General features: G+C 70.8%; 40 protein-coding genes and 2 pseudogenes (1 of these 42 running past the window's edge). 22 read left to right on the top strand and 20 right to left on the bottom strand.

Features of this window, described 5'->3' with window-relative positions; all coding sequences use genetic code 11:
• From ACYVMZ_RS32310 to ACYVMZ_RS32290, 5 genes are all read left to right on the top strand, one after another.
• Positions 1–1,441, top strand: partial view of a pyruvate carboxylase gene (locus ACYVMZ_RS32310; RefSeq protein ID WP_461086020.1) — the 3' portion only. 1,934 nt of this gene lie to the left of the window's left edge; only the last 1,441 of its 3,375 coding nucleotides appear in the window; its start codon lies off the left edge, out of view; it ends in the stop codon at positions 1,439–1,441.
• Positions 1,442–1,590: 149 nt separating this feature from the next.
• Positions 1,591–2,421 carry a PP2C family protein-serine/threonine phosphatase gene (locus ACYVMZ_RS32305; protein WP_461086018.1) on the top strand — a complete coding sequence of 277 codons (831 nt, stop codon included), beginning with the start codon at positions 1,591–1,593 and terminating at the stop codon, positions 2,419–2,421.
• A gap of 50 nt (positions 2,422–2,471) precedes the next feature.
• Entirely contained in the window at positions 2,472–3,470 is a 999-nt protein-coding gene (locus ACYVMZ_RS32300; RefSeq protein WP_461086016.1) for an MASE1 domain-containing protein, read from the top strand.
• Between the two features lie 167 nt (positions 3,471–3,637).
• Positions 3,638–4,510, top strand: a complete 873-nt coding sequence (locus ACYVMZ_RS32295; RefSeq protein WP_461086065.1) for an oxygenase MpaB family protein — start codon at positions 3,638–3,640, stop codon at positions 4,508–4,510.
• 596 nt (positions 4,511–5,106) lie between these two features.
• A complete protein-coding gene (locus ACYVMZ_RS32290; RefSeq protein WP_461086014.1) occupies positions 5,107–6,537 on the top strand; it encodes a serine/threonine-protein kinase in 1,431 nt (476 codons plus the stop codon).
• Positions 6,538–6,712: 175 nt separating this feature from the next.
• On the opposite strand, the gene ACYVMZ_RS32285 is transcribed toward ACYVMZ_RS32290, so the two are convergent.
• The 5 genes from ACYVMZ_RS32285 to ACYVMZ_RS32265 all read right to left on the bottom strand — a co-directional run bounded on the left by ACYVMZ_RS32285 (position 6,713) and on the right by ACYVMZ_RS32265 (position 12,446).
• Positions 6,713–7,720, bottom strand: a complete 1,008-nt coding sequence (locus tag ACYVMZ_RS32285; RefSeq protein ID WP_461086012.1) for an NADP-dependent oxidoreductase — start codon at positions 7,718–7,720, stop codon at positions 6,713–6,715.
• A 220-nt stretch (positions 7,721–7,940) separates the two neighbouring features.
• Positions 7,941–8,870, bottom strand: coding sequence for a methyltransferase domain-containing protein (locus ACYVMZ_RS32280; protein WP_461086010.1), 930 nt, complete (start codon positions 8,868–8,870; stop codon positions 7,941–7,943).
• Between the two features lie 180 nt (positions 8,871–9,050).
• On the bottom strand, positions 9,051–9,740 hold the full coding sequence (locus ACYVMZ_RS32275; protein ID WP_461086008.1) for a GtrA family protein: 690 nt from the start codon (positions 9,738–9,740) through the stop codon (positions 9,051–9,053).
• A 238-nt stretch (positions 9,741–9,978) separates the two neighbouring features.
• Positions 9,979–11,457, bottom strand: coding sequence for a glutamate--cysteine ligase (locus tag ACYVMZ_RS32270; RefSeq protein ID WP_461086006.1), 1,479 nt, complete (start codon positions 11,455–11,457; stop codon positions 9,979–9,981).
• 260 nt (positions 11,458–11,717) lie between these two features.
• On the bottom strand, positions 11,718–12,446 hold the full coding sequence (locus ACYVMZ_RS32265; RefSeq protein WP_461086004.1) for an acetoacetate decarboxylase family protein: 729 nt from the start codon (positions 12,444–12,446) through the stop codon (positions 11,718–11,720).
• Positions 12,447–12,791: 345 nt separating this feature from the next.
• On the opposite strand from ACYVMZ_RS32265, the gene lexA reads away from it, so the two are divergent.
• Entirely contained in the window at positions 12,792–13,466 is a 675-nt protein-coding gene (gene lexA / locus ACYVMZ_RS32260; RefSeq protein ID WP_461086002.1) for a transcriptional repressor LexA, read from the top strand.
• 110 nt (positions 13,467–13,576) lie between these two features.
• Positions 13,577–13,666: pseudogene (locus ACYVMZ_RS32255) on the top strand (transferase); the annotation flags it as partial.
• Positions 13,667–13,751: 85 nt separating this feature from the next.
• Here the strand turns inward: ACYVMZ_RS32255 and ACYVMZ_RS32250 are convergent.
• The 3 genes from ACYVMZ_RS32250 to ACYVMZ_RS32240 form a co-directional block, all read right to left on the bottom strand.
• The gene (locus ACYVMZ_RS32250; RefSeq protein ID WP_461086000.1) at positions 13,752–16,145 is read right to left on the bottom strand and encodes an ATP-binding cassette domain-containing protein; all 2,394 of its coding nucleotides are present in this window, start codon (positions 16,143–16,145) and stop codon (positions 13,752–13,754) included.
• A gap of 158 nt (positions 16,146–16,303) precedes the next feature.
• Positions 16,304–16,426, bottom strand: a complete 123-nt coding sequence (locus tag ACYVMZ_RS32245) for a hypothetical protein (RefSeq protein WP_461085998.1) — start codon at positions 16,424–16,426, stop codon at positions 16,304–16,306.
• A 549-nt stretch (positions 16,427–16,975) separates the two neighbouring features.
• Positions 16,976–17,629 carry a maleylpyruvate isomerase N-terminal domain-containing protein gene (locus ACYVMZ_RS32240; RefSeq protein WP_461085996.1) on the bottom strand — a complete coding sequence of 218 codons (654 nt, stop codon included), beginning with the start codon at positions 17,627–17,629 and terminating at the stop codon, positions 16,976–16,978.
• A 271-nt stretch (positions 17,630–17,900) separates the two neighbouring features.
• On the opposite strand from ACYVMZ_RS32240, the gene ACYVMZ_RS32235 reads away from it, so the two are divergent.
• The 8 genes from ACYVMZ_RS32235 (at position 17,901) to ACYVMZ_RS32200 (ending at position 25,099) form a co-directional block, all read left to right on the top strand.
• The gene (locus ACYVMZ_RS32235; protein WP_461085994.1) at positions 17,901–18,320 is read left to right on the top strand and encodes a helix-turn-helix transcriptional regulator; all 420 of its coding nucleotides are present in this window, start codon (positions 17,901–17,903) and stop codon (positions 18,318–18,320) included.
• Between the two features lie 10 nt (positions 18,321–18,330).
• On the top strand, positions 18,331–18,747 hold the full coding sequence (locus tag ACYVMZ_RS32230) for a VOC family protein (protein ID WP_461085992.1): 417 nt from the start codon (positions 18,331–18,333) through the stop codon (positions 18,745–18,747).
• A 197-nt stretch (positions 18,748–18,944) separates the two neighbouring features.
• On the top strand, positions 18,945–19,235 hold the full coding sequence (locus ACYVMZ_RS32225; protein WP_461085990.1) for a GlsB/YeaQ/YmgE family stress response membrane protein: 291 nt from the start codon (positions 18,945–18,947) through the stop codon (positions 19,233–19,235).
• Between the two features lie 211 nt (positions 19,236–19,446).
• Positions 19,447–20,760: a hypothetical protein gene (locus tag ACYVMZ_RS32220; protein WP_461086063.1), complete on the top strand. Its 1,314-nt coding sequence runs from the start codon at positions 19,447–19,449 to the stop codon at positions 20,758–20,760.
• A 159-nt stretch (positions 20,761–20,919) separates the two neighbouring features.
• Complete coding sequence (locus ACYVMZ_RS32215) at positions 20,920–22,104, top strand: FAD-dependent monooxygenase (RefSeq protein ID WP_461085988.1); 1,185 nt, start codon at positions 20,920–20,922, stop codon at positions 22,102–22,104.
• A gap of 379 nt (positions 22,105–22,483) precedes the next feature.
• Positions 22,484–23,809: a glycosyltransferase gene (locus ACYVMZ_RS32210; RefSeq protein WP_461085986.1), complete on the top strand. Its 1,326-nt coding sequence runs from the start codon at positions 22,484–22,486 to the stop codon at positions 23,807–23,809.
• Between the two features lie 67 nt (positions 23,810–23,876).
• A complete protein-coding gene (locus ACYVMZ_RS32205; protein WP_461085984.1) occupies positions 23,877–24,743 on the top strand; it encodes a YwqG family protein in 867 nt (288 codons plus the stop codon).
• Positions 24,743–25,099: a hypothetical protein gene (locus ACYVMZ_RS32200; protein ID WP_461085982.1), complete on the top strand. Its 357-nt coding sequence runs from the start codon at positions 24,743–24,745 to the stop codon at positions 25,097–25,099. The genes ACYVMZ_RS32205 and ACYVMZ_RS32200 overlap by 1 nt, the downstream gene beginning before the upstream one ends.
• Before the next feature lies 1 nt (position 25,100).
• On the opposite strand, the pseudogene ACYVMZ_RS32195 reads toward ACYVMZ_RS32200, so the two are convergent.
• From ACYVMZ_RS32195 to ACYVMZ_RS32185, 3 genes and pseudogenes are all read right to left on the bottom strand, one after another.
• Positions 25,101–26,356 (bottom strand): annotated as a pseudogene (locus ACYVMZ_RS32195) (cytochrome P450).
• A 58-nt stretch (positions 26,357–26,414) separates the two neighbouring features.
• Positions 26,415–28,457 carry a CocE/NonD family hydrolase gene (locus ACYVMZ_RS32190; RefSeq protein WP_461085980.1) on the bottom strand — a complete coding sequence of 681 codons (2,043 nt, stop codon included), beginning with the start codon at positions 28,455–28,457 and terminating at the stop codon, positions 26,415–26,417.
• A 57-nt stretch (positions 28,458–28,514) separates the two neighbouring features.
• Positions 28,515–29,810, bottom strand: coding sequence for an ATP-grasp domain-containing protein (locus ACYVMZ_RS32185; protein ID WP_461085978.1), 1,296 nt, complete (start codon positions 29,808–29,810; stop codon positions 28,515–28,517).
• 678 nt (positions 29,811–30,488) lie between these two features.
• Between ACYVMZ_RS32185 and ACYVMZ_RS32180 the strand changes: the two genes are divergently transcribed.
• On the top strand, positions 30,489–31,346 hold the full coding sequence (locus ACYVMZ_RS32180) for a transcriptional regulator (protein WP_461085976.1): 858 nt from the start codon (positions 30,489–30,491) through the stop codon (positions 31,344–31,346).
• A 347-nt stretch (positions 31,347–31,693) separates the two neighbouring features.
• On the opposite strand, the gene ACYVMZ_RS32175 is transcribed toward ACYVMZ_RS32180, so the two are convergent.
• The 4 genes from ACYVMZ_RS32175 to mppP all read right to left on the bottom strand — a co-directional run bounded on the left by ACYVMZ_RS32175 (position 31,694) and on the right by mppP (position 36,441).
• Positions 31,694–32,782 (bottom strand): prephenate dehydrogenase, encoded by a 1,089-nt coding sequence (locus ACYVMZ_RS32175; RefSeq protein WP_461085974.1) that lies wholly within the window; start codon positions 32,780–32,782, stop codon positions 31,694–31,696.
• Between the two features lie 403 nt (positions 32,783–33,185).
• Positions 33,186–34,025 carry an enduracididine biosynthesis enzyme MppR gene (gene mppR, locus ACYVMZ_RS32170; RefSeq protein WP_461085972.1) on the bottom strand — a complete coding sequence of 280 codons (840 nt, stop codon included), beginning with the start codon at positions 34,023–34,025 and terminating at the stop codon, positions 33,186–33,188.
• Positions 34,022–35,281: an enduracididine biosynthesis enzyme MppQ gene (mppQ, locus tag ACYVMZ_RS32165; protein WP_461085970.1), complete on the bottom strand. Its 1,260-nt coding sequence runs from the start codon at positions 35,279–35,281 to the stop codon at positions 34,022–34,024. The genes mppR and mppQ overlap by 4 nt, the downstream gene beginning before the upstream one ends.
• The gene (gene mppP, locus ACYVMZ_RS32160; protein WP_461085968.1) at positions 35,281–36,441 is read right to left on the bottom strand and encodes an enduracididine biosynthesis enzyme MppP; all 1,161 of its coding nucleotides are present in this window, start codon (positions 36,439–36,441) and stop codon (positions 35,281–35,283) included. Before mppP ends, mppQ begins: the two co-directional genes overlap by 1 nt.
• Before the next feature lie 658 nt (positions 36,442–37,099).
• Here mppP and ACYVMZ_RS32155 point away from each other — a divergent pair.
• The 3 genes from ACYVMZ_RS32155 (at position 37,100) to ACYVMZ_RS32145 (ending at position 42,082) form a co-directional block, all read left to right on the top strand.
• Entirely contained in the window at positions 37,100–38,209 is a 1,110-nt protein-coding gene (locus tag ACYVMZ_RS32155) for a ParB/RepB/Spo0J family partition protein (protein ID WP_461085965.1), read from the top strand.
• A gap of 206 nt (positions 38,210–38,415) precedes the next feature.
• On the top strand, positions 38,416–39,486 hold the full coding sequence (gene hppD / locus ACYVMZ_RS32150; RefSeq protein WP_461085963.1) for a 4-hydroxyphenylpyruvate dioxygenase: 1,071 nt from the start codon (positions 38,416–38,418) through the stop codon (positions 39,484–39,486).
• A 181-nt stretch (positions 39,487–39,667) separates the two neighbouring features.
• Positions 39,668–42,082, top strand: coding sequence for an aminotransferase class I/II-fold pyridoxal phosphate-dependent enzyme (locus ACYVMZ_RS32145; protein ID WP_461086061.1), 2,415 nt, complete (start codon positions 39,668–39,670; stop codon positions 42,080–42,082).
• Positions 42,083–42,151: 69 nt separating this feature from the next.
• Here ACYVMZ_RS32145 and ACYVMZ_RS32140 read toward each other — a convergent pair whose 3' ends face one another.
• From ACYVMZ_RS32140 to ACYVMZ_RS32120, 5 genes are all read right to left on the bottom strand, one after another.
• Entirely contained in the window at positions 42,152–43,651 is a 1,500-nt protein-coding gene (locus tag ACYVMZ_RS32140) for a tryptophan 7-halogenase (RefSeq protein WP_461085961.1), read from the bottom strand.
• Positions 43,652–43,843: 192 nt separating this feature from the next.
• Positions 43,844–44,866 (bottom strand): ABC transporter permease, encoded by a 1,023-nt coding sequence (locus ACYVMZ_RS32135; RefSeq protein ID WP_461086059.1) that lies wholly within the window; start codon positions 44,864–44,866, stop codon positions 43,844–43,846.
• On the bottom strand, positions 44,866–45,747 hold the full coding sequence (locus ACYVMZ_RS32130; RefSeq protein WP_461085959.1) for an ABC transporter ATP-binding protein: 882 nt from the start codon (positions 45,745–45,747) through the stop codon (positions 44,866–44,868). The genes ACYVMZ_RS32135 and ACYVMZ_RS32130 overlap by 1 nt, the downstream gene beginning before the upstream one ends.
• Before the next feature lie 76 nt (positions 45,748–45,823).
• A complete protein-coding gene (locus ACYVMZ_RS32125; RefSeq protein WP_461085957.1) occupies positions 45,824–47,782 on the bottom strand; it encodes an ABC transporter ATP-binding protein in 1,959 nt (652 codons plus the stop codon).
• An 11-nt stretch (positions 47,783–47,793) separates the two neighbouring features.
• Positions 47,794–48,621, bottom strand: a complete 828-nt coding sequence (locus ACYVMZ_RS32120) for an alpha/beta fold hydrolase (protein WP_461085955.1) — start codon at positions 48,619–48,621, stop codon at positions 47,794–47,796.
• A 334-nt stretch (positions 48,622–48,955) separates the two neighbouring features.
• On the opposite strand from ACYVMZ_RS32120, the gene ACYVMZ_RS32115 reads away from it, so the two are divergent.
• The 3 genes from ACYVMZ_RS32115 to ACYVMZ_RS32105 all read left to right on the top strand — a co-directional run.
• Complete coding sequence (locus tag ACYVMZ_RS32115; protein WP_461085953.1) at positions 48,956–49,228, top strand: acyl carrier protein; 273 nt, start codon at positions 48,956–48,958, stop codon at positions 49,226–49,228.
• A 22-nt stretch (positions 49,229–49,250) separates the two neighbouring features.
• Positions 49,251–55,595 (top strand): amino acid adenylation domain-containing protein, encoded by a 6,345-nt coding sequence (locus ACYVMZ_RS32110; protein ID WP_461085951.1) that lies wholly within the window; start codon positions 49,251–49,253, stop codon positions 55,593–55,595.
• 16 nt (positions 55,596–55,611) lie between these two features.
• The coding region (locus tag ACYVMZ_RS32105) for a condensation domain-containing protein (RefSeq protein WP_461085949.1) at positions 55,612–57,671 on the top strand (2,060 nt) is incomplete at its 3' end.

Below are 57,671 nucleotides of genomic sequence, written 5' to 3'. Positions count from 1 at the left end.
GCAGATGCGGCCCGCCATCGAGGCCGTACGCGAGACCGGAACGGCGATCGCCGAGGTCGCCCTGTGCTACACCGCCGACCTGTCCGACCCGTCGGAGCGGCTGTACACCCTCGACTACTACCTGCGCCTGGCCGAGCAGATCGTCGCCGCCGGCGCCCACGTCCTGGCCGTCAAGGACATGGCGGGCCTGCTGCGCGCCCCGGCCGCGGCGCGGCTCGTATCGGCGCTGCGCCGCGAGTTCGACCTTCCCGTCCACCTCCACACCCACGACACCGCGGGCGGCCAGCTCGCCACCTACCTCGCCGCGATCCAGGCGGGCGCGGACGCGGTGGACGGCGCGGTGGCGTCCATGGCGGGCACGACGTCACAGCCGTCGCTGTCGGCGATCGTCGCCGCCACCGACCACTCCGAGCGGCCCACCGGACTGGACCTCCAGGCCGTCGGCGACCTGGAGCCCTACTGGGAGAGCGTCCGCAAGATCTACGCGCCCTTCGAGGCGGGCCTGGCCTCGCCCACCGGACGCGTCTACCACCACGAGATCCCCGGCGGCCAGCTCTCCAACCTGCGCACCCAGGCCATCGCGCTCGGCCTCGGCGACCGCTTCGAGGAGATCGAGGCGATGTACGCCGCCGCCGACCGGATGCTCGGCCGCCTGGTGAAGGTGACCCCGTCGTCGAAGGTGGTCGGCGACCTCGCCCTGCACCTGGTCGGCGCCGGGGTGGCGCCGGAGGAGTTCGAGGCGACGCCGGACCGGTTCGACATCCCCGACTCGGTCATCGGCTTCCTGCGCGGCGAGCTGGGCAACCCGCCCGGCGGCTGGCCGGAGCCGTTCCGCAGCAAGGCCCTGCAGGGCCGCGCCGACCCCAAGCCCCCGCAGGAGCTCACCGCGGAGGACCGTACGGGACTGGCGAAGGACCGGCGCGCCACCCTGAACCGGCTGCTGTTCCCCGGGCCGACCCGCGAGTTCGAGACACACCGGCAGACCTACGGCGACACCAGCGTGCTGGACAGCAAGGACTTCTTCTACGGCCTGCGCCCGGGGAAGGAGTACGCCGTCGACCTCGAACCCGGCGTGCGGCTCCTCATCGAGCTGGAAGCCGTCGGCGAGGCCGACGAACGCGGCATGCGCACCGTGATGTCCACCCTCAACGGCCAACTGCGACCCATCCAGGTCCGCGACAGGGCGGCCGCCTCCGACGTCCCCGTCACCGAGAAGGCCGACCGGGCCAACCCCGGCCATGTCGCCGCACCGTTCGCCGGGGTCGTCACGCTCGCGGTCGCCGAGGGTGACGAGGTGGCGGCCGGGGCCACGGTGGCCACCATCGAGGCGATGAAGATGGAGGCCGCGATCACCGCCCCGAAGGCCGGGAGCGTGTCCAGGCTGGCCATCAACCGGATCCAGCAGGTCGAGGGCGGTGACCTCCTCGTCGAGCTCGCCTGAGTCACCCCAGGCGGCATGGCCCGTCGGCACCGACCGAGGCGGATACGAGGGATCCCCTCACCGGTTGCTTCCCGTGAGCTGCTCGCCCGAGTAAGGTAAAATGTGGTGATTTGACGTACGTAGGACAACTGCCCCGGCCGGAGTGATCAATGTCCCGCAGGCGCCCGACCGACGACGGTGACGAGCTCCTCACCAGACTCGGAGCGCTGACCGCGCAGGCACGGGAACGCGCGGAGCTGCAGCGGTCACGGGTCGAGCTGGCCGTCGCCCTGCAACGCGGCATGCTGCCCCGAAGCATGCCGACGGCCCACCGCTTCCGCCTGGCAGTCGAGTACGCGCCCGCCTGCCACGGTCTGAGCGTGGGCGGCGACTGGTACGACGCGTTCACCATGCCCGACGGCTGCATCGGGCTGTCCATCGGCGACGTACAGGGCCACAACATCGAGGCGGCGGCCTTCATGGGGCAGGTGCGCGTCGGGCTGCGCGCGCTTGCCTCCGTCACCGGTCAGCCGGGGGAACTCCTCGCCCGCACCAACGACCTGCTGCTGTCCCTGGGCACCGATCTGTTCGCCACGTGCACCTTCATCCGGCTCGACCCGTCGACGGGAGTGCTGGAGAGCGCGCGGGCCGGGCACATACCCTTCGTCTGGGCCACGGCGGACGGCAGATCCGGTCTCGCCGACGACGAGGGCGGGCCGCCCCTCGGAGTGCTGACCGGGATCGAGTACCCGGTGGTCCGGCACCAGCTGACGGCAGGCGGGGTGTGCGTGCTGGTCACCGACGGTGTGGTGGAAGGCCCGTCGCTGAGCCTCGACGAAGGGCTCGACCAGGTCGTGCGCCTCGCGGGCGCCGCCGCCGTCGCGGGCATGGAGGCAGGCGCACTGGCCACCGCGGTGATCGAAGGCGCCGAGCGGGTGGGGCACGCGGACGACGCGGCGGTGCTGGTCGTCGGCCACGACAGGCCGGGCACTCAGCCATAGGGCGGGATGCGCCCTCTCCCGCCTCGCCGACCGGGCGTCATCGGTGTCTGATGGCTGCTGTGGTGCGTACCCAGGATCTGAGCCGAGCGGTCGTCTACGGCCTCCAGACGCTGGCCGTCGCCGCCTGCTACTACGCGGCCGGACGACTGGGACTCCTGCGCCGGCTCACGGTCGGGGACGCGGTGTTCACACCCCTCTGGCCGCCCACGGGCGTCGCGGTGGCCGCCCTGCTCATCTTCGGGATGCGCTGCTGGCCCGGTATCACGCTGGGTGCCCTCCTCGTCGTCCTGTCCCTCACCCCCCTCCGGCCCGCGGTGATCGGCAACCTCGTCGGGAACACGGCCGCCCCGGTCTGCGCCTGTCTGATGCTGCGCAAGGTGGGATTCCGCACCGACCTCAGCCGCTTACGGGACGGTCTCGCACTGGTGTTCCTGGGGGCTCTGGCAGCGATGCTGATCAGTTCGACGGTGGGCGTCGGTCTGCTCGTCCTCACCGGCAAGCTGGCCGCGGACGGTTTCTGGCCGGTCTGGCTGGCCTGGTGGGTGGGCGACGCGATGGGTGTCCTGCTCGTCACCCCGGCACTCCTCCTGCTGCGCAGGGCGCGCTGGCCGAACCTGGCCCGGTGGAAGGAGGCAGTGGGCGTGGCCCTCGTGGCCGGCAGCCTCGTACCGCTGACCACGCACAGCGGCATGAGCCTGCTGTTCCTCGTCTATCCCCTGCTGATCTGGGCGGCTCTGCGTTTCCAGCTGGCGGGCAGCGTGCTGTGCGCCCTGCTCGCCTCCGTCCTGGCCACTGTCGCGGCCACGGACGGAAGCGGCCCGTTCGGAGGGCTGTCGCACACCGAGGTGATGATCAAGCTCCAGGCCTTCAACGGCTCGATGGCGCTGACCGCTCTGCTCCTGTCGGCTGTGATCACCGAACAGCTCAACACCCGGCGTTCCGTGGAGCGGGCCTGCGAGGAGTTGGTCGAGGTCCTGGAACACCTCACCGCGGGGGAGCCCCCGCCCGGCCCCGCACCGACGGACGGCGACGGCCCAGGAGAGCGGTGACCGGCCGGGGACACCGGCTCGGACGGACGCCGGCCGCCTTATGGGGATACCTTGGTGCGGTTCGGGATGCCTTGGTGCGGATCGGGATGCCTCCGTCCGGGCTACGGGGGCACACGTACCACCAGGAGGACGACCGGCCATCGTACGGGCAGGAGGACGCCATGTCCATGAGACTTCTGCCGGAAGGCGGCCCTGCGCTGCGCGACTGGCTCGGCAAGGAGATCTTCTCCCGGGTCGCCGGGCGGCAGGGCCCCGGCAACCGCGCGCGCATCCACGGCACGCCCGGCCCACGCTGGTTCGGCCCCGAGCGGCCCATCAGGAGGGTGCACGGGGATGCCGCGATGTTCATCGGCGGCCTGTCCGCCCTGCTGTTCCAGTCGCTCCATCCCCTGGCCATGGCCGCCGTGGCCGGACACTCGGGGTTCCGCTCAGATCCCTGGGGGCGGCTGCAGCGGACCAGCACGTTCCTGGCCGTCACCACCTACGGCCCGGCGGAACACGCTCAGCAGGCCTGCGACCGGGTGCGCGCCGTGCACGAGACGGTACGCGGCACGACCCCCGACGGACAGGTCTACTCCGCCGCCGACCCGCACCTGCTGTGCTGGGTGCACATCGCGGAAGTCGACAGTTTCCTGCGCGCCCACCAGCGCTACGGTGCGCATCCCCTGGACGACGAGGGATGCGACGCCTATGTGGCCGACATGGCGCGCATCGCCACCGCGCTCGGCGTCCTCGACCCGCCGACGAACCAGGCCGAGCTCGCCGTGCGCCTGGCCGCCTACCGCGGAGAACTGCGCGCCACCGCGGAGGCGCGCCGCGCCGCGCGCTTCCTGCTGCTGAACCCGCCCGTCCCGTTCCTCGCACGGCTCCCGTACGGCGTCATCGCCGCCAACGCCGTTTCCCTCCTGCCGGTCTGGGCCTCGCGTGCCCTGTGGCTGCCCCGGATCCCCCCGGCCGAGGGTTTGTGCGTCCGCCCACTCGGCACGGCCGTGACCGCGGGGATCCGCTGGGCGCTGACACCGCCTCGCGGCGCGGCCTAGTGCCGCGGGGCGGTGCTGCTGGTGCGGCCCCAGGGCCTGTTCGGACGGGCGGCGGTGGAGCGCGCATGAGCACGATCACCGCACCACTCGGCGCAGGTCTCGCTCGGGCACGGCGCGTTCTTGGCGGCGGGGGCTTGCACGGCGGCGGTCATGCTCGACCGGTACGACACCGGCCACCTACCTGGCCACGCTGCCGGTCGCGGCCGCCGGATGCTTCCTGCTGGGCCTCGGTTTCGGGGGGCCCGCCCTGCGGCTGCGCGGGCTTTGCGTGCCTGGCCCTGGTCACCCACGCGTTGACCGTGCTCCTGCCGCCGCTGCTCAAGCGGCTCGAACCGGTCACGGGCGGCTCGACGGGCCTGACCGTGGACAAGATGCGGCCGCCCGCGCGGAGCGCCAAGTGAGCCGACGGGGGGCGGTCCGAGTCGATGCCCTGAGCAGGAGGACCGTCCCCGCCCATGGACCACCTCACCGCCGGGCTCCCAGCCCGGTGAGAGTGCCTGATCGGGGTGGATGGGCAAGGGCGCGACGGGTACACGCCACGCAGTGTTTGTCGATGTCCGCGTCATGCTCGCAGTGGCAGTAACGGGAGACCACCCATGAGGACTCGCCGATCAGCATCCCCGTCGGCCTTTCGCAGCTCGCCCCAAGTCGTCGCGGGCCGGTACCAGTTGGGCGCCAAGATCGGTTCCGGTGGTGTCGCCGACGTGTACGAGGGGGTGGATCTCCGCCTCGAGCGTCCGGTGGCCGTCAAACTCTTCCGGCCCGGAGGCGATCCCGTGATGGCCGAGCGTTTCGCCGACGAGAGCGTCCTTCTGGCGGGTCTTCAGCATCCGGGGCTGGTCACCCTGTACGACGCGGGGCGGCACGAGGACTGCGGCTATCTCGTCATGCAGCTGGTGAAGGGGCCCACTCTGGCCCAGCGCATTTCGGCAGGGGCCATGGAACCCCCGTACGTGGTCGGGCTCGGCGCCACCCTCGCGCAAGCTCTCGCCCATGTGCACGCTGCCGGCATCGTGCACCGCGACGTCAAACCGTCGAACGTCCTGCTGGACGGCGCGGGCGATCCGCACCTCGCCGATTTCGGCATCTCCCGGATGACGAACGCCACTCGGCAAACGGCTTCCGGTGCGCTCATCGGCACTGCCGCCTACCTGGCGCCGGAGCAGGTCCTGGGCAAGGCGGTCGGGCCTCCCGCCGACATCTACGCGCTCGGCCTGGTCCTGCTGGAGTGCCTCACCGGGGACATGGAATACCAGGGCACGCCGCTGGAGGCGGCCGTGGCTCGTCTGCACCGCCGGCCCAGGGTTCCCCGCTCGCTGCCCCAGGGACTGGCTCGGCTTCTGCGTGCCATGACAGCTCTCGACGAGAAGGCGCGGCCCGATGCCGAGGCGTGCGCCGCGGCGCTGTCCGCCCTGCGCGGTACGAGCCTCGTGCCGACCCCGGCAGTCGCTGCCGGCGCCGGTGGTACCGGCGACGGCACGGACGCCAAGCCCACCGGGACAGGAGGAGGGGGCGCGAGCGGGCAGGAGCGTTCCGCGCCGACTGTGAGCGGGCCGAGCACGCGGCGGCAGCAGGCGCTGGGCGGCCCCCGCCGTCTGATGCTGGCCACCGGTACGGCCGTGCTGACGGCGCTCCTCGGTGCCACACTCGCCGTCTCCCCGGACGACGAAAGGGGCCGCGATGACCGGGCCGCTCCCAGCCCGCACGGATCCACCCCCGCGGAGCCGCCCTCCGGCGCGGCCTCCTCCGAGAACCCCCGGAAGGAGGTGCGGCAGCCGACCGCCTCCCCCTCCGGCACTCCCTCGCAGGCATCTCGCCCCCTGACGTCACCGGCTTCGGAAGAAAGCACCCGGATGTCACCGAGCCCGTCGTCGGCCCGTCCCGGCCCGCGGACCGCACCGGGTCACGACGACGACCCCCGTGACCGTCCTCGCCCGGGCGCGGCACGCGTCGCCGGCGAGAAGGCCCCCGGGGAGGCACCGAAGTCCAAGGGCCGTGCCGCGGAGAAGGAGAAGCGGCGACGATGACCTCGCCGACCCGACGAACCGAGCGGTGCGGCGCATCCGCGAGGGCCTGATCCGCTCGCTGTCTCCGGCGGTGTCCCCCGGCCTGCGCCCGGAACTCCGACCGCGGACCGCCCCGGCCCGGCCGCCCGGTCCGGAAGGGCCTGGGCCTGGCTGCCTGCGCCTTCCCCGCGCCCCGTCAGTCCGCGATCTTCAACACCAGCTTGCCGTGGTTCTCACCCCGGAAAAGCCGCATCAGAGTGTCGGGGAACGCCGCCACTCCACCGGGCACCACGTCCTCGAGGGACTTCAGCCGGCCCTCCGTCCGCCAGGTGGCCAGCTGCGCGATGCCCTCGGCGTACCGGTCGGCGTAGTCGAACACCACCATGCCCGTCATGGTGGCGCGGTTCACCAGCAGCGACAGGTAGTTGGCGGGGCCCTGCGGCTTGGTGTTGTTGTACTGGGAGATCGCTCCGCAGACGACGATGCGGGCACCGCGCGCCAGCCGCAGCAGCACGGCGTCCAGGACGTCGCCGCCGACGTTGTCGAAGTACACGTCGACGCCGTCGGGGGCGTGCTCGCGCAGCGCCTTGCGCACGTCCTCGGTCCGGTAGTCGATCGCGGCGTCGAACCCGAACTCGTCGACCAGCATCCGGCACTTGCGCTCGCCGCCGGCGATGCCGATGACGCGGCAGCCCAGGATCTTGGCGATCTGCCCGACGACACTGCCCACCGCCCCCGCCGCCCCGGAGACGACGACGGTCTGGCCGGGCTCGGGACGTCCGATGTCGATCAGGCCGAAATAGGCCGTCAGACCCGACATGCCGAGAGCGCCGAGATACGTCGGCAAGGGGGCCGCCGCCGGGTCGACCTTGGTCACGCCGCGCCCGTCCGACACGCAGTACTCCTGCACGCCGAACGAGCCCGACACATGGTCACCGACCGCGAAACCGGAGTGCCGTGAGGCGATCACCCGCCCCACCGCGCCCGCGCGCATCACCTCGCCGATCTCCACCGGGCGGATGTAGGACCTGCCCGCGTTCATCCAGCCGCGCATCGCCGGATCGATCGACAGACAGAGCACCTGCACCAGGAACTCCCCGTCGCCCGGCTCCCCGGCCGGCTCCTCGACGTGCTCCCAGTCGGTGGGCTTCGGCTCTCCCACCGGACGTGCGGCCAGACGCACCTGGTGGTTGATTCTGCTCATCTCCGGCGGCTCCTCGTACGGTCGCGTTGGATCGACGGCGGGCCCGGTCAGCAGGCTGCCCGTCGTCACGTACCGACGCGCCCACGAGGCATACCGTCCAGTCGGTACGAGGCGTGAGCGTACGGTGCCGTCGCCTGGGAGGCAACACTGGAGCGGTGCGATGCCCGCCGCAGGTGCGGGCGGCCGCCACCGGTTGCCGAGGGGGAGCCCGGACGACCGGTCATCGCCCGCGGCGGACGGTGTCGCCGAGGACGTCTGCGGGTTTGTCGAGGACGTACGCCATGTAGCGAGTGACGTGCCCGATGGCCCCGTGCGCTCGGACGACGGCGACGACCTCGTCCCAGTCGCGTGCGTCGAGCGTTCTCAGGCCGGGCCACCGCAGGCACAGGGCCCGTCGGCCGATCCGGGTGGACGCGGTGCCGGCGAACAGGGCACAGAGCTGGGCCGGCCTGTGGAGGACGGGGGTGGACCAGTCGAGGATCCGGTGCGTGGTGAAGCCGGCCGCACGAGCCATGAGCGGGTACTGCCCGTACGGCTCGATGTCGTCGAAGCGCCAGGTCCGGCGCACGAGGCCGCTCGGGTCGAGCGCCCCGATGGGCTGATCCGTACGGGAAGTGACGTCCACGAGGACCAGCCGGCCTCCTGGCCGGAGCAGGCGGAAGCTCTCGGCCAGGAACGACCGACGTCCCGCATGGCCGAAGTGGAAGGCGGCCTCCAGACAGTGCACGCGGTCGAAGGAACCATCAGTCAGCGGGATCTCCGCTGCTCGGCGCGGCAGAGCGGTCGCGTCGGCGACGGCGAAGTGCGCGCCGGGGCGGCCGCCGAACCGGCGACGTGCCTGGTCGATCTGCGCGGGCTGGATGTCCACTCCCAGTGCCCGGCATCCCGCAGCGGCCAACTGTGCCGTCGTGTCACCGCGACCGCATCCGGCATCCAGGACGAGCTGCCCGGGCCGGGCGTCCAGCAGCGCCAGCGATCGGCGCGCCAGACGCCGCTGGAAGGGCACCGGCCCGGCCACGGCCGCGAGGGGCATGGTGGGCAGCGTGAAGTAGCCGATATTGGCCAGGCTGTCCCAGCCAAGGTGCCGCAACACCCGGAATAGCACACTGTCGTCGTTGTACGCGCTCGCCAGGTCCCCGCTGTCACCCATCGGCGCATCCTCCGCCTTCCGTGCGTGCGTCCGTCCGCCAGTCAGTCCATCACTCGCGCGGCCGCCCCGCACCGGCGTCGGTCCGCGCTGCGTGACACACGTCTACCCAGCCGCCCTCTGGAGAGGGCTCGAAACGTGCGGGAAGCGGCCGGCGTGCCGGGCTGATGGGCGACGCGAAAACTAGCCGGCGGCACCGGCCAAGGTCCGGACGAGCACGTGGGGCGTGGGGGAGTGGCGCCTCCCCGCTGTGCCGGCCATACCCGCCACCGGCAACGCCACCTCTCGTGTCATGGCGGCGGACGCGGCGCTCGACGGCAGGACGGCGCGCGCGGAAACCGACGTGGCCGCCGTGTTCTCCTGCACGCTCGTGGTCCCCTTCCCCCGGTCGCCCGTGAAGACGAACAGACGCAGGATCAGGAAGCGGCCCGTGCCGGCCAGGGCGGAGGCACCGAGGTACACGGCCTGTTCCGTGAGCATGCCGGGGGACGCCTGGGCCCAGTGCAGGATGGCCATCGCGGCGCAGGTCACCACGTAGGCGGCCATGGCGGAGCCCGCGGACTGGAGGTGCCGGCGCCGGCCGGGGCGTCGGCCGGTGCCGAACGTGAAGAGGGCGTGGAGCTCGGTGCACAGGAGGGCGGAGACGACCGTGATCACCGCGTTCGCCAGGGCCCAGGGCATCAGCGTGGCCAGCAGCGGTACGGCGGCGCCGGCGAGGAGCCCGACTCCGCCGCCGCAGATCACGAACCGGACGAACGAGGAGACAGGGCCCGGCGCCGACGGAGCCCGGCCCTCGGCCTCCGTACTTGTCGCCTGCTCCGTGCGTCGCGTCTCGCGCGCCGGGTGCGGCTTCGACGTGGGCAGCGACTCCATGACGGGTTCCTTCCGGGCGGCAGCTCGAACCTGTGCGGGCTTCAGCTGACCCCCGCTGGGCTTCAGCCCGGACTCAGCCCGGCTTCAGACCGGCCTCAGCCCGCCTTCAGAGCGCCCGGTTGAACGATGCCGTGATCCGCTCACGGGAACGAGCCAGTGGCCTACCGAACCGGAGGTGGGGCCTGCTCCACCAGGAGGGTGGGGTCGCGCCCCGGTGTCGGACCGTCGTGGATGCCGCTCAGTCGACCGGCCACGTGTGGACCGGGGCGTTGAGGTGCATGTATTCGATGTACAGCTGCGTCATCCGCCGCAACGCCTCATGGCGGCCGGAGTGGGTCGAGGCGTCGATGTGGTGGAACATCTCCTTCTGCCAGACCGCTCCGTTGCGGCTGGTGACGCAGCGCTGTTCGATGATGCCGAGCAGCGGCTCCCGCCAGGCGTCGTCCATGCCGGAGCGCTCCAGCCCCCGGTGCGCCAGCGGCAGCAGCCGCCGCAGGACGAGTTCGGGCACCGGCACCTCGCCCATCCCGGGCCAGTACAGCCGTGCCTCGATGCCGTGCCGCGCCGCCGTGTGCAGGTTGTCCTCGGCGGCCGAGAACGACATCCGTGTCCACACGGGCCGGTCCTCCTCCACCAGGGCGCGGGTGAGTCCGTAGTAGAAGGCGCCGTTGGCGAGGGTGTCGGCGACGGTGGGGCCCGCGGGCAGCACCCGGTTCTCCACCCTCACGTGCGGTTTGTCGTGGGCGATGGCGTAGACCGGGCGGTTCCAGCGGTAGATGGTGCCGTTGTGCAGGGTGAGTTCGGCCAGTTCGGGAATGTCGCCGTGGTCCAGCGTCTCCCTGGGGTCCTGTTCGTCGCACAGGGGCAGCAGAGCCGGGAAGTAGCGCAGGTTCTCCTCGAAGAGGTCGAAGACGCTGGTGATCCATCGCTCTCCGAACCACACCCGGGGCCGTACCCCCTGCACCTTGATCTCCTGCGGGCGGGTGTCGGTGGCCTGCTCGAACAGCGGGACACGGGTTTCGTGCCACAGTTCCTTGCCGAACAGGAACGGTGAGTTGGCCGCCAGCGCGACCTGGACCCCGGAGATCGCCTGAGCCGCGTTCCAGTAGTCGGCGAAGTCCTCCGGGGACACCTGGAGGTGGAACTGCGTGCTGGTGCACGCGGCCTCCGGAGTGATCGTGTCCGCGTAGGTCCGCAGCCGGTCGACACCGTCCATCTCGAGGCGCAGGTCCTCGCCCCGGGCCGCGAAGACCTGGTCGTTGAGCAGCCGGTACCGCGGGTTCTCCGACAGTGCAGCCTCACCGACGTCGTCCTGCCGCAAGGTCGGAAGGATGCCGATCATGATCAGGTGTGCGCCGACCGACGTGGCGCGTTGCTCCGCGTGATTGAGCGCGGCGCGGATCTCGGATTCCCAGGCGTCGGGGCCGCCCGCCGTCAGATGGCGGGGCGGGATGTTGATCTCGAGGTTGAACCGTCCCAGCTCGGTCGACCAGGCGGGGTCCGCGATCGCCGCGAGCACATCGCTGTTGCGCATCGCCGGCTCCGCCTCGCCGTCGACCAGGTTCAGCTCGATCTCCAGCCCCACCTGGGACCGCTCCGACTCGAACCGGGACTCGCGCAGCATCTGCGCGAAGGCGTCGAGGCACTCGTGCATCTTGATCCGGTACCGGCGACGGTCCTCGCGGGTGAAGACCATGGCCGGGACGTCCCGTCCCATCGGCCCTCCCGGATACCCCACCTCGGACACCTCTCACCCCCCAGCGTCGCACCACCGGGCGACCCTCACCAGGCGGGACCGAGACCACGGGAAGGCCGCGTGCCCTGCGCGTGATGCCCGTCAGCCGGAGACCCCACGAGTCACCTCCACGACAAGCATCGGCGTTCGCCCGAACGGAACACGGTCGACGCCCCGGCCGCGAGGTCACTCCCCACCGGGCCCCTCGTGATAGCCGTCGAGGGAACCCCCGGGGACGAGACTCATCGGGCGCGCCTCGCCTCCGCATCGGAGCCGGGTGCGAGGGTGCGTGCCGTGTCGAGGCGCATGCCGAGCTGATGCGTACTGATCGTGAGGAGGGGGCGGCGGGGCAGGCCGAGGTGGCGCAGTGTGTCGGAGACGGGGTGCGTACCGAGAAGAGGCGGGGCACCACCCAGGCCCAGCCGAGGGCGCCGTGCGTGCAGGGTGGCCGGGGTGCGCCGCAGTACGCCGTCCAGACGGGTGTGGATGGTGGCGCGGCTGGTGATCGACATGGGAAGGGTGGGGATCCTCAGCCGGGACCGGGTGTCGAGGCGGAGGGCGAACGGGCCGCAGGTGACCGAGCAGAGCGCCCCGCTCGGTCCGCGGCGCACGTCGATGTCGGCCAGATCTTTGGGAATACCCCACAGGGCGCGTCCCGCCTCATGGGTGAAGGCACCGGTCACGGGGACCCAGTAGGGGAAGACGTCGCATTCCAGGCGGGCGAGTCTGCGCAGGGACAGGCGGCGCTCCCGGACGACAGGGAAGGCGATCATGAGTTCGTCGTAGCTGCCGAGATCGCTGTCGGCGTAGTGGAGGCAGCCGACGAGCAGCGCAGCCTTGCCCGGCCACAGCCGCACGGGGGACAGCCTCGCTGCGGCCAGAAGGGCAGCGGTGGGTGCGAGGTCCGCCGCGAAGAGCGCGAAGTCGGCGCTGGCCGCGCGGACATACACCGGCGGCTGGGGGAGGGGCATGTGGAGTTCTCCCATCGGGCGTCGGAGGCCGTCGCGGGCGGGCGGGACGGTGCCGGCGCGGCCGCGATCACCACGACGGTGGCCGGCGATGTGCGGAGCACCGGCGACAAGCGCGGCAATGTGCCGCGACCCGGCCCGGCCGAGCGAACACCACCATCAGCCGGGGCCCGGCATCGAGCGTACGCCCACGCACCCGACGGCCATGCAGCCGACGGTCACGACCGAGTGACGGGCTCTTGCCCGGGCTACGGCGATCCGACCCGCCGGGGCCGAAAGAGTGTTCCAATTGTGGGGGATGGCGGGTTAGGGTCGCGCTCTGAGAGATCTTGTACGGAGGTACCCGGAATGCAGAACAACGCGCCAGCACGCCGCCGGGGTCGGCCACCGGGCACCCGCACTCCCGCAGGAGAGCTGACCGAACGCCAGGAGGCGATCGTCCGTTTCATCACGGAGACGGTCCACAGGCAGGGTTACCCGCCTTCCATGCGAGAGATCGGCCAGGCGGTCGCCCTGGCGAGCACCTCGTCGGTCGCGCACCAACTCATGGCGCTGGAGCGCAAGGGGGTCCTGTACCGCGACCCGCACCGGCCGCGCGCCTACCGGGTGCGTTCCTCCTGGACCCCCGACCGGGGAGAGGCGGCCATGCCGCCGGTGGACGTGCCGCTCGTCGGGCGGATCGCTGCCGGCGCGCCCCTGCTCGCCGAGGAAATGATCGAGGACGTCTACTCGATGCCGCGCCAAGTCGTCGGCGAGGGCGACCTGTTCGCCCTGACGGTGTCCGGTGACAGCATGATCGACGCGTCGATCTGCGACGGCGACATCGTGACCGTCCGCCGGCAGGACAGCGCCGACCACGGCGACATCGTCGCCGCGTTGCTGGAGGACGAGGCCACCGTCAAAGTGCTGCGCCGGCAGGGCGGACGGGTGTGGCTCGTGCCGCGCAACCCGTCGTACGAGCCGATCCCCGGTGACGAGGCGCAGATTCTCGGCAAGGTCGTCGGCGTCCTGCGCCTGCTCTGAGCCTGCCGCTCCACCCGAACTCCGTGCGGACGCCTGTGCCGGTGGACAACGCCCCACGGAATCAACGCGGAGAGCGGCACCGGCCCGGGAGTGGGCACCGCCTGGCTGCAGGAGTCGTCGAGCTGCTCGCTCCCGGTGGCCTTCTCGTCCCGGACGACTTCACCCCTTCGCCCCCTTGGCCGCCGCGTTTCGACGGTGAAGAGCACCTGCCCGCCGTGGCGTGGGACGAGTCGCAGCGGATGAGAGGACTCGTCCCACACTGTCAGGCGCCCCGTGGACCCTCGGTCACGAGCCGACGTACGCCGCGAGGTGCTCGCCGGTGAGGGTGGAGCGGGCGGCGACGAGTTCGGCGGGTGTGCCCTCGAAGACGATCCGGCCGCCGTCGTGGCCGGCGCCGGGGCCGAGGTCGATGATCCAGTCGGCGTGCGCCATGACCGCCTGGTGGTGCTCGATGACAATGACCGACTTGCCGGAGTCGACGAGCCGGTCGAGCAGGCCGAGCAGCTGCTCGACGTCCGCGAGATGGAGGCCGGTGGTCGGCTCGTCGAGGACGTAGATGCCGCCCTTCTCGCCCATGTGGGTGGCCAGCTTGAGCCGTTGCCGCTCGCCGCCGGACAGCGTGGTGAGCGGCTGGCCGAGGCTGAGGTAGCCGAGCCCGACGTCGGCGAGCCGGTCGAGGACGGCGTGGGCGGCCGGGGTGCGCGCCTCGCCGGTGCCGAAGAACTCCTCGGCCTCGGTCACCGACATCTCGAGCACCTCGCTGATGTCGCGGCCGCCGAGCCTGTACTCCAGCACCGATGCCTGGAACCGCTTCCCCTCGCAGTCCTCGCAGGTGGTGGCGACACCGGCCATCATCGCCAGGTCGGTGTAGATGACGCCGGCGCCGTTGCAGGTCGGGCAGGCGCCCTCGGAGTTGGCGCTGAACAGGGCGGGCTTCACGCCGTTGGCCTTCGCGAACGCCTTGCGGATCGGGTCGAGCAGTCCCGTGTACGTCGCCGGGTTGCTGCGTCGCGAGCCGCGGATCGCCGTCTGGTCGACCGAGACGACACCGGCGTCGGCGGGCATCGAACCGTGGATGAGCGAGCTCTTGCCCGACCCGGCGACGCCGGTGACGACGCAGAGCACGCCCAGCGGGATGTCGACGTCCACGTTCCGCAGGTTGTGCGTGTTCGCACCCCGGATCTCGAGCGTCCCGGTCGGCTTGCGCACCTCGTCCTTGAGCGTCGCCCGGTCGTCGAGATGGCGGCCGGTGAGGGTGCCGCTGGCCCGCAGCCTCTCGACGGTGCCCTCGAAGCAGACGGTGCCGCCCGCCGTGCCGGCGCCGGGGCCGAGGTCGACGACGTGGTCGGCGATCGCGATCGCCTCCGGCTTGTGCTCGATGACGAGGACCGTGTTGCCCTTGTTCCGCAGCCGCACCAGCAGGTCGTTCATCCGCTGGATGTCGTGGGGGTGCAGGCCGATGGTGGGCTCGTCGAAGACGTAGGTGACGTCGGTGAGTGCGGAGCCGAGGTGGCGGACCATCTTGACGCGCTGCGCCTCCCCGCCCGACAGCGTGCCCGACGGCCGGTCGAGCGAGAGGTAGCCCAGGCCGATCTCCACGAACGAGTCCAGGGTCTGCAACAGCGCGGCGAGCAGCGGCGCGACCGACGGCTCGTCCAGGCCGCGGACCCATTCGGCCAGGTCGCGGATCTCCATCGCGCACGCGTCGGCGATGCTGATCGCCCTGATCTTCGACGACCGGGCCGCCTCACTGAGCCGGGTGCCGTCGCACTCGGGGCAGGTGGTGAAGGTGACCGCCCGCTCCACGAACGCCCGGATGTGCGGCTGCATCGCCTCCTTGTCCTTGGACAGGAACGACTTCTGGATCTTGGGGATCAGCCCTTCATAGGTGAGGTTGACGCCGTTGACCTTCACCTTGGTCGGCTCACGGTAGAGGAAGTCCCGCATCTCCTTCTCGGTGAACTCGCGGATCGGCTTCTTCGGGTCGAGAAAGCCCGACTCGGCGTAGACGCCCACCGTCCACACGTTGTCCGACTTCCAGCCGGGGATGGTGAACGCGCCCTCGGCGATCGACTTGGAGTCGTCGTAGAGCTGGGCGAGGTCGATGTCGGAGACTGTGCCCCGCCCCTCACAGCGGTTGCACATGCCGCCGGTGCGCTCGTAGGTCGCCTTCTGGGCCTTCGTCTTGGCGCCGCGCTCGACCGTGATCGCACCGCTCGCCCGGACCGAAGCGGTGTTGAAGGAGTACGCGCTGGGCGGGCCGATGTGCGGCTTCCCGAGCCGGCTGAACAGGATCCGCAGCATCGCGTTGGCGTCGGTGGCGGTGCCGACCGTGGAGCGCGGGTCGGCGGCCATCCGCTGCTGGTCGACGATGATCGCGGTCGTCAGACCTTCGAGTACGTCGACCTCGGGCCGGGCCAGCGTCGGCATGAAGCCCTGCACGAAGGCGCTGTACGTCTCGTTGATCAGCCGCTGTGACTCCGCGGCGATGGTGTCGAACACCAGCGAGGTCTTGCCCGAGCCGGAGACGCCGGTGAACACCGTCAGCCGGCGCTTCGGAATCTCGACGCTGACGTCCTTGAGATTGTTCACGCGCGCACCGTGCACGCGGATCAGATCGTGGCTGTCGGCAGCGTGCGGCGCAGGCGACTGCGTGTCCGTTCTCGGGGCCATGCTCATCGTTTCTCCTCCTGTGGGGCGAGGCCGCTTCGCGGTCTCCGTCGGCGTCGCCTGGCTCGATCTAACCAAGCTTCGAGCCGTACGTCCGGTGCTCCGCGGCAGACCAGTCGGCGGCCGTCGGCGAGCTGTCCTGGTCATGGCCGTGATCGCAGGGCGGCTCAGCGCATCCCTGCGTATCCGACGCCGTCGCGGACCTCGAAGCCGAGGGCGGCGCGGCAGAACACCACGGAGTCGTCCGGGTCGTCGTGCGGCAGGAAGCTCGCGTGAAGGGTGATGCCCATGGCAGTCACGCTAGGCGCGGCTCCGGGGTCGGCGCTTCTCGATTTCTGATCGCTCTGGTTCTGATCGGTCTGGTACTGATCGAGCCGGCCACGCCACCTCTTCCGCCGCACCCGACGGCACTCCCGCCGTCGCGCACCCGCCCGGGGCCGGTGGACGCCGGGCGGCACACCGAAACACCCCGGTGGTCGCCACGTGGTGCAGGACGCACGAAAGGACGGCGGATCATGCCGCAGGCGCGAGGCCTGCGCCCCGAACCGCCGACAGGTCCTCGGCCGGCCCAGTCACCGGGCCGCGTCGTCCGGTCAGCCCGAAGAAACACCGAGCAGGTCGTGTCCACCGCAGTGCGGGCCCTGACCGCAGCAGCCCGCCGCCGAGCGTCATCGCCGGCCGGCGCAACAGGATCACGGCCGCCGCAGCCCGCCCCCTCCTGCCCCGGCGCCGGGGCACCCGGGCCATCGCGCGGATGACCCGGCACCCGTCCGGTACCGCAGACGCCCGGGCGTGTCCGGTGAGTCACCGGAGCCCGGACGATCACGGCCGTGGCTCGTTCACCCCAGCACGAGCGGGATCTTCGCGGCCAGCTCACCCAGCGCGGCCTTCTCCGCGTCCGTCGGAGCTCGGCGTCCGGTGCCGACCAGCAGCGCGTCCTTGTCCGAGAACGACGCCGGAATCGGTGCTCCGGCGATCTTCTCCAGCGACGCGCGGGCGGCCGCGAGGGTCTCGGCCGGCGGTTCGGCGGCCGAGGGCAGGTGCGCGATCAGGTCGAGGTGGTGCAACGTCCATTCCATGACACACGCGGACAGGTAGTCGCCGACGGTCAGCACTTCGTCCCGGGTGCCGACGCGGGCATCCGGATCGGCGAGTCCGGCGGCGCGTCCGGCCGCGGAGCCGACGTCGTCGAAATGGAACTTGAGCCACCGCGGCTCGCCGTACGCGGCGGCCAGGCGGGGGATCAGCGCGTCGAGCGGGTCCTCGCCGGTCGGGGGCTCGACGAGGTTCCAGTAGGTGACCGAGTCCACGGTCGGTTCGGTGTCGGCGGGCGTGACCAGTGTGATCAGGACGTCCTGGGCGCCGATGATCAGGTGGCAGACCAGGTCCCGTACGAGCCAGCCGGTGCAGCCGGAGGGCCGTTCCCAGTCCTGGTCGGAGAGTTCGTCGACCGCCGTGCGCAATGCCGTCCAAGAACGCGAGAAGAGATCCACTTCGGCACGGTAGTGCGTTGCTGGAACGGCGGACAAGCGTATGGGGGACGGCCGGCTCGGGCATCCGGACAGTCGGTTCGCGTACCTGGCGGCGGCGCGGTCCGCCGGGCGCCGGCGCCGCCGAGCGTGCGGCACGCGACGGCGAAGGCCGTCGGCACGGCCGCCCGGGCACGGCAGCGGCGCGAGGAGCCCCAGGTAGGCCAGGGGGGCGATCGCCACAGACCAGAACCGCGACTGCCGGCGACGCCCGGCGCTGTGGGATGGTGGTCGCGTGACGTTGGAAGACCTTGTCCGGCTGCGCCGGGCACGCGACCTGATGGACCGCGACTACGCGAAGCCGCTCGACGTTCCGGCGCTGGCGCGCGTCGCCCTGATGTCGCCGGGCCATTTCTCCCGCAGCTTCCGCGCCGCCTACGGGGAGACGCCGTACAGCTACCTCATGACACGCCGGATCGAGCGGGCCAAGGCGCTGCTGCGGCGGGGTGACCTGACGGTGACGGAGGTCTGCTTCGCGGTCGGCTGTACGTCGCTGGGCTCGTTCAGCTCGCGCTTCACCGAGCTGGTCGGCGAGAGCCCGAGCTTGTACCGGGCGCGCCGCCATGACGAGAGCGCCGCCATCCCGCCCTGCGTCGCCAAGATCCACACGCGACCGGTCAGAAACGGAGAAGCCAGATCCGCCCCACGCCCGTAGCGTGAAGCGCATGGACATCAGACTTTCACAGTGCTTCATCGCAGTGGACGATCATGACAAGGCGCTCGCCTTCTACCGGGACGTTCTCGGGATGGAGGTGCGCAACGACGTCGGGTTCGAGGGGATGCGCTGGGTGACCGTCGGCTCGCCGTCGCAGCCCGATGTGGACATCGTCCTCGAACCGCCCCTCGCGGACCCGAACGCCTCTCCCGCCGACCAGCAGGCCATGGCGGAACTGCTGGCGAAGGGTCTGCTGCGCGGTGTCATCTTCCAGACCGACGACTGCGACGCCACCTTCGAGCGGATCCGCGCCGCGGGTGCGGAGGTGTTGCAGGAGCCGGTCGACCAGCCGTACGGCGTTCGCGACTGCGCCTTCCGCGATCCCTCCGGCAACATGCTGCGCTTCAACCAGCCCCGCACACAGTGAGCTCTGGTCCCTCGAACCGGACGCTGCCGTTCCGGCGAACTGAATCAGCCCGCTACCACTGTGCGTCCGCCCGCCGTCGGTAGTGGCACCACCACTGCGGATCCGGTGCGCGTCCACGCCCGCGACGCTGTCCGTAGTTTGGCGACGCATTGGCTGGAAACACGTTCGGCGAACCGACAGCAAGGAGAAGAACTGCCATGGGCATCATCGCGTGGATAGTCATCGGACTGCTCGCTGGGGCCATCGCCAAGGCACTCATGCCGGGCAAGGACCCGGGCGGAATCATTGTCACCATGCTCATCGGTATCGCCGGAGGTCTGCTCGGAGGCTTCCTCGGCAAGGTGATCTTCGGAGTCGACTCGATCGACGGCTTCTTCGATCTGTCCACCTGGATCGCGGCCATCGTCGGGTCCGTCATCCTTCTCGCGCTGTACCGGCTGTTCACCAACCGCGGGCACGGACACCGGCGCGGGCACGCCCACGCCTGACCCGCCCGGCCGGAGAGCGGCGTGGCCGGTACACAACGGCATGGAGTGAAGTGCGCGAGCGCCCCCGTCTTCGGACGGGGGCGCTCGACGTTCTACGGCCCGAGCTCTGCACTCTTGCGGGCACGCACCGGCACAGAAGCGCGCCGTGCTGTCAACTGTGCTGTCAGTGGTGCTCCTTAGGATGCCGGGCAATGGCCCGTTCCTGGAGACGATGGGGGTAATGGTGCGCAGGCCGGTCGAGGGGGAGGTCCACGTTCACTACGGTCAGCTCTACGTCGAGAGCGATCCGGACGGCTACGGCCCGGACCTCGCGGAGGCGTTCGCCGGGCAGAGCGCCGGGCTGTGCGGGGCGGCGATATCCGGCGCGCTGTGGCTGTCGACCGGACTGCACACGGGCAACGTCGGGTTCACCGTCGAAGTGCACGACCAGGCCCCGCCGCTGGATGCGGTGTGGGAGGACGTCGTGGAGGTGTCCTTCCGCCCGGCCTCGGACAGCAGCGTGCTCATGCAATGGGCAGGCGAGGCATCCTGGGAACTGGACCTGGAGCAGACCGACTACCGGGTGCGCTACTGCGCCAAAGGCATGGACGAGGCACAGCAGCGGGACACCCGCCTGGACGACGAGCCCCAACTGGACTGCTACCTCCTGCAGTTCTGGCCCGCCCCGCCCGGCCCGGACCGCGTCCTCAGGCAGACGTCGAAGGCCGCTGCCTACTGGCACGACCACGCCCGCCGGCAACCACCCCCTCCCACACCCGCCGAACGCGCCGAAGCCGAGCGCCTCGCCCGCCTCGCACAGGAACAAGCCGAGCGGGAACGCCGAATTGCCTACGAACGATGGGACTGGGGTGGCCAACTGCCGAGCCAGGCCCTGCGCGACGTCCGCGGCAATGCGCGCGGCCTGCTTCGCTTCGACCCGGCCCTCGTCCACGCCATCGACGCCGCCGGCCCCGACACCCAGCGCGCAGTGGCCCTCCTGGCGGCACGCCACGCGTGCGAGGCGGCCGGTCTCACCGGCATCGACTGGATCGCCGCGGCGCTCACCGCCCTGGCCGGGGCACGCCCGCTGCCGCCACCCTTCGACGACCCCGCCCGTATGTGGCAGGCCCTGGAAACCGACCCGCGCGTCCCCGACCGGACCGTCGCCCGGGCCGTCCCCCCGCAGTGGCCTCCCTTCCGGCCGCCCGCCCGTGACGGCGCGTCCACGCCGATGCCCGCACTGGAGCAGACGCCGCGGATCGTGGGCCCCGCGGCCGCCGTGATCAACCAGTCGGCTCCGCCCGGCCCGCCGACGCCGCAACCCGCCGCGACGACCCCGAACACGATGACGATCAGGGTCGGCGCGCCGGACCCCTCCCTACGGATGTCCCAGCCGCACATGGCCGTCCCCGCCCTGCTCGGCGCAGCCGAAGCCGACCCGCTCCAGGCGGCGCTCGATGCGGTGTACGCAGCCGTGGTCACCTACGGAGAGGACTACCGCGCCCTGCTGCGGGAGGTCTGGTCCGTATGTCGGGGACGTCCTTAGACCTCGTCGGGCCAGAACGCCCGCATCGGCACCATCATGGGGAGTACTGCACCGCCGCGCGCTGCCGCACCGGCCCCGCACGGCGCCTGAAACGCCATGTACGGCGGCGGAGTTCTCTTCGGCGTGGCACGCTGGGCGCCGTCGAAGTGGGGTCGTGGCATGAGAGCGATCGTTGTGGGTGCGGGCATCGGGGGACTGGCCGCGACGCTGAGCCTGCGTCGCGCCGGGTGCCAGGTCACACTTGTCGAGCAGACGCCGCGCTTCACCGATGTCGGTGCCGGGATCCAGCTCGCGCCCAACGCCACGCGCGTGCTGCGCCGACTGGGACTGCTCGACGCGGTCGCCGCGCAGGCCACCCGTCCCTCCCACGTGAGTTTCCGCACCTGGTCCGACGGGACCGAGATCTGCCGCTACACGCTGGGACGCGCGGCCGAGAACGAGTTCGGCGCGCCCTACCTGCAGCTCCACCGGGCCGATCTGCACCATGCCCTGGCCATGGCGGTGCCGCCCCACTCAGTGCGCCTGAACACCCTTGTCGTGGGCATCGACCAGGACGACGAGTCCGCCTACGTGACGACGGTGAGCGGCGAACGCCTGGTGGCGGACCTGGTCGTGGCCGCGGACGGGGTGCGGTCCGCCGGCCGCCAGTGGCTCTTCGGGGCGGATGAGGCGGTCTTCTCGAAAACCGCCGCCTACCGGGCGCTGCTCCCGGTCGGCCGGGTCGCCGATCTGGACCTGCCGGAGTACGCCGCCTGGCTGGGACCGGGCCGGCACTTCGTCCACTACTGGGTGCGCCGGGGGGAACTCCTCAACGTCGTGGCCGTGTTCGAGGCGGAGGCGGCGCAGGAGTCCTGGACCGCTCAGGCGGACCCGGCAGAGCCGCTGCGCGAGTTCGACGGGTGGGACTCCCGGGTGCTCAGTGCCCTGGAGCGCGCGGGGACGGTCTTCCGCCACGGCCTCTACACGCGCGCCCCGCTCACGCGTTGGAACAAGGGGCGGGTGACCCTGCTGGGCGACAGCGCCCACGCGATGGTGCCGTTCCGGGCGCAGGGTGCGGCGCAAGCGATTCTGGACGCGGCCGTGCTCGGCGACACCCTCACGGATGCGACGCCGGCCGACGTACCCGACGCGCTCGACCGGTACGTACGCCGGCGGCTTGCGCCCGCCACGAGCGCGCAGGCCAGTTCCGCGCGGGCGGGCGAGGACTACCACCTCCCGGACGGTCCCGAGGCCCAGGCGCGCAACGCCCGCATGGCGGCCTACGCGGCCGAGAACGGGTTCGGCCCTCAAGCGACCGCGTGGACGGTCGACGCCCTTGACGAGCAGCGACGTGCGGACAACTGACGTGGGGTGTGGGCCTTTTTCGGGTACGCCCGTGTCGCTCCTGCTGTTGGTGGCGTCGGCCGAAAAGCCCAAGCGGGGCCCTGCCAGGGCAACACCTGCTCCTGACGGTCACCAGGACCAGGCCGGGCAGCCGGATCTCCGGGTATGAGGGGGGTGATCATGGGGTAATTGTTCGGTCGTCCACGGGTAGCCGATGTGTCCGCACACGATGGTCAGCTCGGGGAATCGAGGGCGACTTGGTCGATGCGGCGGGCGCAGCCACGCAGCCCCGGTTCCGCACGGATCAGTCGACGAGAGTCCCGGTTCTTCACTCCGCCTCACCGACGCGGGCCGCAGCCGCTCGGGCGTCCTGGAACCGGCACCGGGGAAGACATGCCCCATGAGACCCCTGACGATCCTCTTCGCGCCGGAGAGCGCATACGGCCCGACCAACAACTGCGTCGGCATAGGCGACGTACTGCGCCGCCGAGGCCACCGCGTGGTGTTCGCGGCCGAGGCGTCCTGGAAGGGCAGGCTCACGCAACTCGGCTTCGAGGAGGAGCTGGTCGACCTGGCTCCGCCGCCCGAACAGCCCCAGGAACCGGGCCAGTTCTGGAAGGACTTCATACGCGACACCGCCCCCGAGTTCAGGAAGCCGACGATCGAGCAACTGGGGACCTGGGTCAGACCGGTCTGGGAGGAGCTGGTCTCCGGCGCCCGGTACTGCGAACCCCAGCTCAAGGAGATCATCGACCGGGTCCGGCCGGACGTCATCGTCGAGGACAACGTCGTCTGCTTCCCCGCACTGACCACGGCAGGCGTCCCCTTCGTGCGGATCGTCTCCTGCAACCCGCTGGAGGTGAAGGGCGAGCACGTCCCCCCGCCCTTCTCCGGCTACCCGGCCGACGACCGCACGGGCTGGGTCGGGTTCCGCGCCGAGTACGACCGTACGCACCGCGACGTGTGGGCCGCGTTCAACGCCTGGGTGGTGGAACAGGGCGCACGGCCGCTGCCCGACCTGGAGTTCATCCACGAGGGCGACCTGAACCTGTACGTCTACCCGGAGATCGCCGACTACACCGAAGCCCGCCCGCTCGGCCCCACCTGGCATCGGCTGGACTCCTCGGTCCGGGAGACGGACGAGGACTTCACCCTGCCCGCGGAACTGGCCGACCCTCCGGGCGGTACGGGCGACAGCGCGCTGATCTACTTCAGCCTCGGCTCGCTCGGGTCCGCCGACGTCGACCTCATGCGCAGGATCATCGCCTCGCTGGCGCGCACCCCGCACCGCTACATCGTCTCCAAGGGGCCGCTGCACGACGAGATCGAACTGCCGCCCACCATGTGGGGTGCGGAGTTCCTCCCGCAGACGCGGATCCTCCCGCTGGTCGACCTCGTCATCACGCACGGCGGCAACAACACGACCACCGAGTGCTTCCACTTCGGCAAGCCCATGATCGTGCTCCCGCTCTTCTGGGACCAGTACGACAACGCCCAGCGGGTCGCCGAGCTGGGCCACGGCGTCCGGCTCGAACCGTACCGCTTCACCGACCGCCAACTGCACGACACCCTGGCCGAGTTGCTCGGAGACGAGTGCCTGCGGCGTACCTTGCGGGAAGCCTCGGAAACCATCCGCGCCCGCGACGGGCTCCGCACGGCGGCGGACCTCATCGAGCGGTGTGGCCGCAGTGCGACCCGCACGAGAGGTGTGGTCCACGATCGGTGAGGGGCCCTCACCGCGCACGTGCGGGGCGTGGGGAGGACTGTCAGTGGTGCCGTGCATGATCGGGCACATGGTTCACGGATCTTCCGGCGCTCTGCGTCCGCTCGCCCTGCGGCACCTGTCCGCCGACGTCGCCGAGCAGTGGCTCGCCCTGCTGCGCCCCTGTGTGCGGCTGGAGGCGACCGCTGCCTCGGACAACCCGGTCGGCCATCTCGGCGGGCATCCGAAGCTGCCCGCCGGTGTGGACTGGCCGGAGTGGGAGGGGCACGGGCGGCTCACGTTCATCGCGTCGATCGACTGCGCGGCGCTGCCCGTCCAAGCGCTGGACATCGACCTGCCCGACGCGGGGACGCTGCTGTTCTTCTACTTCGACGGTCAGCTGGACGACGGCGAGGCCCTGGTACTCGCCGAGGACCCGGAGAGCCGGCCGGATGCCCGAGTGCTCCACGTACCGGCCGGAGAAGAGGTACGGATCCGCGAGACGCCCGAGGATCTCAAGCCGTATCCGCTGGTGCCGCTGGCCGCGCGGGTGGAGATGACCGCGGCCGAGCCCTGGCACCCGCAAATCCGCGGCACCTTCGCGCCGGACGCCCCGCTCGGGCAGCGGTACGACCACCCCGTCTGCACCCAGGAGTTCCTCGACGCGCTGTGGGAGTTCGACGCCACGGTGGGCCACCAGATCGGCGGCCACGCCCACTCGGTGCAGAACCCGGTCGAGATCGAGGTCGCGGAAGCCGCCCTCGAGGGGGAGGCGTCCTGGGACGTTCCCCGGCTGTCCGAGGAGGCGGGCAGATGGGTGCTGCTGGCGCAGTTCGACAGTGAGGTCACCGCGGACATGATGTGGGGCGACTGCGGGGCCCTGTACTGGCTGATCCGCCCGCAGGACCTGGCCGAGAGGCGATTCGACCGGGCCCGGTTCACCTGGCAGTGCTGCTGATGGCCGCCACGCCGCCCGACTGGGGCGTTCAGTACACGCTGTGCCTGCCCGGCGAGGACACGGCACGGGCGGCCGCCGCCGAGCCGGCCGACTCCGGGCACCGCCTGACCGCCGTCCGCGTTCACGATCACTTCCGGTTCGCTCCGTCGGGCTTCCGGTACGGCGAGCCGTCGACGGATCCCGAACTGGAGGGCTGGTGGCAGGACCGGCCACGCACGGAACGCTGCACGTACCGGCTCCCGGGCAGGGAGCGGTGCACGGCGGCCTGCACGGGCGGCGGCGTACCGCGTTGCGCAGGGCGGCCGTCGCCGCCGCGCTGGCGGGAGCGGCCGTGGTGGCCGCCGGGCGCCGGATGACTTACGCGTGAGCCGGCGCCGGTGCGCGGACGGCCTCGATGACGAATCCGCTGCGCACGCGCGCCGGTACGCGGTTCAGCGGGATCCTCAGATCCTGTTCCGGCACGTGGTACTCCAGCCGTGCCAGCCGTGGCCCGAGGGCCTGCAGCAGCGCGATCGTGACGTCCTCACCGGGGCAGCGGTGACCGGTGGCGCGGCCGCCGCCGCCCTGGGGAACCAGTTCGTCGCGCCCGGGTGACCGGTCCACGAAGCGCTGCGGGTGGAAGGTGTACGGATCGTCCCAGAGGGCGGAATCGTGGTTCTGCCCGTACAGGTCCAGCAGGATCAAGGTGCCGGAGAGGATCGGTTCTCCCTGCCACTCCAGGTCGGTGACGGCCCGGCCGCCGAGGAAGGGGGCGAACGGGTAGAAGCGCCACAGTTCGTGGGCGAACGCCACGGCGAAGGCGGGGTCGTCGTCGCCCAGCCGTTTCCGGAGGTCGGGCCTGAGCCGCAGCGCATGACCGGCGTAGGCGACGAACCAGCACACCGCGACGGCCGGACGAATGACGTTGAGGAGTTCGACGGCGGCGGTGTGCGGGTCGAGGAGCCGGCCGTCGGCGTCCCGGTGCCGGACCACCACGTCCAGCGCCGACTCGGCCGGCGCGGTGGCGGTCCCCGCCCGTACGTCCTCGACCAGGCGTCCCAGCCACGCCTCACTGCGGGCCCGCGCGCGGCGCGCCCGCCAGTGGCGCGGGTCCGGTGCGGCGAAGCCGACGACCATGGCGACCAGCTCCCGGGCCGTCGACTCCGCGTCGTCCAGGGGGATCCCGGCCCACCGGCAGACGCCTCGGGTGAGCACCCGGCTCGCCTCGTCGAAGAGGACGACCGACGGGCGGCCGGGCCACGACCCCACCGCCTCGTCCCACGCCGCGCTGACGCACTCCACCAGGCCCGCGACCGCGTCCGGCCCGGCGAGCAGGGACAGGAACATCTCCTTGCGTACGCGGTGGGCCCGCCCGTCCAGGGTGTGCACGGCTCCGTGACCGAACAGCGTGCTCAGCACCGGACCGGGAAGCGCCGTCCGGCGTTCCACATGCCGCTCGTCGTAAAGAACCGCACCGCTTCCGGGCCGTGCAGGGCGACGGCGTGCCGCCCCATCAGCCGGGCACGTACGAGGGGAGCGGCGGTACGGCGCCGACGGTCGGGCAGCCAGGCGTACCCCTTGGCCAGGAGGGCGAGTGAGCTGTCGGCGATCGGGAGGCGACGACTCTGATGCATGGCTCCGCGAGTGCCCCGTGCCCGCCGGCCTCAACCGGAATCGGCGCGCCCGCACCTCCTACAACAGATCGCGCGGCATCTTCTCGTTCCAGGTGCGGGAGAAGACCCGGCGGCCTGCCTCGTACGCGTCCAGCGTCGCGTCCACGAAGAAGTCCGTCTCGTCACACCTGAGTCGGGTGTGCGTCACCACCCGTACGTCCCAGTCGTCCCGTCGGAACCGCATGGTCCAGGTGGAGTCGCCGCCGACCGAGGTGAAGTCGTCGGGCACCGCCGTATAGCGCTCGTGGGCGCGGCGGCCGGCTTCGAGGCCGATGTCCTCGAAGCGGACCGTGCCCCGGTCCTTCACGATGTCCAGTTCGGCGTGGTAGCCGACCAGGTCCCGTTTCACTTCCCAGCGCTCCTCGGGCGGCGTCACCTGGCTCGCGGCGATCGGCGGGGTGCCCTCGGGTTCGCCGAAGGGGGCCGACGGCATCTCGTCGGGTTCGTCCACCGGGCGGACCGGCAGGGTGAGCGTGCTGGAGCGCTCATGGACGCTGAGCAGCGCGGGCTTCGGCGGCGGCCAGGCGAGGGGCCAGTAGGACGTGGAGAGGGAGAGCCTGATGCGGTGGCCCGGCGGGAACGCCTGCGCCACTCCGTTCAGCGGGATGGTGGCGCGGTAGCGCCGGCCCGGTTCCAGTGGCTCGGGGGACTCCGTGCTGGCGCGGCGGGTGAGGTTCAGCAGGCCGTACGAGACACGGGTCGCGGCGCCGTCGGGGCTCACGTCGGACAGCCGCGCGGCCACCATGGCGACCGGTTCGCTGACCGACAGGTCGAGCTCCACCGTCGGTGAGCCGAGGATCTCCAGCCGCTCCGTCAGCGGCTCGGTTTCGAAGACGAGGGAACCGCCGTCCTCCTCGCGCTGGTCGTACGGCAGGTCCGGCGGCGCGTTGTAGGAGGCCCACTTGCCCGCGAACTGGCCGACGGACAGCGGCGACCGCACGGACATCGCGTCGCCGTCCGGTGTGTGTCCCGGGTCCGCCGGATCCTGCGGAGGTTCGATGGTGTGCCGGGTGAGCGGATGCGTGACCGGACGGATGTGCGGGGAGGGCCACTCCGGCTCCCCGACCCAGCGTCCCGGCCGCTCCTCGTACGAGGTGGAGGGCGGCACGCTGTCCTGCATCCACGTCTGCAGCATGGGACCGTCCATGACGCCGTTGTCGACGCCCTTGAGCCAGTGGTCCCACCACCGCACGAGCTCCTGGAGATAGCCGATGGCGGGGCCGGGCTCCCCGAGGTGGGGGAACTTGTGCGACCAGGGGCCGATCAGCCCCTTGCGGGGCACGTCGAGGTTGCCGAGCAGCCGGGTCACGGCGTTGGAGTAGCCGTCCGCCCATCCGCTGGAGGCGAGGACGGGGCAGCGCACGCTCTGGTAGTCCTCGCACACCGAGGCGTGCCGCCAGTAGTCGTCGCGGCGCTGGTGACGCAGCCACTCAAGGACCCAGGGCTCGGTGTTCTCCAGCCGCTCGTGCCACATCTCGCGCCAGCGGTCGCCGACCACGGCCGGGTCGGGCGGGCAGGTTCCGTAGGCGAACATGGTGCCCGCCTCGGCCAGGTTGTCCGACAGCAGCGCGCCGCCCATGTAGTGCATGTCGTCGGCGTGCCGGTCGTCGGTGAAGGACGCGATGACGATGGCCTTCAGGCTCGGCGGCCGGCGGGCCGCCACCTGCAGCGCCGCGAACGCGCCCCAGGAGATGCCCATCATTCCCGTACCGCCGTCGCACCAGGGCTGCTCCGCCAGCCAGGCCAGGACCTCCTCCGCGTCGGCCTGCTCCCGCTCCAGGTACTCGTCCCGCAGCACGCCCTCCGAATCGCCGGTGCCGCGCAGGTCGACGCGGACACAGGCGTAGCCGTGCCCGGCGAGGTACGGGTGGTGGATCGAGTCCCGTACGGCCGTCAGGTCGCGCTTGCGGTACGGGATGTACTCCAGCACCGCGGGCACCGGCTCGTCGTCCGAGGAGGTGGGGCGCCAGATGTGCGCGGAGAGACGGACCCCGTCGGACATGGGGATCGTGACGTGTTCTTCTTCCTTCGTGGCGTACGGCAGGTTGGTCACGTAACGCATGGGGCCGACGTGCTCCTCACTCTCGCGGCCTTTCGAACTCTCCCGGCCTCCGGGGCGTCATGTGCGCGGGACGTCGTCGAAGGCGAGCCCCAGGGCGGCCACGCAGTGGTCGTACTTCTCCCGCAGCTCCTCCTCGTTCGCCCCGCCGGTGAAGATGTGGGCCAACTCGTAGCTGTAGCTGTCCTGTTGGGGAAGGTCCGAGAGCCGGGTGCCCGCCTCGGGGACCACATCGATGCGTACGCCCGGGGTCTCCCGCTCGATGCGGGCGATTTCCTCGGGCCCGGGCACTCGGCGTACCACGCCGTCGGTGAACCAGCGGTGGTACCACTTCGCCGCCATCGCGTACGGGCCCTCGCGGTGCGGCATGCGCGGGTCGTCGCCGAGGGCGAGGCTGACCATGCAGTGGTGGTTGGGCACGCCGTCGACGTACTGGAACAGCTCCGCGTGCGACTGGGAGTGCCGGGGGTTGATCTCCAGCAGGTTGATCTTCTGCGTCCCAGGGTCGTAGAAGTACTCGATGCTGAAGGTGGCCGAGTCCATTCCGATCTGCCGCATCACGCGCTCGCTGACGTCGTGGAGCTGCGCGATGACCGGCTGCGGCAGGGTGGAGGGGTACTGGTGGCGCAGGAAGCACGGGGAGTCCGGGTAGTTGATGGAGTCCAGGACCCCGTAGACCTTCACCTCGCCCTGATGGACGTAGCCCTCCACGGCGACCTGGACGCCGGACATCGCCTCCTCCGCCAGGCAGACCTCGCCGCCGATGCCGTCCATCTCCGGCGGCAGGTCGATGCGTTCGAGGACGTGCTCGAAGGGACGGCCGATCCGGGAGATGCCCTCGCGGATCTCGGCCACGGCCGTGCGGAACTCCTGCTCGTCCTTGACGCCGAAGGCGAGCTCGGAGGAGTACGAGAGCGAGGGCTTGACCCACATCGGGAACCCGACGTTCTCCGGCGGGCGCGGCGGCTCGGCCGCCAGGTCGACCCTGCCGAAGCGCGGGTGCCGGTCGGTGACCTTCTGCTGCTCCAGCCGGCTCCAGTACTTGTGCTCGCACTTGACCACCGATTCCAGGCTCGTGCTGCGGGTGCCGTAGCGCTCGCTCAGAATCGGGACGAGGGTGCTGACCGGGAAGTCCCAGTAGCCGACGATCGCGTCGATGCTTCCGTCGAAGGCGTTCAGAACGCCCTGGGCCTTCTCGATGAGCTTGGGCAGGTCCACCTCGCCGAACTGCAGTTCCTCGATCGTCAGCAACTGGTGGAAGCGCAGCGAGCGCGCTCCCGGGACCTGCCGGAGCGTGGGCAGGTTGGCCTCGTCGAGGCCGATCACAAAGACGTTCTTCACCTTCTCGTCAGGCACCGTTCTCCTTCCGACGTCCGGCCGGGCGGCCGGTCTTGCAAGATCGTCGGAGTACCCCTTCGCGTGACGGTCAATCCGGCAGGGCCCGGCACGTCCGCCCTTTGACACGACGCGTCGTCCTCACACGGAATTCACAGTCTTCGGAGTCACCGGTGCTGTGAACCGTGTGCATTACCGCAGCGGCGTCATCGTCGTCAAGCGTGAATGGTCAAGGGGCGTCAGGCGGTATCGGCGATATCCCGGAATTATTCCTTCCGCCACGGTTGCGCGCCCATGGTCCCGCAATCTCTTTGATTACTAGCAGTAACGATTGAGAGCGGAGTTCATCGGCCGAAAGTATTTGGGTCAGTCCTGGAATGCATCTGGACACAGCCCTGAGCACTTGTGATTCTTGGATCTGTACACGCAAGCCGGCGCAAACGTCCATCGTGCCCACCAGTGGTTATCGGCGGTCTCCTAGCGCGACGGTGACCGGAGGCGGGTGCTCAAGGGGGAACTGCATTGAACCACTCAAAGGCAGTGAGAAGGAATTTAGCTTCGACCGAACAGCTCGATGTGCGAGTAGCGGAGGTCGCACGTGAACGGCCGACGGAATCAGAAACGGTAACGGTACAGATAGCGTCATTAATACCGGGTGAATCCCTGCGGTCGAAAGGTGTCGAGCAACACCATGTCGCGGTGCTGGCGGAGCTCGACGCGCCGCTCCCGCCGATTCTCGTCGACCGGAGAACCATGCGGGTCGTCGACGGAATGCACCGGCTCCTCGCAGCTCTGCTGAAAGGCCGGCAGACGATCGAGGCGGAGCTGTTCGACGGAACACCGGAAGAAGCGTTTCTGCGCGCCGTCAAGGCCAATGTGATGCACGGACTTCCGCTGTCGCACGCCGACCGCCGGGCCGCCGCCGCGCGGATCATGTTGTCCCACCCGCATATGTCGGACAGGGCGATCGCGCGGGCGTCCGGGCTCGGAGCCAAGACCGTCGCCACCATCCGGCGCAGTTCAACTGCCGCCGTGCCGCAGTTGAACACCCGCGTCGGCAGTGACGGCAGGGTTCGGCCCCTGAACGGCGCTGATGGGCGGCGCAGAGCCATGGCGGTGCTGGCCGAGCATCCCGACGCGTCATTACGCGAGGTCGCCCGGCTGTCCGGTGTGTCACCCGCGACGGTCAGCGACGTTCGCCGGCGGCTGGCCGCCGGGGAGTCTCCCTTGCCGTCGAAACCGGAACCGGCCGAACTGCCGGAGACCGACAGGGCCGAAAGCCCCGCCCAGCGAGCGGGGTCGGACGCCCGCAGGAACCAGACCTTCGTGGACCCCGTTCCCGTGCTGGAGAAGCTATTGCGCGACCCTTCCCTGCGACACAAGGAAGGTGGTCGGCAGCTGCTTCACCTGCTACGCCAGAACGCGGTCGGCGTGCAGGACCTGATGGACCTGTCCGACGCCGTACCTCCTCACTGCCGGTCTCTGGTAATAAATCTGGCGCAGCACTACAGGGATGCCTGGCAGTGCTTCGCCGAGAAACTGGGCGAGCCGGCCTGACCCTTTTTCGGGCTGTGGAACAAGGTTACGCGGCCCCGCTCGGCTTATGCCAGTGATTCCTTGACCGGGCTGATGTCCGAAATTTTCGTCATGTTCGGAAGAAACTGATCGGTGAATCGGCAAAGCCGTGGTTTCCTTCCCGCCGGGCCGGAACCGGCAAGCTCACCCACCTGATGGAGGGTGGTGCATGAAGGGCGAACAGCTCAGTATTTCTGCCGCCGAGCGTATTGCCGCGCCGCTGGGTTTTCCGGCCGAAAATGTTCGCCAAGTGGGGCGAGGCGTGCGCTTCCAGCCGGACGGAATGTTTCGACTGGAAGCGCACGCCTCGCCCGAGGCGGGTGAGCGGGTCACCCGGAGACGGCCCAGGTGCCGCCCGCACCCAGCCACCGGGACAGCTCCGCCGCTGAATCCTTCTGCACGACCAGCTCGACAAGGCCGCGGGTGTGCTCCCACGAGTGCTCGATCCGGACGTCTTCGATGTTGACGCCGATCTCGCCGATCGAGGTGAACAGCTCAGCCAGGGCGCCCGGCTTGTCGGAGATGGTCACTGAGACGGTCGCGAGCTCGGTCCGGCGGGTACGTGGTTTGCGCGCGATCCGGGCGCATCCCCGGTTCCCCTCCCGCAGCAGCTCGTCGAGGTCCTCCTCCGCCCGCCTGCGTTTCTCCGGGTCGGGGCCGGAGACTGCGCGCAGCGCGTCGATGGCCCGGCCCAGGCCGCCGGCGAACGCGTCGAGAACGTCCGCCACGGCCGTGGCGTTGGAACGGAGGATGTCCCCCCACAACCGGGCGTCGCCGGCGGCGATCCGGGTGACATCGGCGACCCCCTGTCCCGACAGGCGCAGGCTCTCCTCCGTCGCGTACTCCAGGCGCGCGGCCAGCAGCGAGGAGATCAGATGGGGCGCGTGGGAGATCAACGCCACCGCGTGGTCGTGCATGCCGACGTCCATGACCACCGGCATGCCGTCGCACAGCGCCACCAGTTCCAGCGCGCGGTTCAGCACGTCCTGCCCGGTCGACTCCGAGGGGGTGAGCACCCACGGACGCCCCTCGAAGAGGTCGGCCCGGGCGGCGAGCGGCCCGGAACGCTCGGTGCCGGCCAGCGGATGACTGCCTATGTAGGTGGCCGGGTCGGCCCGCCTCGCGCGTATGTCGTCGTGCGGGACCTTCTTCACGCTGGCGACATCGACGTAGGCCCGGGCCAGTTTGCTGCCCTGGACGCGCGCGAGCACGCTTCCGACCTGCGCGGGTGGCACGGCCAGCACCGCCAGGTCGACCTGCTGGTCCGGCGTCTCCAGGGAACCCGCGCCCATGGCCTCCGCCGTCTTGGCTGCCGCCCGGTCGACGTCCTCCAAATGCACGCTGACCCCGCGCCGGGTCAGCGCGAGCGCCACGGAAGTGCCAATGGCTCCGGTGCCGATGACTGTCGTGGTTTTCATCGCGCTCCCATATGTGCGGTGATACGAGATTGGCTCGACGGTATGTCGGGCCCGGGACTGGAAAGAGAAAACGTACGGGTGCCGGGTGTCGCTGATTCAGCTCTTCACCATGAGGCTTCTGGCCATGGATGTGCGGGGCTCTATGGACGGGAAAGGAGCTGAAGAGTCCCCGTCGATGCCGCCGCCGGAATCGCTGACATGCCGCGGGCCCGCCCGACGGGCCTGGCGGGCACTGGGGCGAATCCCGGCCAGAGCGAGTCGATGGCCCACATCCTTGATCAGGATCGGGTAAGGGCTGTCTTGTGACTGCCGGTGACGGGTGAGACGATCCGGCCTCGCTGGTGTGATCACGCGTAGCGGCGCACCACGCCGGCCCTGCGGCAGCTCCCGCCGCTGCAAGACCCTACGCGCCGAGAGGCCGGCCCCCGTGCAGCGTCTCTCCGTACGCGAAGACATGACCGGTACACACGTCCAGCGGCGAGAGGGACGCGAAATCCTCCCCCAGCCCGTCGAAGAACGCGAGATGCCCGGGACCGCTCCAGATCGGTGAGAATTCGACACCGCTCACCTCTGAGGCGACCAGCCGGGTCCGTGGCGGGGCGTCGGACGGCACCCACTGCGGAAACACGAGGCTGTGCGCCAGAGGGACGTCGTGCAGCGGCGGGGGCCGCTCGGAGGTGTGCTCGATCGTGACCGACGCCTCCACCGTGCGCCGCCCGTGGACGGAGAGCGCGGCGTCGAAGCGCCCGCCGGGAGCGAGCCGCGAACCCGCCCGGCCCACGGTCACCGGTCTGGTCTGGTGGACGGCGCCGAACTGCTTGGGCATGCCCTGGACCCAGCCGCGCATCATCGGTACGGGCTGGTCGACCCAGGCGAACGGACAACGCGCCATCGGCCGGCCCTCGAACGCACAGCTGAGGAGGATCAGGAACTCGGAGAACCGGCAGACGGCCGGGTCGGCCAGCTCCCCGCCGTCCTCGGAGCACCACTGCCAGGTGGCGAACACGGCGGCCGCGGCGCCCGGATCCGCTCCGGGATCGAGGCCCGGCGGCAGGAAGCGCCCGGCGGCATCGGGGTCGACACGGTAGTCGACCATGAGAACCTCGCCGGAAAAGTGCCACGGTGGAGGTGTGAGCATGGACGCCTTCCCCGAAGGGGAGAGCGGAAGGCTGTAACCGAAGGGGCCGGCGGTGCCCGGGCCGGCAGGCGTGTGCCCCTCGGTGTGCCCGGTGGTGGTCGTCACGATGTCACTCCGATCTGATGGCCCGGCGTGCCGCTGGACCACGCGGTGGTCAGCCGCTGCGCGGCGCGTCTGAGCACAGCGGGCGGATTGAAGCTGAAGGCCAGACGCACACTCGGCACGCGGGTGATGCCGAAGCGCGAGCCGGCGGCGACCCTGACACCGGCACCCTCCGCCCGGGCGAGGAGCTCGTCCTCGCCGAGCCCCAGGTCACACCGGAGCCAGAGGAAGAACCCCCCCTGCGGACGGTGGATGCGCACCCGGTCGTCCATCGCCTCCCGCAGGACGTCCACGAGCGCGTCGCGCCGCAGCCTCAGTCGTGCGCGCAATACACCGAGATGCCGGTCATAGCCGCCGTCGGCCAGCAGCCCGCTGACGGCGAGTGAGGTGATGTGGTTGAGCGACCCTCCGCTGACGAACAGCCCGTGGGACGCGATCCGTTCGGCCAGCGCCGGCTCGGTGACCAGCCAGCCCAGCCGGAGCCCCGGCCCCAGGGTCTTGGAGAAGCTGCACAGCCGCACCACGCCCCGGTAACCGGCCAGGGCCGCCAGCGGATGCGGAGGCGCCGGATCGTCCGTCAGGGCCAGTTCACCGTAGGCATCGTCCTCCACGACCAGGACGCCGTGTTCCGCCGCCACTTGGAGCAGCCGGTGCCGACGCTCCAACGGCATGGTGGCGCCCGTCGGATTGTGGTGGGTCGGGGTGAGGTACACGAACGCGGTGCGGCCCGGTGCGCCGTCACCGTCCGGCGCCTCGTCCGCGAGGGCGCGGTGGAGTGCGTCGGGCAGCATGCCCGACTGGTCCATGGCGACCCTCCGGGGCCGCAGTGAGCAGTCCCTGAAGATCTGTTGCCCGAGGTCGTAGCCGAGGCTCTCCACCAGCACCGTGTCGCCGGGTGCCGCGAGCGAGGTCGCCAGCAGGTAGAGGGCCTGGGACGTGCCCGCCGTGACGACCACGTGCTCCGGCCCGCAGGGGTGTCCACCCTGCGAGGTGGCCCGGGCGGCCAACTGGGCCCGTAACGGCAGGGCGCCCGGATTGTGTCCGTATCCGAGTGCCGCCGACCCGTATTCCTCCAGCGCGCGTGCGTACGCCTCCCCGATCAGTCCCACGGGCAGGAGCGCCGGTTCGATGTACCCGGGCCCCAGATCGAGGACGCCCGTGGGGGTGACCTCCTGCACGACACCGCGACGCCACTGCCGCGTGTGCGACAGCGGGTGCGCGATGCCGTACGGGAGGGCCCGTTCGCCGGCAGGGGTCATCAGCGCGGTGTCAGTACGTGGCGCAGTGCCCGTACGCACTGGGCCAGCGGGGCGGACGCCCGCGCCAGTGCCAGCCGCAGCGTGCGGTCGCCACGTGCGTGGTCCGCCCAGTAGAAGGGCCGGCAGGGCAGGGCGTAGATGTTGTGGTCGCGCAGCGCCTCCCAGACCTGGGTCCCGGTCATGTGCTTGAGCAGCACCCGCTCCACACTGGCCCGGCTGTCCGGGTCGGGCACGCCGACAGTGGGCAGGTCGGCCAGCTCGGAGCGCACGACGGCACGCTGTGCGGCGATGAACTCGTGCAGCTCCGCCAGACCGCCGGCGGCGGCGTCCTCGGAGAAGCGGCGGACCATCCCGAGGATCAACGGGGAGACGCCGAGCAGGATGTCGGAGTAGATCTTCTCCACCGGCAGGCCCAGGTTCTCGGAGTGGGCCAGCAGGCCGACCTTGAGATCGAGGGTCGGCCACAGCTTGCCGGTGTCCTCGATGACGACCCAGCGCACACCGCTGGCGTCGAGGATCTCGTAGTGGTCGTAGTGGGCGCGGGTGTCGAAGCCGCGGAAGGAGGTGTCGAGGGCGAGGACGACGCCGTGCTCGGCGCACTGCCCGGCCAGCCGGCGCAGCCGCTCCGCGGACATGACCCGGCCCGTCGGGTTGTTCGGCGTGGTGACGAAGACGCAGCCCACGGTCTTCAGCAGGCCCGGGTCCAGGTCGTCGCCGTGCAGCGGGTCCTCCTCCAGGGGGACCAGCTTCAGACCGTTGCCACGCAGCAGGTCGGCGATGTTGTCGAAGGTGGGGTGGACCAGCGCCACGGAGCCGGTGGTGGTGGCCAGGGCGCGGGAGAGGATCTCCATGGCCACCGACGAGGAGTAGCAGCTCAGCACGCGGCCGGGCGCGGACGGGTAGCGGTGCTGGCCGAGGACCTTGAAGAAGGCCGCGTGTGCCTCGCGCTCGAGCTCCTCGACCGGGCGCTTCTCGCCCTCCTCGAAAAGCAGCGGGAGATCGTTGACGATCTTGCTCTGGCCGGGTGTGAGCGGCTGGCGGGCGTGCCCGTCGGCGATGTTGAACTCGCTGTTGAGAGCGAGGAATTCGAGTTGGGTGAGGTTTTCCGCGCCTGATCCGGCGTGCGCAGCGTGGGTCTTGCCTTGCAGTGTTCCGGGCACAGGTATGCCTCTCTGAGATGTCAGGGTTCCCCAGAAGCGGGATGGACGGACGCACGTCGGACGCCGTGCGACGGAGTGCGGGAAAGGACGCGTCTGCCAGCCGGTCAGTGGATGACGCGCGAGCGGCCTGGCCTCACGCGACGTGCGCGGCTCCCGTACGGTGCCGAGCCGCCGCAGCCGGCGGTCCGTGGCGTCGAACCGGGCCTGGAACGGCCTGGGTTGCTCCGTTGCGGTGGTGCATGGGGTGGGCCGCTCGCCGGGTGGCCCCTCCGATGGGCTCGCCCAGCAGATCTGTGATGAGGCAGAACACGTCCACGGACAGTTCGGTGACGAGCAAGGTACCCGACCGCTCCATGGTCCGGTGCGTGTGGAGGGCGCACGGGACCCGGCGGGGCGGCTCCTCGGAGTGGCGCCGGGCTTCGTTCTGCACGTCACGTCCCTCTCGGTGGGGGGCAGTTCAGCCGCCTGGTGCCGATTTCCTGGGCATCGAAGATCCTTACGCAATTGAGCAACCCACTCTACGGGCTTTGGTCCCTGGCTAAAATGCCCTGCCGTTCGCATACGCCGACACCGCGACGCGATCGTCAACGCCGGGTCAAGCATGCCCCACACACCGAGCGCAAGGGACCGCGGCATCGCGAACGGCAGCTGCCCGCCCGTGTTCAACTGCGGCACGGCAGCAGTCGAACACAGTGGCGGCACACCGAATCGCTGGGGCATTGTGTTCCGTCGGTGGCACGGGTGTGGTTCTCGCCAGATCCTAAGGAGTTGGACGTTGCAGTCAGCACCGAACCACGACGACCTGCATCCGATAGAAGAAGTGGAAATAAGTTCGCTCGCCATTGGCGATTCCCCGCGAATTGCCGGTGAGAGCCCGGAGCATGTGGAAATGCTGGCCGCCGTCGGCACTCCGCTTCCACCGATCATGGTGCACCGGCCCACCACGCGGGTCATCGACGGCATGCACCGGCTCCGGGCCTCGATGCTGCTGGGCCGCAAGACGATCGCGGTGAGGTTCTTCGACGGCACGGAGGAGGACGCCTTCGTCCTGGCCGTGAAGTCGAACATCACGCACGGCCTGCCGCTGTCGGCGGCCGACCGCAGGCAGGCCGCCGAGCGCATCATCGCTACCCACCCCCGGTGGTCCGACCGGATGATCGCCTCGGTCGTCGGCACGTCCGCCAAGACGGTCGCCGAGATCCGCCGCAACGCCGGTGTCGGAGCGGCGGCGGAGCTCACCCGCATCGGCCGGGACGGCCGGGTCCGGCCCGTCGACGTGAGCGAGGGCCGGAAGCTGGCGCACGACATGATCGTTCGTGATCCCAGCCTGTCGCTGCGTCAGGTCGCCCGAGCCGCGGGGATTTCACCGGAGACGGTCAGGGATGTCAGGCACCGGATGCTCCGCGGCGAGGACCCGGTACCCAGGGCGCGGCCGCGCAACCTCGTGGAGCGGGGCGCCGGCGACCGGGACGGAGGGCACCGGGCCGATCGCGCCGGGAAGGCCTCCGCCGAATGCGAGGTGAAGCCGCCGCCGGCCGTCGTGGTGAAGCGATTGAGAGCCGATCCCGCGCTGCGCCTCAACGAGAACGGGCGCGACCTGTTACGGCTTCTGAACATTCACACGGTCCGGTCGGAGGACTGGAACAGAATCATCGAGAGTGTTCCGCCGCACCGCATGGAGACGGTGGCCCAACTGGCACGCTCCTGCGCCGAGAAATGGTTCGAAATCGCATCACGCATCGAACGCAACGCGTCAAATCAGACCTGACGGGAGGGGCGATCCAGGAACTGTCCAAGTGTCAGGAGGACGCACTTGGACGTCCCACCGAGGAAAGCCGTTCACACGCTTTTCCATGAATCGCTCGATGACTTGTCGAGACACCCTTACGTCGGCACACCGCTACGTCGGCACACCCTTACGGCACCCCTTTAGCCGGCACACCCTTACGTCGAGAAACCCTTACGGAGGCGGCAATGGAGATACGGTCGATCGATCACGTCGAAATGTTTGTCGAGGACGCGGAGGAGACGGCAGGTCAGCTGTGCGACTCCTTCGGCTTCACACTCGCCGGCCGCGGCGGCGCGGGCACCGGCCTGCGCGGCTGCGAGTCGGTCCTGCTGCGCCAGAACGACATCGCCCTGCTGCTGACCACGGCCACCGGCGACCACCACCGGGCCGCCGAGTACGTGCAGCGGCACGGCGACGGCGTCGGGGTGATCGGCATCCGGGTGGACGACGCGCACACCGCGTTCGCCGAAGCGGTCGAGCGAGGGGCCGTCCCGACGGCACCGCCCGAGGAGTTCGGGCCTGCGGGCGCGCGGGTCACCTTCGCGTCGGTGACGGGGTTTGGCGACGTGGAGCACCGCTTCGTCTCCCGGGAGAACCCCGAGGGGCCGTTCGCGCCCATCATCGAGGAGACCGGCTCCCGCGAGTCCGGCGGCATCCTGAAGCGGGTCGACCACTTCGCGGTGTGCGTGCCGGCCGGTGAGCTGGACGACACGGTCCGCCACTACCAGGAGGTGTTCGGCCTCACCCAGACGTTCGAGGAACGGATCGTCGTGGGCTCGCAGGCCATGGACTCCAAAGTCGTCCAGAGCGGTTCCGAGACGGTCACGTTCACGATCATCGAGCCCGACATCACCCGCGACCCGGGCCAGATCGACGCGTTCGTGGAGTCCCATGGTGGGGCCGGCGTGCAGCACGTCGCGTTCCTCACCGACGACATCACCGCCGCCGTGCGCACCAGCGCCGAGCGAGGGGTGCGCTTTCTCACCACGCCGCCGAGCTACTACGACATGCTGCCCGCGCGCTTGGGCCAGGTCGGCGTGCCGGTGGACGAGCTCAGCGCGCTCAACATCCTCGCCGACCGCGACCCGTCGGGGATCATGCTGCAGATATTCACCAAGTCGACGCACCCGAGGCGGACCCTGTTCTGGGAACTGATCGACCGCCGCGGGGCCCACACGTTCGGCAGCAACAACATCCAGGCGCTGTACGAGGCCGTGGAACGCCAGCAGGCGGCCGAAACCGCCCGCCTGGCATGAGGGGCGCGCCGGCACCGCGCAGGCGAATCCGGCAGGGCGACCGGGTTCCTGGTGGCAGCGCCCGCGGACCACGGTTGACGTGGGCCGTCCTGGTTGGACGGGTCCGGGCACGCGAAGGTGGACGTGCGGGGCCGGCGCTCCGCCGCAGGTGTCTCTTTGTCAGCCGTGAAGTGGGGCCTTGATGGAATTGTCGCTCGGCGAATTCGCGTTGCTTGCCCAGGAACGGCTGGACCCCGCTGTCTGGGATTTCATCGAAGGCGGCGCCGGCGAGGAACGGACGCTCGCCGCGAACACCGCGGCGTTCGACCGGATCTGGCTGCGGCCGTCGGTGCTGCGGGGTGCGAGCAGCCCGCGGACCGCCACGACGATCCTGGGCCGGACCTGGGACGCGCCCCTGGCGGTCGCCCCGGTGGCCTACCACACGCTCGCGGACCCGGCCGGCGAGCTGGCCACCGTCCGGGGCACAGCGGCTGCCGCCAGGGTCCCGGTAGTGATCAGTACCTTCGCGGGCCGCACCTTCGAGGAACTCGCAGCCGAGGCCGCCGTCCCCCTCTGGCTGCAGGTGTACTGCATGCGGGACCGCTCGATCACCCGCGGCCTCATCGAGCGAGCGGAGAACGCGGGCTTCGAGGCCCTGGTCCTCACGGTCGACGCGCCGCACCTCGGCCGCCGGCTGCGGGACCTGCGCAATGACTTCCGGCTGCCCGCGGGCACGGGTCCCGCCAACCTCGCGGGGGACGGCTTCGCGGTGCCCGCCGCGCACTCCCGTACCGACTTCGATCCCGGCCTGGACTGGTCGGTGCTGGACTGGATCCGCTCGGTCTCAACACTGCCGGTCCTGGTCAAGGGCGTCCTCACCGGATCCGACGCGGTGCGCGCGGCCGAGGCCGGAGCGGACGGCATCGTGGTCTCCAACCATGGGGGCCGTCAGCTCGACGGCGTGCCCGCGACGCTAGACGTCCTGCCCGAGATCGCGGCGGCGATCGGCGGACGCCTCCCCGTCCTGCTCGACGGCGGGGTGCGCCGGGGCCGGGACATCCTGGCCGCGCTCGCGCTCGGCGCCGACGCGGTCCTCATCGGCCGCCCGGTGCTGCACGGCCTGGCGGCCCGCGGGGCCGAGGGGGTGACCGGCGTCTTCTCCCTTCTCCTGGAGGAGCTGACCGACGCCATGTCGCTGGCCGGTGTGAAGTCCGTCGCGGACGTCGGCCCCGCTCTCGTCAGCCCGGCTCCGCCGCACCCCCGCCGGGACGCCGCGGCCGTCGAGGCGGACGGGCCCACCGGTGCCGTCGGCGGGGCAGGGCTGCGCAGCGCGGACCTGCACCCGAGCGTCGCCGATCCGGTCATGGACACCATGAACTTCCTGAACGAGGTGACGCTGCGCTACCCCGAGGCGGTGTCCTTCGCTCCCGGGCGGCCGTACGCGGAGTTCTTCGAGACCGAGCAGGTCTTCCGTTACCTGCGCCGCTACCTGGATCACCTGGCCGAGCAGGGCCGCTCGCCCGCGCAGGTGCGCGACGCGGTGTTCCAGTACGGGCCGTCCGCCGGCCTGATCCGCGAGCTGATCGCCCACTCGCTGCGCGTGGACGAGGACATCGATGTGCCGCCCGAGTCGATCGTGGTGACGGTCGGCTGCCAGGAAGCGATGTTCCTGACGCTGCGTGCGCTCATGTCCGGCCCGGACGACGTACTGCTGGTCTCCAGCCCCTGCTATGTGGGGATCACCGGGGCCGCCAGGCTGCTGGACGTCCGGCTGACCGCGGTGGAGGAGGGCGAGAACGGTCTGTCGTGCGACGCCCTGGAGGCCGCGGTCGAGGCGGAGCGGGCGCGGGGCAGGCGTCCGCGGGCCGTCTACGTGGTGCCGGACCACTCCAACCCGTCCGGCGTCACCATGCCGTTGGAGGCAAGAGCGGCCCTGCTGGACCTGGCCGAGCGGCTCGACATCCTCGTCCTGGAGGACAGCCCGTACCGGCATGTCAGCCCGGGCAGGCAAGTGGCGTCGCTGAAGTCCCTCGACCGGACACGGCGAGTGATCCACCTCGGCTCGTACGCCAAGACCGTCTTTCCCGGGGCACGGATCGGGTTCGCGGTCGCGGACCAGCCGGTGCTGGCGCCGGACGGCAGCACGAGCCTGCTGGCGGACGAACTCGCCAAGATCAAGAGCATGGTCACGGTGAACACCTCGCCGCTCAGCCAGGCGGCGGTGGCGGGCGCGCTGCTGGAGTCCGGCGGCCGCATCTCGGAGCTGAACGCGCGGACTGCCGCTCACTACGGGGAGGCCATGCGCTTCACCCTGGAATGCCTGGCACGGGAGTTCCCGGCCGAGCGCAGGACCCGGCTCGAGGTGAGCTGGAACGCGCCCAGCGGCGGCTTCTTCCTGACCCTCCACGTGCCGTTCCGTGCCGACAACGCCGCGCTGGCCCGGTCCGCGCAGGACTTCGGGGTCATCTGGACGCCGATGTCGTACTTCTATCCGCAGGGCGGCGGCCACCACACCATCAGGCTCTCCACCAGTTACCTGACGCACACCGACATCGAGAAGGGCATCTCCCGGCTGGCCGAGTTCATCGAGTTCGAGTGCGCGGGCCCGGTGGCCTGAACCTCAGCGACGACGAAGGGGCCCCGCTCGTACGAGCGGGGCCCCTTCCGGCATGTCGAGCCACGGGGGTCAGGCCGATTCCGGCTCCTCCCAGAACATGCTGTCGGCCGAGGCGACGAGGCCGCCGTCGAAGACGGGGATGTCCTCGCCCGCGTACTCGCCCAGCTGGGCCCGGGTCTGCACCTGCGAGCCCTCCTGCATCGCCTGGCGCACCACCGAGGACCGGAACAGCGGAGCCATGCTCTCCTCCCGCTGGTCGACCAGGGTGTCGATGGCGTCGGCGAACTCCGCCGACCGCTGCTTGAGCCGGAGGGCACCCGACTCGGCGTCGGAGAGGTCGAAGTCGGTGCTGGACATGCCGGCCACGAGCTCGACGAACGACTCCAGCTCGGCGTGGTCGCTCTTGATGACCTTCTTCGCCGACCAGAAGTAGGAGTCCTCGTCGATGTGCATGTCGTAGAACGAGGTCAGGAACTCGTAGAAGACGCCGTACTCGCGGCGGTACCGTGCCTCGAACTCGTCGAAGGCCCGCTGCTCGCCGATCCTGCCCGCCAGGACGCTGTTGATCGAGCGGGCCGCCAGCAGCGCGCTGTAGGTGGCCAGGTGGACCCCGGAGGAGAACACCGGGTCGACGAAGCAGGCCGCGTCGCCGACGAGCACCATGCCCGGCCGCCAGAAGGTCGTGTGGTGGTACGAGTAGTCCTTGCGCACCCGCAGCTGCCCGTACTGGCCGGTCGTGACACGGGTGGCGTCGGCCAGGTACTCCTGGATCATCGGGCACTCGTCGATGAGGTTGCGCAGCGCGCTCTCCGGGTCGCCCTGGATCTTGGCCGCGTCCTCCCGGCGGACGACCGCGCCGACGCTGGTGAGTGTGTCGCTCAGCGGGATGTACCAGAACCACCCGCTGCCGAACGCGACACACAGGATGTTGCCGGAGTTCGGCGGCGGCATCCGCTTGCCGTTCTCGAAGTACCCGAACAGCGCCAGGCTCCGGAAGAAGTCCGAGTACTTCCGTGAGCCGCCGACCCGCTTGTAGATGCGGCTGGTGTTGCCCGAGGCGTCCACCACGTACCGGGCCGACACCTCGTGCTCGGTGCCGTCCGGGTCCGTGTACCGCAGCCCGCTCACCCGCCCGTCGTCGCTCTCCACGACGTCGGTCACCGTGCGGTTCTGGCGGACCTCCACGCCCTTGCGGGCCGCGTTGTCCAGCAGGATCTTGTCGAACTTGCTCCGCTCGACCTGATAGGCGAAAGAGGTCGGTCCGGAGACCTTGGAGGAGACGGAGAAGGCGAAGTTCCACGGCGTGGGGTTGGCGCCCCACCGGAAGGTGCCGCCGCGCTTGTGGGGGAAGCCTGCCGCGGCGAGTTCGTCGGTGACGCCGAGCAGGTGGCAGATGCCGTGAATGGTGGACGGGAGGAGCGACTCGCCGATCTGGTACCTGGGGAAGGTCTCCTTCTCCAGCAGCAGGACGCTGTGCCCCTGCATGGCCACCAGTGACGAGAGCGTCGACCCCGACGGGCCACCTCCCACGACCACCACGTCGAATTCCTCGTGCTGTGCTGTGCTCATTCGGCCTCCCGGAACGCACCGATGTGATCATTGCGTTGGTGACTCGTTGTCAGGGTTCCACAGCTCTCGAAGGCCCCAAAGGCTGGACGGCTTTCCTCGAATGGACAGCCGGGAAAACGCGCGGCGCAAAAGAAAAAGGGCGCCGCCGGGAAATTTCCCGGCGGCGCCCGGCGGCGTCGGTTGAGACGGGGGTCAACTCACCCGGCGCCGGATCCGCCACAGGCCGAACGCAGTGAGGATCCCGCTGAGTGCCAGATAGATCGCGGTCTCCAGCCACTGGAACGCCCAGTAGCGGTCGCTGGGGTGGTAGCGGACGTCGACATGGAGGTCGTGCTTGGCGAGGCACACTGCCGTGTCGCCGAACGTGCCGCCCGCGCCGGTCTTGGGCGGGTTGTCGAGGCAGGTGTTGAACTTGCTGCTGCTGAGGGTCTTGCCGTCCGCGGTGCGCAGCGGGCTCGTCTCGGCGATCCACGCGTCGGGCGCGTTCGGAATCTTCACCCCGCCGATGACGGAGCCGCCGCCGATACTGCCCAGATTCTGCGCCGAGTTGATGGCTTCGACCGTCATCGGAACCGTGGCCTTGTCCGGCGGCATGAGGCTGGGCCGCACCACGTTGGGGAAGAAGAACTGGAAGGCGAGGAAGACGACGAGCGTCACAGCCATCGCGGGCAGGGTCCGGCGCAGCAGGAGCCCGATGACGGTGCCCAAGGTGAAGGCCATCGCGGCGTAGCCGATCGGGGCGATGTTGCGCGCGCCGAACACGAACGTGTCGAACTGCTCCTTGACCACCTCGTCGAAGGGGCGGGCCGCCCAGGTCAGCAGGGCCGCGGCCGCGCCGGTCACGATGACGGCGGCCAGGCCGATGAGCAGGACCTTGCCGAGGAGCCAGCGCGGGCGGGTGACGCTCTGGTTCCACACCAGCCGGTGGGTGCCGTTCTCGAGTTCCCGGGCGATCAGGGGAGCGCCCCAGAAGGTGCCGATGAGCGCGGGGATCAGGGCGAGCCCGGTCGCCAGGAACAGCAGGGTGTTCTGGAATGTGCTGCGGAACTGGCTCCTTGCCTGGACGCAGTTGGCCGAGCTGTCGCAGTTGGCTCGGTAGGCGTCGTAGGCATCGCGGATGTCCGCGCCGACGTACGCCATGTACGCGGCAATAACGGCCAGTGCGCAGGCGGCGAACAGCGCCTGGACGCGGAACTGGCGCCAACTCAACCACATCATCGCGAGGCCCCCCAGGCTGCCGCTTCGGTCCGGGCGGCGGGTACGGCGGCTGCCCGGGTCATGTAAGCGAGGACGAGTTCCTCCAGGGTGATGGGCTCGGCCTGGTAGGGCAGGGCCTCGGGCGCGGTGCCGGTGCGGACGATCGCGCTGCTGTGCTTGCCGCTGTGCTCGACCGAGATGACCTCGAACCCGGCGCGCGGGTGGTCGAACTCGCCGCGCGCCGCGACCAGTCGGGCGTGCCCGGCCAGCAGGTCCCGGGTGTCGCCGGCGACCTGTACCCGCGAGTCGCACAGCACGATGATGTAGTCGCAGACCTGTTCGACGTCGCCGAGGAGGTGTGAGGAGAGCACGGCGCTGGCGCCGAGCTCCAGGACGAACTCCATCAGGTTGTGCAGGAATCCCTTGCGCGCCAGGGGGTCCAGCGCCGCTGCCGGCTCGTCGAAGATCAGCAGTTCGGGCCGTTTGGCCGCCGCGATGGTCAGCGCCAGCTGTGCTCGCTGGCCACCCGAGAGCTGCCCCGCCTTCTGCGCGGGGTTCAGTCCCACCTGGCTGATGCGCCGCTCGGCCAGGACCGGGTCCCAGCCCGGGTTCATCTTCGCGCCGAGCTTCATGTGCTCGGCGATGGTGAACGAGCCGTACACCGGTGTGTTCTGCGCGACGAACCCCACCCGGGCCAGATGCGACGCGTTGGCCGCCGGACGCGCCCCGAGCACGGTCAGCGAGCCGGACGTCGGCTCGGTCAGCCCGCAGGCCAGGTGCAGCAGGGTGGATTTGCCGGCCCCGTTCGGGCCCACCAGGCCGATGACACGGCCGGCGGGAATGGTGAGGTTCACGTCGCTCAGGGCCAGTTTGCCGCGGCGGCCGTATTTCTTCGTCAAGCCCTCTGCGTGAAGTGCGGGAGGGGAGTCTGCATGTGGCATGCCTTAATCCTGGAATTCCCCGCACTTCCCGGCATCAGTCCAAAGCACGGTTCCCGTTGCCGGCGGCCGTACTTTCGGCCGGTTGGGCGTCGCGGCGCTGCTGATGGGCGAACTGCGTGCGGTACAGCTCGGCGTAGAGCCCGCCGTTGGTGAGCAGCTGGTCGTGGGTGCCTCGTTCCTGGATCCGCCCCTCGTCGATGACGAGGATCTGGTCGGCGTCCTGGATGGTGGACAGCCGGTGCGCGATGACCAGTGACGTACGGCCGGTCAGGGCGGTCTTGAGGGCCCGCTGGATGGCCGCCTCGGACTCGGAGTCCAGGTGCGCCGTCGCCTCGTCCAGGACGACGATCGGCGGCGACTTGAGCAGGAGCCTGGCGATGGCCAGCCGCTGCTTCTCGCCGCCTGACAACCGGTAGCCGCGGTCACCGACGACCGTGTCGAGACCGTCGGGCAGCTGGGAGATCGTCGGCCAGATGCGCGCCGCCTCGCACGCCTCGATGACCTCGGGTTCGGTGGCGTCCGGGCGCGCGTACAGCAGGTTGGCCCGGATCGTGTCGTGGAACAGGTGCGCGTCCTGGGTGACGACGCCGACCGTGTTCTGCAGCGAGTCGAGGGTCAGGTGACGGACGTCGTGGCCGCCGATCCGCACCGTTCCGGAGGTGGCGTCGTAGAGCCGCGGCACCAGGTGGGTGATGGTGGTCTTGCCCGCGCCGGACGGGCCGACCAGCGCGGTGAGCCGCCCGGCCGGGGCGTGGAAGCTCACGTCGTTCAGGACGAGCGCGCTCGGGCCCTGCTCGGACTTGCGCAGCGGTATCAGCTCCAGGGAGCGCAGGGACACCTCTTCGGCGTTGGGGTAGCGGAAGGCGACGCGGTCGAACTCGACGTGGGGAGCCGTGCCGTTCCCGTTCTCCGAAGCCCGGGCCGGCAGAGCGCGGGCGCCGGGCTGCTCGGTGATGAGCGGTTCGAGGTCCAGCACTTCGAAGACGCGGTCGAAGCTGACCAGCGCGGTCATGATGTCGCTCTGGATGTTCGTCAGCTGGTTGATGGGGCTGTACAGCATCATCATCAGGGCGACCATGGCCACCAGCGTGCCGATCTGCAGCTGGCCGTCGATGACGAACCAGCCGCCGAAGCCGTAGACCAGGGCGGTGGTGACCGTGGTGAGCAGGGTGACGAGAATGAACAGCAGGCGTGCGTGCACGTCCATCGAGATGGCGATGTCGCGGACGACGCGCGCCTTCTTGGCGAACTCCGCGGACTCCTGCTGGGGACGGCCGTAGAGCTTGACGAGCATCGCGCCGGAGATGTTGAACCGCTCGGTCATCATCGAGCCCAGCTTGGCGTCGTTCTCCATGCCGCTGCGGGCCAGCCGCTGCATCCGCTGGGCGATGATCTTCCCCGGGATGAAGAACAGCGGGATCATCACCAGCGCCGCCACGGTGATCGGCCACGACAGGTAGAGCATCGCGGCGAGCACCAGGACCAGCGTCAGGACGGTGGACAGCGACTGCGACAGCAGCGTGGTGAGGGCCTGCTCCGCGCCGATGATGTCGGTGTTGATCCGGCTGACCAGCGATCCGGTCTGCGTGCGGGTGAAGAACGCCACCGGCTGCCGCTGGATGTGCGCGAACACCTTGGTACGCAGGTCGTATATGAGCCCTTGCCCGACCCGGCCGGAGAACCAGGCCTGGATGTAGATCGCCAACACGTTCAGCAGGGCGAGGCCCGCGACGAGCCCGGCGAGACCGAACACGACCGACGCCTTGCCGGGGATGATGCCGTCGTCGACGATCATCTTGAGTATCAGCGGGGTCGACACCATGATCACGGAGTCGACGATCGTCGCCAGCATCACGATGACCAGGGCCCGGCGGTAGCGCATGGCGTAGGGGATGATGCGCTTGAACGTGCCGGGTTTGACCGGCTGCGGATCCACCAACCCTTCGACGCGCAATCCGATCGTGCCCATGGTCGGGTCGTGTCCTGGGGTCACGGAGACTCTCCTCAGTGGTTGTCGAGAAACTCGATGATCGCCGCGTTGAGCACATCGGGCCGTTCGAGATACCCGAGGTGTCCGCAGCCGGAGATCTCGACGAGATCGCAGCCGGGAATGGCCTCGGCGACCTCCGCCCCCAGGTGTGGCGGGGTGATGAGGTCGTCGGTGAAGGTCACGACCCGACAGGGGGCGGTCACCCGGCGCAGCGCCGGGCGGCGGTCGTCGGCGATGTCGGCCCAGGCGTGCCGGGCCGACGCGTCCCCGCCCCCGGACAACTCGAAGATGTCCAGCCAGGCGGTCACGGCGGCGTCGTCGTTGAGTGTCGCCGGCGAGAACATCTTGAACACCGTCGAGGCGGCCTCGTACCCGGCCGGCAGCCGCACCCCGCTCTCCACCAGCGCTATGTCCGCCCGGGTCTGGGCCCGCCGCGCGGCGTCCGCGCGGGCCCGGGTGGCGATGAGCACCGCGCACCGCACGAGCTCCGGATGGCCGATCGCCAGCTCCTGCGCGATCATCGCTCCCAGGGAGGTGCCGACGATCCGGCACGGCGCCAGGTCCAGCGCCTCGATCAGGCCTTTGGTGTCGGCGGTCAGGTCCTGGAGCGAGTACTTGCCGGGGGGCGCGTCGGAGGGCGGAACGCCGCGGTTGTCGAAGACGACCGTGGCATAGCCCGCCGCGTGCAGGGCGGGTGTCTGGTGCATCGTCCAGGCATGGCCGGCCGAGCCCGATCCCATGATCATGAGCACCGGTTCGCCCTGACCCGAACGCTGGTAGGCGAGCCGGATCCCGCCCACGGTGACGAAGTGTGTGGCGCGTCGGCCCGCGGTGTAGCCCATGCCACTTCTCCCTTTTCGTCTTTCGTCGTCGCGAGGCAGTGCGGTTCCGCAGCCGGCCTGGTCTTGGGGCGGCTCACTATCGCACGCGGCGGTGGGGTGGTGCAGTGGGTGAAAGGCGCCGCCCTGGACACCTCCTGTCACCCGTCCAACTGCGGTAATGCCGTCAGTTGGACACGCGTCGACGGCGTCCAAGTACGCCTGGCCGACGGTTGATCCGCTGCGTGGGGCTGAGTCATATTGGCCGCACCGTGAGCCCCTGATGCTCATCCAAGTCCCCGCGCACTTTCCGCATTCGGCCGCCTGGCGCGCCCGCCGGGCCGAGGGAGGGACCCCCTTGTCAGCTTCCGACCTTCCAGCCACCCGGCTGACCCCCGAGAACATCCGGTCCTGGCTCGTCGAGCGCGTCGCGTACTACGCCAAGCTGCCCGCCGAGGAGATCGACGCCGACACTCCGCTGGCGCACTACGGGCTGGACTCGGTGTACGCCTTCGCCCTGTGCGGAGACATCGAGGACAGCCTCGGCCTCGTCGTCGAGCCCGTGCTGCTCTGGGACGTCGACACCATCACCGCGCTCACCGCCCATCTCGCCGAACCGACAGCCGACTGACGGCATTTGAGGGGGCAGGACGATGCGTCGACAGGACCTTCGGGGGCTGATGTCCGGCCAGCTCGGCATCTGGTACGCCCAGCAGCTCGAACCACACAGCTCCGTGTACAACATCGCCGAGTACGTGGACATCCACGGTGACGTGGACGTCGAGCTTCTCGTGTCGGCGCTGCGGTACGCCCTGGGCGAGGCCGAGACCTATCGGCTCCGGTTCCGGCTGGAGGGCGGGGCACCCGCGCAGTACGTCGACGACTCGCTGGACCTTCCCGTTCATGTCGCCGACCTCAGCGCCGAGGAGGACCCGCGCGCGGCGGCCGAGGCGTGGATGTCGGCCGACATGGACCGCCCGGCGGACCTCCTCGCCGGCCCGCCGGCCGCCCACGCCGTGTTCCGGCTGGGGCCGGACCATGTCGTCTGGTACCAGCGCGCCCACCACATCGTCCTCGACGGGACCAGCCTCTCGGCGTTCGCCGCCCGGGTGGCGGCCGTCTACACGGCGCTCGCGGCCGGGCGGGAGCCCACGGACGGCGTACTGGAACCGGTGTCCGTGCTGCTGGACGCGGACAGCTCCTACCTCCGGTCCACGGCATACGAGCGTGACCAGCGGTTCTGGCTCGAGTCGCTGTCGGACCTGCCGGACCTGGGCGGTGCGGGCGGAAACCGGACTCGGCACCTGCCCGGGCGGCCGATGCTGCACGTGCACGACAGCGATGCGGCCGAAGCCGCCGAACTGAGGGCAGCGGCACGCCGGTTGCGCACCAGCTTCGCCGGACTGGCCCTCTCGGCCGCCGCCCTGTACCGGCAGCGTTCGACCGGAACGCGGGACGTCGTCCTCGGCGTTCCCGTGACCGGGCGGACCACCCGGCGGGAACTCGGCATCCCCGGCATGACCTCCAACGTGGTGCCTCTCCGGCTGGCCGTCGCCAGGGGCGTCACCGTCGCGGAACTCCTGCGGCGGACCTCGAACGCGGTGCTGGACTGCCTGCGCCACCAGCGGTACCCGTACGGGAACATCCTCGCCGGCCTGGGACTTGTCGGCCGCGGCTCGCTGCGCGACCTGAGCGTCAACCTGATGTCCCTGGACCGGCCGCTGAGGTTCGCGGACGCCCTCGCCACCCGGACCGGCCTGTCGAGCGGCCCGATCGAGGATGCGGCGATCGGCCTGTACGACCAGGCGGCCGGCGGCGGCCTCCGGACGATCGTGCAGACCAACCCCGACCTGCACGCCCCGGAGTCGGGAGCGGAGATCTCCCGGCGGTTCCGCGCGGTGCTCCGCCGGCTGGCGGCGGCCCCGGCCGACGAGTTCGCCGACCGGATCGACGCCCTGGACGAGGACGAGCGGCGGCACGTGCTCGTGACGTGGAACCGCACCGGGACCGGCGCGAGCGGGCAGACCGTCCTGGGCCGTTTCGAGGCGCACGCCGCCCGCAGCCCGGGCGCGGTGGCGGTGGTGTGCGGCGCGGCGGAGATCACCTACCGGGAGCTGAACGCGCGGGCCGAACGGCTGGCCCGGCTGCTGCGCGGATACGGCATCGGCCCCGAGTCGGTGGTCGCGGTGTGCCTGCCACGCGGCCCGCAACTGCTGACGGCGATGCTGGCGGCCTGGAAGGCCGGGGCGGCGTATCTGCCGATGGATCCCGAACATCCCGCCGAGCGGGCGCGGCTCACCCTCACCGAGAGCCGGGCGGCCGCGCTGGTCGCCACGGGCGAGATCCTCGACGACCTGCGCGTGAGCGATATCGCGGTCATCGACCTGGACGACCCGGAAGCGACCGCCACCGCGGCCGACGACCCGCAGGCCGCGCCGCCGCCGGACCTGCTGCCCGACCAACTGGCTTACGTCATATTCACCTCGGGATCGACCGGCGTCCCGAAAGGGGTCGAGGTCACCCACGCGGGCCTGGCCAACTACGTGATGTGGGCGGCCGAGTTCTTCCGGATGCGTCCCGGGGACCGCTCGCCCCTGCATTCGTCGATGGCCTTCGATCTGGCGGTGACCGGCGTGCTGGTGCCGCTGGTGTGCGGCGGCACGGTGGACATCAGCCCCGAAGGCGGCGCGGAAGGCCTGGCCGCGCTGATCAGCGCGCGCGCCGGTGACGGATTCGGCCTGATCAAACTGGTGCCCGGGCACTTGCCGCTGCTGGCCGAGCTGCTCCCGGCCCACGTGCGGGCCTCGGCGGCACGGCGGCTGGTGGTGGGCGGCGAGGCACTGCCCGGGGCCCACGTACGGGACTGGCTGGACAACGCGCCGGACACCGTGGTGGTCAACCACTACGGCCCGACCGAAACGGTCGTCGGCTGCTGTGTGTTCGAGATCGCCGCCGGGCAACCGGTCGGCGACACGGTGCCGATCGGCCGGCCGATCGCCAACACCCGCCTGTACGCGCTGGACGACGCGCTCAATCCGGTGCCCGTCGGCGTGCTGGGGGAGCTGTATGTCGCCGGCGCCGGACTGGCCCGCGGCTACGCGCGGCGCGCCGGACTGACCGCGGAACGGTTCGTGGCCTGCCCATTCGGGCCGGCCGGGCAGCGGATGTACCGCACCGGCGATCTGGTGCGCTGGACCGCCGAAGGGCAGCTCGAGTTCGCCGGCCGGGCCGACGACCAGGTCAAGATCAGCGGATACCGGGTCGAGCCCGCGGAGATCGAAGCCGTACTCGCCAAGCACCCGGCGGTCGCCCGGGCGGTGGTGGTGCCCCGGACGGAACCCGGCGGCCCTCAGCGGCTGGTGGCCTACGTGGTCCCCGGCAAGGGGGCGGACGTCGACGCGCGGGAGCTGCGCCGGTTCGCCGCACGCGCGCTGCCGGCGCACATGGTGCCCGCGACGGTGATGGTGCTGGAGACCATGCCGCTGACGGCGAACGGGAAGGCCGACCGGCGTGCGCTGCCGGCACCCGACTTCGTCACCTCCGATCGCGCGCCGCGCACCCCGCGGAAGGCGATCTTGTGCGGGCTGTTCGCCGAGGTGCTCGGCCTGGCGCGGGTGGGCGTCGACGACGACTTCTTCGCCCTCGGCGGGCACTCCCTGCCGGCCACCCGGCTCATCAGCCGTATCCGGGCCACCCTGGGCGTCGAGGTGCCGATGAAGGCACTGTTCGCAGCACCGACGGTGTCCGCCCTGGACGCCTGGCTGGACGACGGAGGCCCGGCACGGCCGGCCGTGCGGCCGGCGCCGCGCCCGGACCCCCTGCCCCTGTCCCCGGCACAGCGCCGCCTGTGGTTCCTGCACCGCATGCGGGGCGCGTCGGCGACCTACAACGTTCCGCTGGGACTGCGCGTCACCGGGCCGCTGGACCGGGCGGCACTCCAGGCGGCGCTGGGCGATGTGGTGGCCCGGCACGAAGCACTGCGCACCGTCTTCCCGGACGTGGACGGGGTGCCCCGCCAGCAGATCCTCGCCCCCGAAGAGGCCCGCCCCCGGCTGGAGACGTCCCAGGAGAGCGGGACCGGGCAGCTGGAGGCCGCCGCACGGTACGCCTTCGACCTCAGCCGCGAGCTGCCGCTGCGGGCCGAACTGCTGACGGTGGGGCCACAGGAGCACGTGCTGGTGCTGGTCGTGCACCACATCGCCGCGGACGCCTGGTCCATGGGCCCGCTGGCGCGCGACCTGGCCACCGCGTACGCCGCCCGCAGCCAGGGCAGGGCACCGGACTGGCCGGACCTGCCGGTGCAGTACGCCGACTACACGTTGTGGCAGCACCAGTTGCTGGGAGCGGAAAGCGACCCGGACAGCCTGCTCGGAACCCAGATCCGCTACTGGAAGGACCAGCTGGCCGGGCTGCCGGTACAGCTGGAGCTGCCGGCCGACCGGCCCCGGCCGGCGGTGGCCTCCCACCGCGGCGGCCTGTTGCCGTTGCGGCTGGAGCCGCCCCTGCACCAGGCGTTGACGCGACTGGCCCGGGAACGGGGAGCCACCCTGTTCATGGTGCTGCACGCCGCCGTGGCAGCACTGCTGACCCGGCTGGGCGCCGGCACGGACATCTCACTGGGCGCCCCGATCGCCGGGCGCACCGACGAGGCCCTCGACGACCTCGCCGGCTGCTTCGTCAACACGCTGGTCCTGCGGGCCGACACCTCCGGCAACCCGGCCTTCACCGACCTCCTCCAGCGAGTCCGGAGGACCGACCTGGCCGCCTACGAGCACCAGGACGTCCCCTTCGAACACCTGGTGGAGGTGATCAACCCCGAGCGCTCCCCGGCACACCACCCCCTCTTCCAGGTCTCCCTCAGCCTGCAGAACGTCTCACCCCGGACTTTCCAGCTGCCCGGCCTCGACACCCGGCTGGAGACGGTCGGCACCGGCACCGCCCGATTCGACCTGATGATCAACCTCACCGACAGCTACGCCGGGAACGGGACGCCGGCCGGCGTGGAGGGAACGGTCGAGTACGCGACCGACCTTTTCGACGCCGGTACCGTCCAGATCCTCCTGGACCGGCTCGTCCGGCTGCTGGAGCAGGTGGCCGACGACCCCGGGCGGCGCCTGGGCGATCTGGACCTGCTCACCGCCGACGAGCGGCACCGGCTGGTGGCCGAGGCCGACGGCACTGCCGCCGAGGTACCCGAAGCGACGCTGGTGTCCCTGTTCCAGCGGCAGGCAGCCGCCTCCCCGGAGGCGACGGCCGTCACGGCGGGCGATGTGGAGCTGTCCTATGCGGAACTGGACGCCCGCGCCGACCGGTTGGCGCGTCAGCTGGCCGGGCGGGGAGTGGGCCCGGAGTCGATCGTCGGCGTGCTGATGCGGCGCTCCGCCGAGCTGGTGGTGGCGATGCTGGCGGTGCTGAAGGCGGGCGGCGCGTATCTGCCGGTGGACCCGGACTCTCCGGCCGAACGCGTCGCGTTCGTGCTGGCCGACGCGGGAGCCGCGTGCGTGGTCACGACGGCGGAGTACGCGTCGGTCCTGCCGCAGGGCGTGGCGGCCCTGGTCGTGGACGGCTCGGAGACGGAAGCGGTGACGGGCAGGGAACGCCTGGAGGCCGCGCACCCGGACCATCCCGCGTACGTCATCTACACCTCCGGGTCGACCGGGACGCCGAAGGGCGTGCTGGTACCGCACCGCAACGTGGTGACGCTGTTCGCCGCCACCCGGCAGGTGCTCGCGTTCGGCACCGACGACGTGTGGAGCTGGTTCCACTCGTTCGCCTTCGACTTCTCGGTGTGGGAGTTGTGGGGTGCGCTGCTGCACGGTGGCCGGGTCGTGGTCGTGCCGTTCGAGGTCTCGCGCTCGCCGCGCGAGTTCGCGGAACTGCTCGAGCGCGAGCGGGTGACGATCCTGAGCCAGACTCCCTCGGCGTTCTATCAGCTGATGGAGGCTCAGTCGCACCGCGCGGGTGCGCTGCATGACCTGCGGGCGGTGGTCTTCGGCGGGGAGGCGCTGGAGCCCGCGCGGCTGGCCGGCTGGTGGGAGCGGTACGGCGAGGACGGGCCGCGGCTGGTGAACATGTACGGGATCACCGAGACCACGGTGCACGTCACCCACCACCGCCTGGCCGCGGACGAGGGCACGGACGGCAGCGTCATCGGGCGTGGGCTTGCCGGCTTGTCGGTCTATGTGCTGGATGAGTGGCTGCGGCCGGTGCCCGTGGGTGTGACCGGTGAGTTGTATGTGGCCGGGGCGCAGGTGACGCGGGGCTATGTGGGCCGCCCGGGACTGACCGGTGAGCGGTTCGTGGCGTGCCCGTTCGGTGCGGCCGGGGGCCGGATGTACCGGTCGGGGGACCGGGCCCGCTGGTCCGCGGACGGGCGGCTGGTGTTCGCGGGGCGTGCGGACGAGCAGGTGAAGATCCGCGGGTTCCGCATTGAGCCGGGCGAGGTGTCGGCCGTGCTGGCCGAGCACCCGGCGGTGGCGCAGGCCGCGGTGATCGTACGGGAGGACTCGCCTGGCGATCGGCGACTCGTCGGTTACGTCGTCCCCGGTGAGGTGGCGGACCCCGAGGGGCTGCCCGAGGCGGTGCGTACGTCCGCGATGGAGCGGCTGCCGTCCTACATGGTGCCCTCGGCGCTCGTGGTGCTGGACACCCTGCCGCTGACGGTCAACGGCAAGCTGGACCGCAGGGCCCTGCCGGCGCCGACCTACACCGCCGGTGGCGGACGCGTCCCGGCCACCACCGAGGAAGAGCTGCTGTGCCAGGCGTTCGCCGAGGTGCTGGGCCTGCCGTCCGTCGGGGTCGACGACGACTTCTTCGCCCTCGGCGGGCACTCCCTGCTCGCCACCCGGCTCATTGCGCGCATCCGCGCCTCGCTGCGTGAAGAACTGCCGATCGAGGAACTGTTCGCGACTCCGACACCAGCCGCGCTCGCGGCCTGGCTTGCCGAGCACGGCGGCCGGACCGGGAGCACCAGGCCCGCGCTGCGCCCGATGCGTTGAAGGAAAGGAATTCCACATGATTCCCGCGTCGTTCGCTCAGCGACGGCTGTGGCTGCAGTGGCGGATCGAGGGGCCCAGCGCCACCTACAACAGCCCCACGATCCTGCGGCTGACCGGACAACTGGACCGGCAGGCACTGGACTCCGCGCTGCGTGACGTCATCACCCGGCACGAAGCCCTGCGCACCGTCTTCCCCGAAGCGGACGGCGAACCCCGGCAGCAGATCGTCCCCGTCGTGGACCTGGACTGGGAACTGCTCGTGGTCGAGGTGACCGGCGGCGACGACCGTCCGCCGCAGCAGCGGCTGTACGCCCTCGACGAACTGCGCTGGGACGAACCAGTACTGGACCTGCCGACAGCCGAGGCGACCGGCGCGCTGCCGGGGGACCGGATCGACGCACGGGACCTGCCCGGCGCGGTCGCGCGTGTGGCCGCCCACACGTTCGACCTGTCCACGGAGATCCCGATACGGGCATGGCTGTTCGCCGTGGCTCCCGACGAGCACGTACTGGTGACAGTCGTCCACCACATCGCGACCGACGGCTGGTCGGCCGGCCCGTTCACCCGCGACCTGTCGACCGCGTACACCGCCCGCAGCCGGGGCCGGGCCCCCGACTGGGCGCCGCTGCCGGTGCAGTACGCCGACTACACCTTGTGGCAGCGAGAACTCCTCGGCGACGCGGGCGACCCGGACAGCGTCCTCGCGCGCCAGATCGCCTACTGGCGGGACACCCTGGAGGGAGCCCCGGAGGAACTGACCCTGCCGGCCGACCGGCCCCGCCCGGTGGAACCCTCCCACCGCGGGCACACGGTCGCGATCGGCATGCCCGCCCAGACCCACGCCACGCTGGCCGCGGTGGCCCGCCGCCACCGCGCCACGCTGCCCATGCTGTTCCAGGCCGGACTGGCGGTGACGCTGTCGCGGCTCGGCGCCGGTCACGACATCCCCATCGGGACGCCGACCGCGGGGCGCTCCGACGAGGCGCTGAACGACCTGATCGGATTCTTCGTCAACACCCTGGTGATCCGGGCCGACCTCGCCGGAGACCCGACGCTCGCCGAGGTGATCGACCGAGTACGCGGCACCGCCGTGCGCGCCCTGGGCCATCAGGACGTGCCGTTCGAGCGGCTCGTCGAGGAGCTCGCCCCCACCCGCTCTCTCGGGCGTCACCCCCTGTTCCAGGTCGTCCTCGCCCCGCTCGACGACGGCACCACGATCGACGTCGACGGCCTGCGCGGCGACGTGCTCTCGATCGGCCGCGCCACGGCCAAGTTCGACCTGGAGGCGTCGCTGGGCGAGGCCTTCGACGACGACGGGGCACCGGCGGGGATCCGCGGCGTGGTCACGGGTTCGGCGGACCTGTTCGACGCGAGCACGGTCGAGCGGATCGCGGGCTGTCTGGTGCGGGTGCTGACGGCGATCGCCACCGACCCGGACGTGAGCGTCAGCTCGGTCGACATCCTGGGCGCGGACGAGCTCTCCCGGCTGGTGGAGGGGTTCAACGATACGGCGGTGCCGGTGCGCGATGCGTCGCTGCCGGAGGTGTTCGCGCAGCGGCTGGCGGCCGATCCGGACGCGTTGGCCGTGGTGTGCGACGGAGTCGAGATGTCGTATGCCGGGCTGGACGCCCGCTCGGACCGGCTGGCACGCGCCCTGGTGGCCGCGGGGGTCGGGCAGGAGTCGGCCGTCGCGGTGTTGATGGAGCGTTCGATCGACCTCGTGGTGGCACTGCTGGCGGTCGTGAAGACCGGTGGCGCGTTCGTGCCGCTGGACATGGGGTGGCCCGCGGCGCGCAAGCGTGCGGTGGTCGAGGACGCGGGCGCCGCCGTGCTGGTGGTGCACGAGGCGGTGGCCGAGCACGAGCTGCTCGGAGCCGCCGTGGTGCAGGTGGACGCCGACGCCGGGCATGACGTGGACCTGCCGGGACCGGCCGGGCCCGACGCGTCCGCGTATGTGATGTACACGTCGGGGTCGACGAGTGTGCCCAAGGGTGTGGTGGCCACGCACCGGGATGTGGTGCGGCTGGCGACGGACCGGTGTTGGGGGGCGCCGTCGCGGGTGTTGTTCCACGCTCC

This window comes from Streptomyces deserti (assembly GCF_054782695.1).
This window is presented reverse-complemented; position numbering and strand designations above follow the sequence as displayed.

What these genes read in the sequence shown, in the direction of transcription:
- ACYVMZ_RS32220 (WP_461086063.1), top strand. Translation starts at nt 19,447, where the DNA reads ATGGGGGTAATGGTGCGCAGGCCGGTCGAGGGGGAGGTCCACGTTCAC.
- lexA (WP_461086002.1), top strand. Translation starts at nt 12,792, where the DNA reads ATGCAGAACAACGCGCCAGCACGCCGCCGGGGTCGGCCACCGGGCACC.
- ACYVMZ_RS32300 (WP_461086016.1), top strand. Translation starts at nt 2,472, where the DNA reads ATGGCTGCTGTGGTGCGTACCCAGGATCTGAGCCGAGCGGTCGTCTAC.
- ACYVMZ_RS32265 (WP_461086004.1), bottom strand. Translation starts at nt 12,446, where the DNA reads ATGCCCCTCCCCCAGCCGCCGGTGTATGTCCGCGCGGCCAGCGCCGAC.
- ACYVMZ_RS32270 (WP_461086006.1), bottom strand. Translation starts at nt 11,457, where the DNA reads ATGGGACGGGACGTCCCGGCCATGGTCTTCACCCGCGAGGACCGTCGC.
- ACYVMZ_RS32175 (WP_461085974.1), bottom strand. Translation starts at nt 32,782, where the DNA reads ATGAAAACCACGACAGTCATCGGCACCGGAGCCATTGGCACTTCCGTG.
- ACYVMZ_RS32225 (WP_461085990.1), top strand. Translation starts at nt 18,945, where the DNA reads ATGGGCATCATCGCGTGGATAGTCATCGGACTGCTCGCTGGGGCCATC.
- mppQ (WP_461085970.1), bottom strand. Translation starts at nt 35,281, where the DNA reads ATGACCCCTGCCGGCGAACGGGCCCTCCCGTACGGCATCGCGCACCCG.
- ACYVMZ_RS32140 (WP_461085961.1), bottom strand. Translation starts at nt 43,651, where the DNA reads ATGAGCACAGCACAGCACGAGGAATTCGACGTGGTGGTCGTGGGAGGT.
- ACYVMZ_RS32205 (WP_461085984.1), top strand. Translation starts at nt 23,877, where the DNA reads ATGGTTCACGGATCTTCCGGCGCTCTGCGTCCGCTCGCCCTGCGGCAC.
- ACYVMZ_RS32190 (WP_461085980.1), bottom strand. Translation starts at nt 28,457, where the DNA reads ATGCGTTACGTGACCAACCTGCCGTACGCCACGAAGGAAGAAGAACAC.
- ACYVMZ_RS32200 (WP_461085982.1), top strand. Translation starts at nt 24,743, where the DNA reads ATGGCCGCCACGCCGCCCGACTGGGGCGTTCAGTACACGCTGTGCCTG.
- ACYVMZ_RS32290 (WP_461086014.1), top strand. Translation starts at nt 5,107, where the DNA reads ATGAGGACTCGCCGATCAGCATCCCCGTCGGCCTTTCGCAGCTCGCCC.
- ACYVMZ_RS32230 (WP_461085992.1), top strand. Translation starts at nt 18,331, where the DNA reads ATGGACATCAGACTTTCACAGTGCTTCATCGCAGTGGACGATCATGAC.
- ACYVMZ_RS32285 (WP_461086012.1), bottom strand. Translation starts at nt 7,720, where the DNA reads ATGAGCAGAATCAACCACCAGGTGCGTCTGGCCGCACGTCCGGTGGGA.
- ACYVMZ_RS32305 (WP_461086018.1), top strand. Translation starts at nt 1,591, where the DNA reads ATGTCCCGCAGGCGCCCGACCGACGACGGTGACGAGCTCCTCACCAGA.
- ACYVMZ_RS32215 (WP_461085988.1), top strand. Translation starts at nt 20,920, where the DNA reads ATGAGAGCGATCGTTGTGGGTGCGGGCATCGGGGGACTGGCCGCGACG.
- hppD (WP_461085963.1), top strand. Translation starts at nt 38,416, where the DNA reads ATGGAGATACGGTCGATCGATCACGTCGAAATGTTTGTCGAGGACGCG.
- ACYVMZ_RS32120 (WP_461085955.1), bottom strand. Translation starts at nt 48,621, where the DNA reads ATGGGCTACACCGCGGGCCGACGCGCCACACACTTCGTCACCGTGGGC.
- ACYVMZ_RS32145 (WP_461086061.1), top strand. Translation starts at nt 39,668, where the DNA reads ATGGAATTGTCGCTCGGCGAATTCGCGTTGCTTGCCCAGGAACGGCTG.
- ACYVMZ_RS32275 (WP_461086008.1), bottom strand. Translation starts at nt 9,740, where the DNA reads ATGGAGTCGCTGCCCACGTCGAAGCCGCACCCGGCGCGCGAGACGCGA.
- ACYVMZ_RS32245 (WP_461085998.1), bottom strand. Translation starts at nt 16,426, where the DNA reads ATGGGCATCACCCTTCACGCGAGCTTCCTGCCGCACGACGACCCGGAC.
- ACYVMZ_RS32210 (WP_461085986.1), top strand. Translation starts at nt 22,484, where the DNA reads ATGAGACCCCTGACGATCCTCTTCGCGCCGGAGAGCGCATACGGCCCG.
- ACYVMZ_RS32280 (WP_461086010.1), bottom strand. Translation starts at nt 8,870, where the DNA reads ATGGGTGACAGCGGGGACCTGGCGAGCGCGTACAACGACGACAGTGTG.
- ACYVMZ_RS32110 (WP_461085951.1), top strand. Translation starts at nt 49,251, where the DNA reads ATGCGTCGACAGGACCTTCGGGGGCTGATGTCCGGCCAGCTCGGCATC.
- ACYVMZ_RS32250 (WP_461086000.1), bottom strand. Translation starts at nt 16,145, where the DNA reads ATGAGCATGGCCCCGAGAACGGACACGCAGTCGCCTGCGCCGCACGCT.
- ACYVMZ_RS32295 (WP_461086065.1), top strand. Translation starts at nt 3,638, where the DNA reads ATGAGACTTCTGCCGGAAGGCGGCCCTGCGCTGCGCGACTGGCTCGGC.
- ACYVMZ_RS32135 (WP_461086059.1), bottom strand. Translation starts at nt 44,866, where the DNA reads ATGTGGTTGAGTTGGCGCCAGTTCCGCGTCCAGGCGCTGTTCGCCGCC.